The organism is Streptomyces sp. NPDC002619 (genome assembly GCF_042889305.1).
Taxonomy (GTDB): domain Bacteria; phylum Actinomycetota; class Actinomycetes; order Streptomycetales; family Streptomycetaceae; genus Streptomyces.
In genome coordinates this window covers 169062-215115 of the sequence record NZ_JBIAQV010000012.1, presented here as the reverse complement: position 1 = coordinate 215115, position 46054 = coordinate 169062, and the positions used below count along the sequence as shown (strand labels likewise).

36 protein-coding genes, 3 tRNA genes and 1 pseudogene (1 of these 40 running past the window's edge) are annotated in these 46054 nt (G+C 70.4%); 24 read left to right on the top strand and 16 right to left on the bottom strand.

The window, feature by feature from the left end; translation table 11 throughout:
- The 3 genes and pseudogenes from ACFYXB_RS21295 to ACFYXB_RS21285 form a co-directional block, all read left to right on the top strand.
- On the top strand, positions 1 to 353 hold a 353-nt coding region (locus tag ACFYXB_RS21295), incomplete at its 5' end, for a transposase (RefSeq protein ID WP_389584539.1).
- Positions 354 to 413: 60 nt separating this feature from the next.
- Positions 414 to 596, top strand: a pseudogene (locus ACFYXB_RS21290) (ATP-binding protein); the annotation flags it as partial.
- A gap of 101 nt (positions 597 to 697) precedes the next feature.
- Positions 698 to 1624, top strand: a complete 927-nt coding sequence (locus tag ACFYXB_RS21285; protein WP_389584536.1) for an oxidoreductase — start codon at positions 698 to 700, stop codon at positions 1622 to 1624.
- Positions 1625 to 1647: 23 nt separating this feature from the next.
- On the opposite strand, the gene nirD is transcribed toward ACFYXB_RS21285, so the two are convergent.
- From nirD to ACFYXB_RS21270, 3 genes are read right to left on the bottom strand one after another with little or no spacing between them, the layout of a single operon-like run.
- Positions 1648 to 2001: a nitrite reductase small subunit NirD gene (gene nirD / locus ACFYXB_RS21280; RefSeq protein ID WP_389584534.1), complete on the bottom strand. Its 354-nt coding sequence runs from the start codon at positions 1999 to 2001 to the stop codon at positions 1648 to 1650.
- Complete coding sequence (gene nirB / locus ACFYXB_RS21275; protein WP_389584532.1) at positions 1998 to 4607, bottom strand: nitrite reductase large subunit NirB; 2610 nt, start codon at positions 4605 to 4607, stop codon at positions 1998 to 2000. Before nirB ends, nirD begins: the two co-directional genes overlap by 4 nt.
- Positions 4607 to 5821 carry an NAD(P)/FAD-dependent oxidoreductase gene (locus ACFYXB_RS21270; protein WP_389584530.1) on the bottom strand — a complete coding sequence of 405 codons (1215 nt, stop codon included), beginning with the start codon at positions 5819 to 5821 and terminating at the stop codon, positions 4607 to 4609. Before ACFYXB_RS21270 ends, nirB begins: the two co-directional genes overlap by 1 nt.
- Positions 5822 to 6314: 493 nt before the next feature.
- On the opposite strand from ACFYXB_RS21270, the gene ACFYXB_RS21265 reads away from it, so the two are divergent.
- On the top strand, positions 6315 to 7097 hold the full coding sequence (locus ACFYXB_RS21265) for a sulfite exporter TauE/SafE family protein (protein ID WP_389584527.1): 783 nt from the start codon (positions 6315 to 6317) through the stop codon (positions 7095 to 7097).
- A 9-nt stretch (positions 7098 to 7106) separates the two neighbouring features.
- On the opposite strand, the gene ACFYXB_RS21260 is transcribed toward ACFYXB_RS21265, so the two are convergent.
- The 3 genes from ACFYXB_RS21260 to ACFYXB_RS21250 all read right to left on the bottom strand — a co-directional run bounded on the left by ACFYXB_RS21260 (position 7107) and on the right by ACFYXB_RS21250 (position 10380).
- Positions 7107 to 7724, bottom strand: a complete 618-nt coding sequence (locus ACFYXB_RS21260) for a class F sortase (RefSeq protein ID WP_389584524.1) — start codon at positions 7722 to 7724, stop codon at positions 7107 to 7109.
- Between the two features lie 115 nt (positions 7725 to 7839).
- A complete protein-coding gene (locus ACFYXB_RS21255) occupies positions 7840 to 8361 on the bottom strand; it encodes a hypothetical protein (protein WP_389584521.1) in 522 nt (173 codons plus the stop codon).
- A 375-nt stretch (positions 8362 to 8736) separates the two neighbouring features.
- Positions 8737 to 10380 (bottom strand): M4 family metallopeptidase, encoded by a 1644-nt coding sequence (locus tag ACFYXB_RS21250; RefSeq protein WP_389584518.1) that lies wholly within the window; start codon positions 10378 to 10380, stop codon positions 8737 to 8739.
- A gap of 170 nt (positions 10381 to 10550) precedes the next feature.
- Here ACFYXB_RS21250 and ACFYXB_RS21245 point away from each other — a divergent pair, with 170 nt between their 5' ends.
- Positions 10551 to 10982: a gamma-glutamylcyclotransferase family protein gene (locus tag ACFYXB_RS21245; protein WP_389584567.1), complete on the top strand. Its 432-nt coding sequence runs from the start codon at positions 10551 to 10553 to the stop codon at positions 10980 to 10982.
- Here the strand turns inward: ACFYXB_RS21245 and ACFYXB_RS21240 are convergent.
- Together ACFYXB_RS21240 and ACFYXB_RS21235 are read right to left on the bottom strand one after the other, a co-directional pair.
- Positions 10979 to 13093: a molybdopterin oxidoreductase family protein gene (locus ACFYXB_RS21240; protein WP_389584515.1), complete on the bottom strand. Its 2115-nt coding sequence runs from the start codon at positions 13091 to 13093 to the stop codon at positions 10979 to 10981. The genes ACFYXB_RS21245 and ACFYXB_RS21240 overlap by 4 nt on opposite strands.
- Before the next feature lie 107 nt (positions 13094 to 13200).
- Positions 13201 to 13815: an ElyC/SanA/YdcF family protein gene (locus ACFYXB_RS21235; protein WP_351359753.1), complete on the bottom strand. Its 615-nt coding sequence runs from the start codon at positions 13813 to 13815 to the stop codon at positions 13201 to 13203.
- A 338-nt stretch (positions 13816 to 14153) separates the two neighbouring features.
- Here ACFYXB_RS21235 and ACFYXB_RS21230 point away from each other — a divergent pair, with 338 nt between their 5' ends.
- The 5 genes from ACFYXB_RS21230 (at position 14154) to ACFYXB_RS21210 (ending at position 21210) form a co-directional block, all read left to right on the top strand.
- A complete protein-coding gene (locus ACFYXB_RS21230; protein ID WP_389584512.1) occupies positions 14154 to 15008 on the top strand; it encodes a sirohydrochlorin chelatase in 855 nt (284 codons plus the stop codon).
- A 119-nt stretch (positions 15009 to 15127) separates the two neighbouring features.
- Entirely contained in the window at positions 15128 to 16399 is a 1272-nt protein-coding gene (locus tag ACFYXB_RS21225) for a deoxyguanosinetriphosphate triphosphohydrolase (RefSeq protein WP_351362419.1), read from the top strand.
- A 155-nt stretch (positions 16400 to 16554) separates the two neighbouring features.
- Complete coding sequence (locus tag ACFYXB_RS21220; protein WP_389584508.1) at positions 16555 to 17820, top strand: NAD(P)/FAD-dependent oxidoreductase; 1266 nt, start codon at positions 16555 to 16557, stop codon at positions 17818 to 17820.
- 106 nt (positions 17821 to 17926) lie between these two features.
- On the top strand, positions 17927 to 19831 hold the full coding sequence (gene dnaG, locus ACFYXB_RS21215) for a DNA primase (RefSeq protein WP_389584505.1): 1905 nt from the start codon (positions 17927 to 17929) through the stop codon (positions 19829 to 19831).
- A gap of 80 nt (positions 19832 to 19911) precedes the next feature.
- Positions 19912 to 21210 carry an RNA polymerase sigma factor gene (locus ACFYXB_RS21210; RefSeq protein WP_389584502.1) on the top strand — a complete coding sequence of 433 codons (1299 nt, stop codon included), beginning with the start codon at positions 19912 to 19914 and terminating at the stop codon, positions 21208 to 21210.
- Positions 21211 to 21243: 33 nt separating this feature from the next.
- Here ACFYXB_RS21210 and ACFYXB_RS21205 read toward each other — a convergent pair whose 3' ends face one another.
- From ACFYXB_RS21205 to ACFYXB_RS21190, 4 genes are all read right to left on the bottom strand, one after another.
- The gene (locus ACFYXB_RS21205) at positions 21244 to 23172 is read right to left on the bottom strand and encodes an ABC transporter ATP-binding protein (RefSeq protein ID WP_389584499.1); all 1929 of its coding nucleotides are present in this window, start codon (positions 23170 to 23172) and stop codon (positions 21244 to 21246) included.
- Positions 23172 to 24905 carry an ABC transporter ATP-binding protein gene (locus ACFYXB_RS21200; protein WP_389584496.1) on the bottom strand — a complete coding sequence of 578 codons (1734 nt, stop codon included), beginning with the start codon at positions 24903 to 24905 and terminating at the stop codon, positions 23172 to 23174. Before ACFYXB_RS21200 ends, ACFYXB_RS21205 begins: the two co-directional genes overlap by 1 nt.
- A 142-nt stretch (positions 24906 to 25047) precedes the next feature.
- Complete coding sequence (locus tag ACFYXB_RS21195; RefSeq protein ID WP_351362432.1) at positions 25048 to 26499, bottom strand: FGGY family carbohydrate kinase; 1452 nt, start codon at positions 26497 to 26499, stop codon at positions 25048 to 25050.
- A 64-nt stretch (positions 26500 to 26563) separates the two neighbouring features.
- Positions 26564 to 26869 carry a YtxH domain-containing protein gene (locus ACFYXB_RS21190; protein ID WP_351362435.1) on the bottom strand — a complete coding sequence of 102 codons (306 nt, stop codon included), beginning with the start codon at positions 26867 to 26869 and terminating at the stop codon, positions 26564 to 26566.
- A 158-nt stretch (positions 26870 to 27027) separates the two neighbouring features.
- Here ACFYXB_RS21190 and ACFYXB_RS21185 point away from each other — a divergent pair.
- From ACFYXB_RS21185 to ACFYXB_RS21175, 3 genes are all read left to right on the top strand, one after another.
- Positions 27028 to 27100: transfer RNA gene (locus tag ACFYXB_RS21185), tRNA-Asn, on the top strand.
- A gap of 5 nt (positions 27101 to 27105) precedes the next feature.
- Positions 27106 to 27178 (top strand) — tRNA-Asn (locus ACFYXB_RS21180).
- Between the two features lie 255 nt (positions 27179 to 27433).
- Positions 27434 to 27507 (top strand) — tRNA-Ile (locus ACFYXB_RS21175).
- A gap of 171 nt (positions 27508 to 27678) precedes the next feature.
- On the opposite strand, the gene ACFYXB_RS21170 is transcribed toward ACFYXB_RS21175, so the two are convergent.
- The gene (locus ACFYXB_RS21170; RefSeq protein WP_389584491.1) at positions 27679 to 28332 is read right to left on the bottom strand and encodes a class I SAM-dependent methyltransferase; all 654 of its coding nucleotides are present in this window, start codon (positions 28330 to 28332) and stop codon (positions 27679 to 27681) included.
- A 446-nt stretch (positions 28333 to 28778) separates the two neighbouring features.
- Between ACFYXB_RS21170 and ACFYXB_RS21165 the strand changes: the two genes are divergently transcribed.
- Positions 28779 to 29561 carry an XRE family transcriptional regulator gene (locus ACFYXB_RS21165; RefSeq protein WP_389584488.1) on the top strand — a complete coding sequence of 261 codons (783 nt, stop codon included), beginning with the start codon at positions 28779 to 28781 and terminating at the stop codon, positions 29559 to 29561.
- A gap of 334 nt (positions 29562 to 29895) precedes the next feature.
- On the opposite strand, the gene ACFYXB_RS21160 is transcribed toward ACFYXB_RS21165, so the two are convergent.
- From ACFYXB_RS21160 to ACFYXB_RS21150, 3 genes are all read right to left on the bottom strand, one after another.
- Positions 29896 to 30129, bottom strand: a complete 234-nt coding sequence (locus ACFYXB_RS21160) for a hypothetical protein (RefSeq protein ID WP_389584485.1) — start codon at positions 30127 to 30129, stop codon at positions 29896 to 29898.
- A 107-nt stretch (positions 30130 to 30236) separates the two neighbouring features.
- Positions 30237 to 30581, bottom strand: a complete 345-nt coding sequence (locus tag ACFYXB_RS21155) for an HNH endonuclease (protein WP_389584482.1) — start codon at positions 30579 to 30581, stop codon at positions 30237 to 30239.
- A gap of 12 nt (positions 30582 to 30593) precedes the next feature.
- The gene (locus ACFYXB_RS21150; protein WP_389584479.1) at positions 30594 to 30848 is read right to left on the bottom strand and encodes a hypothetical protein; all 255 of its coding nucleotides are present in this window, start codon (positions 30846 to 30848) and stop codon (positions 30594 to 30596) included.
- A gap of 558 nt (positions 30849 to 31406) precedes the next feature.
- On the opposite strand from ACFYXB_RS21150, the gene ACFYXB_RS21145 reads away from it, so the two are divergent.
- From ACFYXB_RS21145 to pstS, 10 genes are all read left to right on the top strand, one after another.
- Positions 31407 to 31733: a hypothetical protein gene (locus ACFYXB_RS21145; RefSeq protein ID WP_389584476.1), complete on the top strand. Its 327-nt coding sequence runs from the start codon at positions 31407 to 31409 to the stop codon at positions 31731 to 31733.
- A 603-nt stretch (positions 31734 to 32336) separates the two neighbouring features.
- Positions 32337 to 35321, top strand: coding sequence for an AAA family ATPase (locus ACFYXB_RS21140; protein WP_389584473.1), 2985 nt, complete (start codon positions 32337 to 32339; stop codon positions 35319 to 35321).
- Between the two features lie 284 nt (positions 35322 to 35605).
- Positions 35606 to 38428 (top strand): AAA family ATPase, encoded by a 2823-nt coding sequence (locus tag ACFYXB_RS21135; RefSeq protein ID WP_389584470.1) that lies wholly within the window; start codon positions 35606 to 35608, stop codon positions 38426 to 38428.
- A gap of 106 nt (positions 38429 to 38534) precedes the next feature.
- Positions 38535 to 39227: an alpha/beta fold hydrolase gene (locus tag ACFYXB_RS21130; protein WP_389584467.1), complete on the top strand. Its 693-nt coding sequence runs from the start codon at positions 38535 to 38537 to the stop codon at positions 39225 to 39227.
- A 189-nt stretch (positions 39228 to 39416) separates the two neighbouring features.
- Complete coding sequence (locus ACFYXB_RS21125) at positions 39417 to 40439, top strand: LLM class flavin-dependent oxidoreductase (protein WP_351358951.1); 1023 nt, start codon at positions 39417 to 39419, stop codon at positions 40437 to 40439.
- A 23-nt stretch (positions 40440 to 40462) separates the two neighbouring features.
- Positions 40463 to 41098 carry an NAD(P)-dependent oxidoreductase gene (locus ACFYXB_RS21120; protein WP_389584464.1) on the top strand — a complete coding sequence of 212 codons (636 nt, stop codon included), beginning with the start codon at positions 40463 to 40465 and terminating at the stop codon, positions 41096 to 41098.
- Positions 41099 to 41378: 280 nt separating this feature from the next.
- A complete protein-coding gene (locus ACFYXB_RS21115; protein WP_389584461.1) occupies positions 41379 to 41993 on the top strand; it encodes a hypothetical protein in 615 nt (204 codons plus the stop codon).
- Entirely contained in the window at positions 41990 to 43030 is a 1041-nt protein-coding gene (pstC, locus tag ACFYXB_RS21110) for a phosphate ABC transporter permease subunit PstC (protein WP_389584458.1), read from the top strand. The genes ACFYXB_RS21115 and pstC overlap by 4 nt, the downstream gene beginning before the upstream one ends.
- 2 nt (positions 43031 to 43032) lie before the next feature.
- A complete protein-coding gene (pstA, locus tag ACFYXB_RS21105; RefSeq protein WP_389584456.1) occupies positions 43033 to 44277 on the top strand; it encodes a phosphate ABC transporter permease PstA in 1245 nt (414 codons plus the stop codon).
- 53 nt (positions 44278 to 44330) lie between these two features.
- Positions 44331 to 46054, top strand: the 5' portion of a protein-coding gene (pstS, locus tag ACFYXB_RS21100) for a phosphate ABC transporter substrate-binding protein PstS (RefSeq protein ID WP_389584453.1). Its footprint extends 4 nt past the window's final position; only the first 1724 of its 1728 coding nucleotides appear in the window; the start codon lies at positions 44331 to 44333; its stop codon lies off the right edge, out of view.

The window sequence follows — 46054 nt, the reverse complement described above, 5'->3', positions numbered from 1 at the left end:
CCGCCCAGTTCAAGCGCGCGTGCACCGGCTGTCCCCTGCGAGAACGCTGCACCACCTCCAAGACCGGACGCACCCTCAACGTCCACCCCCACTACAAGCTGCTGGCCGCCGCCCGGTCCCAGGCCGCCACCGACGCCGGCTGGCAGGACGAATACCGCCGATGGCGGCCACCTGTCGAACGCGCCATCGCCTGGCTCGTCGCCAAGGGCAACCGCCGGGTTCCCTACCGAGGCGTCATCGCCAACAACATCTGGCTCCACCACCGCGCCGCCGCCCTCAACCTCCGCCGACTGATCACCCTCGGACTCACCCGCACCAACACCACCTGGCGCCTCGCCCCGGCCACCGCATAGCGAAAGGGGCCGCCCGGCCTCCCGGCCGGACAGCGCCCCAGCAAGATTTTCAGCAGTCTTCTAGACAACCTCTCCCACCTGGCCCCGGACCTGTCCGACCTGATGTGCTGCATCGTCACCGGCGCCGAGACCATCAAACGCGCCCTGTACACCGGCGACGTCGTCCGCGCCCGCTACCGCCGGCCGCTCCTCCTGACCGGCATCGACGTGGGCGTCATCCGGCCCGACCTCGCCGAACGCCTCCCGGAGACGGGCTATACGGGAGGTATGGCCGAGCTCGAGGGCGGGCAAAGATCACGATCGGATGCTCATCGCTCCAGAGCGAGGGCGGAGGGAGCTTGTTCATGGCCAGCTGGAAGACCACCGACATCCCGGATCAGAGCGGTCGCATCGCCGTCGTCACCGGGGCCAACAGTGGGCTCGGGTACGTCACCGCGCGGGAGCTTGCCCGGAAGGGGGCTCGGGTGGTGCTCGCGTGTCGGAGTGAGGCGCGGGGGAATGAGGCGGTGGATCGGGTCGTGGGCGAAGTGCCGGGCGCCCGGGTCGAGTTCGGGGGGTTGGATCTCGGGGATCTGGGGTCCGTGCGGGACTTCGTCGCGTGGTTTCCGTACGATCGGCTCGATCTGCTCGTCAACAACGCGGGCGTGATGGCGCCGCCGTACGGGATCACCGCCGACGGGTTCGAGACGCAGTTCGGGGTCAATCATCTGGGGCACTTTGCCCTCACCGGGCTGTTGCTGCCCGCCGTGCTGAGCACCCCCGGCGCCCGGATCGTGACCGTCTCCAGTTTTATGCACGTGCTCGCCAACATCGACATCGACGACCTCAACAGCGAACGGCGGTACCGGCGTTGGGTCGCCTACGGGCGTTCCAAGACCGCCAATCTCCTCTTCACGCACGAGCTGGGCCGTCGGCTCGCCGCGTCCGGTGCCGATGTCGTCGCGGCCGCCGCCCATCCCGGGTACGCCGCCACCAACCTCCAGACCGCCGGCCCGCGGGCCGAGGGGCGTCGGGGTGCCGAGCGGTTCATGGAGATCGGTAATCGCGTCTTCGCTCAGACCGCCGAGGCGGGCGCCCTGCCCTCGCTGTACGCGGCCACCGCCCCCGGCGTACGCCCCGACTCCTTCACCGGTCCGTCGTTCGCGGGGTGGCGGGGCGGACCCGCGCCGTCCTGGCGGGCGTCGTGGACGGTCAACGATCAGGCGGGTGTACGGCTCTGGGAGGCGTCCGAGCGGCTGACCGGGGTGACATACGACGCGCTGAAGGCGTGACGTACCGCCCCGACCAAGGGCTCCTATGCCGTGCGCACCTCGTACGTGGCGATGCGCAGCGTCTCGTCGTCCAGGCACTGCCCCGTCCGCAGGTCGAAGCGCTGCTTCAGCAGGGGGGAAGCGACGAACAGGCGGTCCTGGTGGGTGCCCGTCAGGCCGCGGGAGAGGACTGCCGCGCCGGTGAACGGGTCGCGGTTGTCGACGGCGTACAGCCGGCCCGCGCGGTCGCGGAACAGCGCCACCTGGCGGCCGTCCGGGAGGAGCGCCGCCACGCCGCGGCCCGGCGTCAGCGCGCTCGGCTCGCAGACCGTCAACCAGGTGTCCGCCAGCCGCAGTTGGATCTTCAGGCCGGTCGTCGTCTCGGGTGCCAGGGTCATCGCTGGGCGCTTCCTTCCAGGGCGTCTTCCACGGGCCGCGAGCCGATGGCCAGCAGCGGCAGGTCGGGCTTCATCTGGTCGCGCTCGGGGACGAAGCCGACGACCGGGTCGGGGGTGTCCGGCGCGTTCACGAAGGACACGAACCGGGCCAGCTTCTCGGGGTCGTTGATCGTCTCCGCCCACTCGTCGCGGTAGTGCGACACGTGCGCCGCCATCAGCGTCTCCAGCTCCTCGCAGATGCCCAGCGAGTCGTGGACCACCACGTCCCTTACGTGGTCGAGGCCGCCCGGGATCCGCTCCAGCCACACGCTCGTGCGCTCCAGGCGGTCGGCGGTGCGGATGTAGAACATCAGGAAACGGTCGATCAGACGGATCAGTTCGGCGTCCGACAGGTCCTGCGCGAGCACGTCCGCGTGGCGCGGGGTGGCACCGCCGTTGCCGCCGACGTACAGGTTCCAGCCGCTCGCCGTGGCGATGATCCCGAAGTCCTTCGACCGGGCCTCCGCGCACTCGCGGGCACAGCCCGACACCGCCGACTTCAGCTTGTGGGGGGAGCGCAGGCCCCGGTAGCGCAGCTCCAGGTCGATCGCCATGCGGACCGAGTCCTGCACGCCGTAGCGGCACCAGGTCTGGCCCACGCAGGACTTCACCGTGCGCAGCGACTTGCCGTACGCGTGCCCCGACTCGAAGCCCGCGTCCACCAACCGCGTCCAGATCAGAGGGAGCTGCTCCACCCGTGCGCCGAACATGTCGATCCGCTGGCCGCCGGTGATCTTCGTGTAGAGCCCGAAGTCACGGGCGATCTCACCGATCACGATCAGCTTCTCCGGGGCGATCTCACCGCCGGGGATGCGTGGGACGACCGAATACGAGCCGTTCTTCTGGAGGTTGGCGAGGAAGTGGTCGTTGGTGTCCTGGAGCGCGGCCTGCTCGCCGTCCAGGACATAGCCGTTCGCGCCGATCGTGGGGGCGAGCGAGGCGATGATCGAGGCGACCGCAGGCTTGCAGATCTCGCAGCCGTCGCCGGCCCGGGCGCCCTCACGACCGTAACGGTCGAGCAGGTCCTGGTAGGACGTGACGCGCAGCGCGAGGACGATCTCGTACAGCTCCTCGCGGGTCTGGTCGAAGCAGCCGCACAGGCCCTTGTCGACCTCGATGCCGCTCGCCTCCAGCTCCGCGGTGACCAGCTGGCCCAGGACCTTGACGCAACTGCCGCAGCCCGTACCGGCCTTGGTGCACTTCTTCACCTCGGGCACGGTCGTGCAGGAGTGCTCCGTCACGGCGCCGCGGATCGTGCCCTTGGTGACGTTGTGGCAGGAGCAGATCACCGCCTCGTCGGGCAGTGCGGACGGGCCGAGGCCGACCGGGGCGCCCGCGCCCGCCGGGAACACCAGCTGCTCCGGCGAGATCGGCGGGATGGAGCCGGTGAGGGCGCGCAGCGTGCCATACGTCTCGGCGTCGCCCACCAGGATGCCGCCGAGCAGTGTGCCGTCGCGGCCGATGACCAGCTTCTTGTACAGGCCCGAGCGGGAGTCGGAGTAGACGACGTCCAGGCAGTCCTCGGCCGCGCCGTGCGCGTCGCCGAAGGACGCCACGTCCACGCCGAGCAGCTTCAGCTTGGTGGACAGGTCGGCACCGGTGAAGGAGGCCTCGTCGGCGGCGATCGTCGCGGCCGCCGTCACGGCCTGCTCGTACCCGGGCGCCACCAGGCCGTACACCCGGCCGTCGGCCGCGAGCGCGCATTCGCCGATCGCGAACACATGCGGGTCGGTGACGGTACGGCACTGCTCGTCGACCGTGATGCCGCCCCGCTCGCCGACGGTCAGGCCGCAGTCGCGGGCCAGCTGGTCGCGGGGGCGGACGCCGGCACTGAACACCACCAGGTCCGTGGGCAATTCGGAGCCGTCGGACAGCTTCATGCCGGTGACCGCGCCGTCCTCACCGACGACGATCTCCTGGGTGCCCACGCCGGTGTGCACGGTCAGGCCCATGTCCTCGACGGTGCGCAGGAGCGCGGCGCCGCCGCCCTCGTCGACCTGCACGGGCATCAGCCGGGGCGCGAACTCCACGATGTGGCTGGTGAGTCCGAGGCCCTTCAGCGCGCCCGCGGCCTCCAGGCCGAGCAGGCCGCCGCCGACCACCGCGCCCGTCGTCGCCCGTGACTTCGCGTACGCCTCGATGGCGAGCAGGTCCTCGATCGTCCGGTAGACGAAACAGCCCTCGGCGTCCTTGCCGGGGACGGGCGGCACGAAGGGGTGGGAGCCGGTGGCCAGGACGAGCGTGTCGTAGTCGACCGTCAGCCCGGAGCGGGCGGTCACTCGCCGCGCCTCGCGGTCGATCGTCTCCGCCGGGTCGCCGACGTGCAGCTCGATGCCGTGGTCCTTGATGAACTCCATGTCCGTCAGGGAGAGTTCCTCGGGCGTACGGCCCGAGAAGTACGAGGTGAGCTGCACGCGGTCGTACGCCGGACGCGGCTCCTCGCACAGCACGACCACGCGGTGCGTGGCGGTCAGGCCGCGCTCGGCGAGCGCTTCGAGGAAGCGCTGGCCGACCATGCCGTGGCCGACGAGCACGATCGTGGGGGTGGCCCCCGGGGTGGCGGTCATCAGGAGCCTCCGTCGTTGGTGAGCAGGTGGAGCAGGGGGCCGTCGTCGGGGAGCGGCTCTGCTTCCTCCCAGGCCCGGGCGAGCGCGCCGACGGTGCCGAGTTCGCCGACGAGGACCCCGCCGACCAGCCGGTCCTTGCGGACGACGACCTTGCGGTAGGTGCCCCGGGTGGCGTCCGCGAGCTGGACGACGTCGTCGCCGGGCAGCGGCTCGGTCTCGCCGAACGCGGCGAGGTCGAAGGGGGAGCCCGGCCCGGTCAGCGTGAGCCGGGTCAGGGAACGGGTGCCGGTGTAGCGGGCGTTGTCCGCGCCGGCCAGCAACTCGGCCAGTGCCTCGGCCTGTTCGAGCGCCGGTGTCGCCAGCCCGTACACCCTGCCGTCGTGCTGGGCGCAGTCGCCGACGGCGTGGATGTGCGGGTCGGAGGTGCGCAGTTCGTCGTCCACGAGGACGCCCTTGCGAACGGCGAGTCCCGCGTCCTCGGCGAGGCCGACACGCGGATGGACCCCGCAGGCGACGACCACGAGATCGGTGTCCAGGGCGTATCCGTCGGCCATCTCAACGGAGCGGACCGCACCGCCGACACAGCGCAGGTCCCGCACCCGGCACTCGGTGTGCACCTCGACGCCCAGGTCCTTCAGATGCCGCAGCACGAGCCGGGAGGCGCTCGGATCGAGCTGGCGTTCCATGAGCCGCTCGGCCTGTTGGGCGAGGACGACCTGAGCGCCGCGCACGGCGAGCGCCCGCGCCGCCGACACACCCAGCAGCCCACCGCCGACGACCACCGCCCGCACGCCCGGCCGCACCGCCTCGGACAGACCGAGACAGTCGTCCATGGTGCGGAACGCGTGGACGCCCTCGGGGAACCGGTGGTCGGGGGTGAACAGGCCGCGCAGGGGCGGAAGCACGGGGTTGGAGCCGGTGGCCAGGACCAGCGTGCCGTAGGCGATCTCCGTGCCGTCCGCGCACTCCAGGGTGCGCCGGCCGCGGTCGATACGGGTGACCCGGGCGCGGACCAGGTCCGCCGGGGCGGGAAGCGCGATCACATCGGGGCCGTAGCGGCCGGCCAGCACCTCGGCGAGCAGGACCCGGTTGTACGGCCGGTGCTCCTCCTCGCCGACGAGCAGCGCGGGCGTGCCGAGCTCACCGAGCCGGCGGGCGAGGCGTACGCCCGCGAGGCCGGCGCCGATCACCACCACACGCGGATTCGAGGTCATGTCCAGGAGCGTGCGGTGCCGGTGTTACCCGGCGGCATCACGTCTGTTTCCCGTGAGGAACGCTGCCCTCAGCCGGTGCGGGGCGCGGATGTGAGGGTTCGGGGGGTGTGGCGGGGCGGGCTGTGAGGTGGGGAGAACCGAACCGGGGTGGGGACAACCGAACCCCCGGGTTCCGTGCGGGCACCATCGTGTACGACGGGCGGGGGCGGAAACCTGGAGGGGTCGGTCCTTGCAGCCGGCTCGGCGGCTGCTCGGGGTGGAGATCGAAGCGCCGGTGCTGCCCGTGGGGGCGGGGGCGTTCGCGTGGCGGCGGGCGGTGCTGGGGGAGCGGGCGGGTTGGCGGGCCGTGGCCTGTGCGGTACTGACACCACGTCGCCAACAACTTCGCCAAGCTCGACCTACCGCCGTCCGAGACGGGGCACCGGCGGGTGCTGGCGGTGCTGCGGTACCCGGAGTCGACGGGCTGACGAGGACATTCGCTAGGGTCGCGATCATGCCCGACATACCGCTGACCATGATCGCCCTGCTCTGTCTGGCCGCCCTCGCGGCCGGCTGGATCGACGCGGTCGTGGGCGGCGGCGGGCTCCTGCTCCTCCCGGTGCTGCTGCTCGGGTTGCCGGCGAACACCCCGGCCGCGTACGCGCTCGGCACCAACAAGGCGGTCGCGATCGTCGGCACGTCGGGTGCCGCGGTGACGTACGCGCGCAAGGCATCCGTCGACGTACGTACGGCCGTACGCATCGGTCTCGCGGCCCTCGCGGGCTCCTCGGCCGGGGCGTTCTTCGCGGCGGGGATGAGCACGGACGTGCTCAAGCCGGTGATCATGGTCGTGCTGCTCGCCGTAGCGGCGTTCGTCATCCTCCGCCCCGCCTTCGGTACGGCCCCCGCGCCGGGCCCGGCCACCCGCCGCCAGGTCCTTTCCGCGATCGCCCTCGCGGGCCTCGGCATCGGCTTCTACGACGGCTTCATCGGCCCCGGCACCGGCACGTTCCTGGTCCTCGCGCTGACCGCCGTACTCCACCTCGACCTGGTCACGGCCTCCGCCACCGCCAAGATCGTCAACTGCTGCACCAATGCGGGCGCCCTCGCCATGTTCGCCTGGCAGGGCACGGTCCTGTGGCAACTGGCTGCTCTGATGGCTGTGTTCAACCTGGCGGGCGGCACGCTGGGCGCGCGTACGGCGCTGAAGAAGGGGAGCGGGTTCGTCCGGGTGGTGCTGCTGACGGTGGTGTTCGCGCTGGTGGCGAACCTGGCGTATCAGCAGTGGATGGCGTGAGCGGACGGCTCAGCGGCTGCCCGTCAGGTGGGCGAAGACGACGACGTTGCCCTGATAGCCGGTGGTCTTCGAGTAGCCGCCGCCGCAGGTGATGACCCGCAACTCGGGGCGTTTCGCGGCGCCGTAGACCTTCTCGTCGGGGAAGTCGCGTGCCTGGTAGACCTCGACGGCGTCGACGGTGAACACCGCGACGGTGCCGTCGCGTCGGTCGAGTTCGATGGCGGCGCCGCGCTTGAGGGCGCCGAGGTCGTAGAAGACGGCGGGGCCGTCCGTGTTGTCGACGTGACCGGCGACGATCGCGGTCCCGGTCTCGCCGGGCGCGGTGCCGGCCTCGTACCAGCCGGCCAGGTTCTTGTTCCCGGGGGGCGGTACGTCGAGGCTGCCGGACGACGTCAGGCCGAGGCCCATGAGCGGGGCGTTCACCCTGATCGAGGGTATGCGGATGCGGGTGGGCGGGGAGGGCGGCAGCGCGGGTGCCGACAGCTTCTCCTCACCAGGATCCGGGTGGCTCTCGGCGACGGTGGGCTGGGGCGGGACGTGCGTCCCGGCCGTGCCCAGCAGCCACACCCCGGAGCCCAGGGCGACCAAGGTGACGGCGGCTATCGCGGTGTCCCCGATCTTGCGCATGCGATCCTCCCGGGCCTCCCGGAGTGTGTCCGCTCCCCCTCCGGGCCGCGAGGGGCGTTGGACCCGGAGAGGGAGGGACTTGCGGTACCGGCGGACGGACAGCGGAGGGTGTCCGTCAGATCCCGTCGCCTCTCGCCCGGCGATGCAGGAGCCAGGTACCGCCCGCGGCGGCGACGGCCAGAGCCGCCACACCAGCTGCGGTCTGCACGGGGTCGGAGCCGAGTGCGCCGCCGACCCCCGTCTTCACGCTTCCTCGTGGTTGCGCCCCTTCGAGCGCCGTGCTCAGCGTCACCGCCAGATCGCCGCTGACCTGCTTGCCGCCCACCGCGCACCTCGCGACGATCTCGTACGTCCCCGGCTGCGCGCTCGGCGGCACCCTGAACTGGCCGATCGCGTCGCCTTCGTGCGTGCTCGGCGCCAGCGTGAACGTCCCGGCGCCCACTGCACCGGCGTCGCCCGTCGCCGAGCCCTTCTCGCCGCACGCCTTGGTGTTGACCGTGACATGACCGCCGGGCACGGCGGTGGACGGGAACACCTCGAGGCTGCCGCTGCCCCCGCCGTACGCGGGGGCAGCGGAGAGACCGGCTGCCGCGACGGCGAGCGCGGTACCGGTCAGCATGCGGGCAGTGCGTCGCATGATGCTCCCTCACGATCGTCTTTCTCAACGGGGGAGCGGCCCGCAACACCCCCATGTGCCGCCGAGTCGGTCGCGCCCCTGCCCTTTCGAGGTAAAGCCCCCGACGCCGACCGCGCTCCCCGAGAGTGCGGCGACGATGGGACGAACGGGTGTCGAAGACGGGCGCGGGGAGGGCGGCTTGTGAGACGTAAGGGCAGGTCATTGCCTTTGCGGAGGGCGATGGGCAAGAGCACACGAATGGAGCGCCCGGAGTGGGTGAACGGGTGACGGGCGCCCCTCTACCCTTCGCCCGTCCTCCCGTACGTAGCCGGCGCCGAAACGCGGAACGGCCGCCCCGTTCCCCCAGCCAGGGCGGCCGCTTACCCGCTCAGGCGGTCAGTTCACGTTCACCGCGCTCCAGGCCGCCGCCACCGCGTTGTACTCCGTGGAGCCGTTGCCGTACAGGTCCTTCGCCGCGTTCAGGGTCGCCGTCCGTGCGCCCGCGTAGTTCGTCGACGACGTCATGTAGACCGTCAGGGCGCGGTACCAGATCTTGCCCAGCTTGTCGCGGCCGATCCCGGTGACCGTGGAGCCGTTGTACGTGGGCGAGTTGTAGCTGACGCCGTTGATGGTCTTCGCGCCGCTGCCCTCCGCCAGCAGGTACGCGAAGTGGTTGGCCACACCGGAGGAGTAGTGGACGTCCAGATTGCCGACCGACGAGCTCCAGTAGTCCGCCGAGTTGCCGTCCCTCGAAGGCTTGTCCATGAAGCGGAGCGCCGCCGCGCCGAAGCCCGAGCGGACGATCTTCTCGCCGATGAGGTAGTCACCGGGGTCGGAGGGGTTGCTCGCGTACCACTCCACCAGCGTGCCGAGGATGTCGGACGTGGCCTCGTTCAGGCCGCCGGACTCGCCCGAGTAGGTCAGGCCGGCCGTGGACGACGTGACGCCGTGCGACATCTCGTGCCCGGCCACGTCCAGGGCGACCAGCGGGCCGAGCGTCGTACCGTCACCGTCGCCGTACGTCATGCAGAAGCAGCTGTCGTCCCAGAAGGCGTTGTTGTAGTTGTTGCCGTAGTGGACGCGGTTGTACGAGCCCTTGCCGTCGCCCGCGATGCCGGTGCGGCCGTGGACGTTCTTGTAGTAGTCCCACGTCTCGTTCGTGCCGTACTGCGCGTCCACCGCGGCCGACGCCCGGTCGGCGGTCGTGCCCGTGCCCCAGTGGTTGTCGGCGTCCGTGAACACGGTCGACGGGGCGCGGCTGAAGCAGACGCTCAGAACGCACAGGTCGGTCTTGTTCGCGGCGTCACCCGTGTACGTGTTGCCGCGGGTGGGGTCCTTGAGCTGGTACGTCGATCCCGACAGCGTCGTCTCCAGCGGCACCGTCCCGCCGTACAGCGACTTCCCGTCGCCCGTCGCCGTCTCGATGCTGTCCCAGGCGTCGATCTGCGCCCCGGTCCGGGCATCCGTCAGCACCGTGCGGGCGACCGGGTTGCCGAGGGAGTCCTTGGCCACCGCGTTGGTGCGCCAGGCCAGTTTGGGGGCGCCGTGCAGGGCGTCGACGACCAACTGCGGCTTGGCGGTCAGCTTCTTCAGGGTCTCGCCGAGGTTGACGGCGCGCAGCGCGTTCGCCGCGAGGTCGGCCGCCTTCGGCGCGGACACGGTGGGGGTGACGGTGGGGAGGGATATCGCGCTCTTCGTCGCCCTGTTGGCGCTGCGGTACGCGCCGTCCGGGGCCAGGTGGACCACGAAGTCGCCGCCGAGGACGGGGATTTGGTGGTACGTGCGGTCGTAGCGGACGTGCTGCGTGCCGTCCTTGTCGACGACGACATCCTTGACGCTGGTGCCCTGGGCGGACGTCAGGCCCAGGTTCGCGGCCTGGGCCACGAGTGCCGACGCCGCGTTCTCGATCGCGGTGGCCCGGGTCGGTCTGGCGTCGGCCTGCGCGGCGGGGGATAGCGCGGCGGCCAGCAACGTGGCGGTGGTGGCGGCGATGCCGGCGGTGGCGAGACGGGATCCTCGGATGTGCCGTGTCCGACTCATCGGTCTCCTTGGGGAGGCGCCCGGAGGCGTGGGGGTGGGTTGTGGAGGCAGCTGTGGGGGTGGGGTGGCGCGGATGTTGACTGAGATTTAAGAGGCCATGACATGGCATGTCCATAGCGCCTCGATGAAGACGTGTGTGGGGGTGGAGGGGGGAGAGAATCGGACTTGTGATCACTCCGGTTCTGCCGTTCTTCGTCTACGGCACCCTCCGCCCCGGCGAGCCCAACCACGACCGGTATCTGCGCGGCCGTATCCACACGGAGGAACCCGGCCGCCTCACCGGCGCGCTGCTGTACGACGGTCCCGGCTACCCGTACGCCGTCGACGCCCCCGCCGGAGTGGTACACGGTGAACTCGTCACCGCGCTGCCGCACGCCTACGCCCAACTGCTCACCGAACTGGACCGGTTGGAGGAGTACGGGGCGGGGGACCCGAACAGCCTCTACGACCGCGTCAAGCGCGAGGTCGAACGCGCCGACGGCGGCACGGTACGGGCCTGGGTGTACGTCGCCGCCCCGCGCGTCGCCGCCCGCCTACGCGCCGGGGGCACCCTCATCCCCGGCGGAGACTGGCACACCCAGAGCCCCCGCAGCCCCCGTTAAGGCCGCACCGTCTCCACCCGCACCGAGCACGCCTTGAACTCCGGCATCCGGGAAGTGGGGTCGAGAGCCGGGTTGGTGAGGGTGTTCGCGCGGCCCTCGCCGGGCCAGTGGAAGGGCATGAACACCGTGTCCGGGCGGATGGCGGTGGTCACCCGTGCTGGGGCCACCGCGCGCCCGCGCCGTGATATCACGGCCACCGGATCGCCGTCGGCCGCCCCGAGCCGCGCCGCCAGCCGCGGGTGCAGCTCGACGAACGGTCCCGGCGCGGCGGCGTTCAGCTCGGCAACACGCCGGGTCTGCGCACCCGACTGGTACTGGGCCACGACCCGGCCGGTCGTCAGCAGCAGCGGGTACTCGCCGTCCGGCTCCTCTGCGAGCGCCCGGTGCGTCACGGCGACGAACCGGGCCCGGCCGTCCTCGGTGGCGAACCGGTCCAGGAACAGGCGGGGGCTGCCGGGGTGGGCAGCGGCGGGCCATACGGCGTCTTCGCCGCCCTCCGCATGACCCGCTGGACACGGCCAGAACACCCCGTTCTCCTCCGCCAGTCGGCGATACGTGATCCCCGAGTAGTCGGCGGGCCCACCCGCGCTCGCCCGGCGCAGCTCCTCGAAGACCTCCTCGGGGTCGGTCGGGAAGCCCTTCTCCACGCCCAGCCGGTCGGCGAGTCCGTGCAGGACCTCCAGGTCGCTGCGGACCCCGTCCGGCGGGGTGAGCGCCTGCCGGCGCAGCAGCACGCGGCCCTCCAGACTCGTCGTCGTCCCCGTCTCCTCGGCCCACTGCGTGACCGGTAGGACGACATCCGCGAGCGCCGCCGTCTCGGACAGGACCACGTCACACACCGCAAGGAAATCAAGCGACTTGAGACGTTCCTCCACATGCGCGGCACGCGGCGCCGACACCACCGGGTTGGAACCCATCAGCAACAGCGTCCGGATGTCCGAACCCAGCGCGTCCAGCAGCTCATACGCACTGCGTCCCGGACCCGGAAGCGAGTCCGGGTCCACGCCCCACACCTCCGCCACGTGCCGCCGCGCCGCCGGATCGGTCAGCTTGCGGTAGCCGGGCAACTGGTCGGCCTTCTGGCCGTGTTCGCGCCCGCCCTGCCCGTTTCCCTGCCCGGTCAGACAGCCGTATCCGGACAGCGGACGGCCCGCCCGCCCGGTCGCCAGGCAGAGGTTGATCCACGCGCCCACCGTGTCGGTGCCTTTGGACTGCTGCTCGGGCCCGCGCGCGGTCAGCACCATCGCGGCCTCGGGATCGCAGAACAGCCGTACGACCTCCCGGAGTTGGGGCACAGGCACGCCCGTGATCCGCTCAACGTGCTCCGGCCAGTGCGCCATCGCCGCAGCCCGCGCGTCCTCCCACCCGGCGGTGCGCTCGCGGATGTACGCCTCGTCGGTACGGCCCTCCGCCACCACCAGGTGCAACAGACCGAGCGCCAGCGCCAGATCGGTCCCCGGCCGGGGCGCCAGATGCAGGTCGGCCTGCTCGGCGGTCTTCGTGCGGCGCGGGTCGACCACGATCAACGTGCCGCCGTTCTCGCGCAGTTCGGCGAAGTACCGCAGCGCCGGCGGCATCGTCTCGGCGAGGTTGGAGCCGACCAGGATCACACAGCCCGTCTTCGGAATGTCCTCCAGCGGGAACGGCAGCCCCCGGTCCAGACCGAAGGCCTTCGTGCCGGCCGCCGCCGCCGACGACATGCAGAACCGGCCGTTGTAGTCGATCTGCGAAGTGCGGAGGACGAGGCGCGCGAACTTGCCGAGCGTGTACGCCTTCTCGTTCGTCAGCCCGCCCCCGCCGAACACCCCGCAGGCGTCCGGACCGTACGCCGACCGAGCCGACGAAAGACCGGCGGCGACGTGGTCGAGCGCCTCCTCCCAGGTCGCGGGCACGAGCGCGCCCTCGGCGGAGCGCACCAGCGGTGAGGTCAGCCGCACCGAGGACGAGAGCACCGCCGGGGCCGTACGGCCCTTGCCGCACAGCGCTCCCCGGTTCACCGGAAAGTCCGCGCGCTCGCTCACCTCGACGCCCCCTGTCGGCGCGGGCGTCAGATTCATCCCGCACTGCAGGGCGCAGTACGGGCAGTGGGTGGGCGTCGAGGTGGTGTCCATACGGCCCAGCGTGCGTCGGGCGTGTTACGTCCCGTGCCGACTCCCTGTTACACGGCCGGGACGACGACCTCCCCGCGCCGCCCCGACCACCGTGAGGAACCCACAGCTCACCGACCGGTGGCGGCCAGCGCCCGAGCCACCCCCGGTTCCTTCGGCCCCAGGAACCGCGGATCCGGCCGGAACACCGCGTCCAGCGCCGCCTTGCCCGCCGCGAAGACCTCGCGGGTGCCGCCGTAGTACCAGGTCACGTCGTGCTTGGCGTCGACCCCGACGCCGTACGAGTCGACGCCCGCCGCCTCGCACAGCGCCACCGCGCGCCGGATGTGGAAGCCCTGGCTGATCAGGACAGCCCGGTCCACCCCGAAGATATTCTTCGCGCGGACACAAGAGTCCCAGGTGTCGAAGCCCGCGTAGTCGCTGACGATGCGCGCGTCCGGCACGCCGTGCCTGGTGAGGTAGGCGCGCATCGCGTCCGGCTCGTCGTAGTCCTCGCGGCTGTTGTCGCCGGTGACCAGGACGACCTCGATACGGCCCGTGCGGTACAGCTTCGCCGCCGCGTCCAGCCGGTGCGCGAGGTACGGCGACGGCTCGCCGTCCCACAGCCCCGCGCCGAAGACGACGGCGACCTCGGTGCGCGGCACGTCGGCGGTGTCGCGCAGCCGGTCCTCCGTGGACACGAACAGCCAGGTCGCCGGAAGCAGCGCCAGCACGCACGCGACCATCACGCCCTGCACCAGACGCCGCCACCCGGCACGCGTGAGTCGCCGGGGCGCGCCGGTGTCGAGAGGGCGAACGCGCGGAGGCCCGAAGGGGTGAGCACGATCGCCCTCTCGCCGCCGGCTGTAGCGCCCCGGCGACTCACGCCAAAAGAAAGGAGCGCGTGGCAGGCGCGGTCGACCGATCTTCATGTGGTCCCCCCCAGTTCGTCTCGCCCCTTGAAGACGCGGCCCACGATGATCCGGTTCACCTCACGCCGCCCGGACCTCTGGCGTGAAGTGTCGGAAAACACTCGTGACCACCGTGCAACGGGTGTGCAACCTCCTGCCGCCAGGATCCTTCCATGACGGCGTCGAACCCTCCTCGCGACGAGTCCCGTTTCCACCTCGACAGCACGGCGCACCTCATGAACAGCATCAGCAGCCGGCTCGCCGGCCGGCTCAGCCTCGTCTCGCTCGACGGCAGACGCCGCCCGGGCCCGCCCGCCCTCGTCCTCGTGGCCCACGGCAGCCGCGACCCGCGCGCGCTCGACACGGTCCGCGCGCTGATGGAGCGTGTACGGCGCCTGCGCCCGGCGGTGCCGGTGCACCTGGGCCACATCGAGTTGAACGAGCCTCTGCTGCCCGACACCCTCGCCGCGCTCGGAACGACCCCGTCCGTCCTCGTACCGCTCCTCCTCACCCGCGGCTACCACGTGAAACGGGACATCCCGGAGATGGCGGCCGCCGCCGGCCCGCACGCGCGCGTGGCAGCCCCGCTCGGCCCGCACCCCCTCCTCGTGGACACCCTGCACGCCCGCCTGGTCGAGGCGGGCCGGCGCACCCGCATGGACGACGCCACCCGCCGCACGAGCGGCGTCGTCCTCGCCTCCGCGGGCTCCCGCGACCCCGACTCGACCAAGGACACCCGCCGAACGGCCCACCTCCTCGCCGCCCGCCTGGGCGTACCGGTGATCCCGGCGTACGCGTCGGCGGCGACCCCGACGGTGGAAACGGCGGTACGGTCCCTGAGGGCAAGGGGCCGCACCCGAATAGCCCTGGCCTCCTGCTTCACAACCCCGGGCCGCTTCGCAACACAGTGCGCGGAAGCGGCGCCAGGGATGGCAGCGGCCCCCCTGGGAGCCCACGAAGCGATGGCCGACCTGATCGTCCACCGCTACGAGCAGACCCTTGCGACTGCGCTCACTGGAGCGGCCTAAAGGGGCGCGGGGCTGTATTGATTTGCGGCTCCGCCGCGTGGGCGCGATCAACCACAACGAACCCAGCACCCGCCGACACAACAGAACCGGGCAGACGATTAGGCGTCTACTGTCGACCCATGGCAGGCATCGCAGGCATCGCATACGACCCGGCGTCAGCCGACCGCTGGGCCCCGGAACCGGACAAACGCCCCGGCCGCACCGCCTTCCAACGCGACCGCGCCCGCATCCTGCACTCCGCGGCCCTACGACGCCTCGCCGGAAAGACCCAGGTCGTCACCCCCGGCGACCAGAGCCAGGTCTGGGACGCCAGCCCCCGCACCCGCCTCACCCACTCCCTGGAGTGCGCCCAGGTCGGCCGCGAGCTGGGCGCGGCCCTCGGCTGTGACCCCGACCTCGTCGAGGCCGCCTGCCTGTCCCACGACCTCGGCCACCCTCCCTTCGGCCACAACGGCGAACAGGCCCTCAACGAGTTCGCCGACGACTGCGGCGGCTTCGAGGGCAACGCCCAGTCCCTCAGACTCCTCACCCGTATCGAGCCCAAACGGTTCACCCCGGAGGGCTCCGTCGGCCTCAACCTCACCCGCGCCGCCCTCGACGCCGCCACCAAGTACCCCTGGCCGCGCGGCGCCCACCCCACCGACCCCGCGTCCCCGAAGTTCGGGGTGTACGAGGACGACCGGCCGGTCTTCGACTGGGTCCGCAAGGAGGCCCCCGGCACGCGCACGTGCTTCGAGGCCCAGGTCATGGACTGGTCCGACGACGTGGCGTACTCGGTGCACGACGTCGAGGACGGCTTGCACGCCGGTCACATCGACCCCGACGTCCTGCACGCCGAGCCCGAACGGCAAGCGGTCCTCGCGGTCGCCGTCGGCCGGTACGTCCCGGCCGACACCGAACCCGCCGAACTCGCCGAAGCCCTCGACCGGCTCCAGGACCAGGAGTGGTGGCCGCACGGCTACGACGGCACCGCGGTCGCCCAGGCCCGCCTCAAGGACGCCACCAGCCAGCTCATCGGCCGCTTCTGCCTCGCCGCCGAGGGCGCCACGAGGGAGGCGTACGGCAGCGGCCGGCTCATCCGCTATGGCGCCGAACTCGTCGTACCGAGAAGCACCCGTATGGAGTGCGCGGTCCTCAAGGCGGTCGCCGACCGGTACGTCATGCAGCGCGCCGAACAGGAGCGGCTGCGCGCCGACCAGCGGATCGTCGTCGCCGAACTGGCCGAGGCACTCACGGCCCGGGCCCCCGAAGGACTGGACCCGCAGTTCCGCGCCCTGTTCGAGGCGGCACCCAACGACCACGCCCGCAAACGCGTGATCGTCGACCAGATCGCCTCCCTCACCGACGCTTCCGCCCGTTCGCTGCACGCGCGCCTGACGGGACGCGTGTGACCTACACGTGAGACTGGCGGGATGCGGGTCCCTGAGGTGGCCCGGAGCCGACCCGGACGTGGCCCTCCGTGGCCTGATCGAGTCACTCCCCCTTCCCGCAGCACACGCGGTGCGGGACGCTCACATGTGGCGGCACCCTTACGAGGAGGCATCAAGTGGTCGACGCGGATCAGACATTCGTCATCGTCGGAGGAGGTCTGGCCGGCGCCAAGGCGGCCGAGACGCTTCGGTCGGAGGGTTTCACCGGCCGCGTGATACTGATCGGCGACGAACGCGACCACCCCTACGAACGCCCTCCCCTCTCCAAGGGCTATCTGCTCGGCAAGGAGGAGCGCGACAGCGTCTTCGTGCACGAGCCCGCCTGGTACGCGCAGAACGACATCGAGCTGCACCTCGGCCAGACGGTCGACTCGATCGACCGGGCGGCGAAGACCGTCCACTTCGGCGACGACGGCACCCAGGTCCACTACGACAAGCTGCTGCTCGCCACCGGCGCGGAACCCCGCCGCCTCGACATCCCCGGCACCGAGCTCGCGGGCGTCCACCATCTGCGCCGCCTCGCGCACGCCGAGCGGCTCAAGGGCGTGCTCACCTCGCTCGGCCGGGACAACGGCCACATCGTCATCGCGGGCGCGGGCTGGATCGGCCTGGAGGTCGCGGCGGCGGCCCGTACGTACGGCGCCGAGGTCACCGTGGTCGAACCCGAGCCGACCCCGCTGTACGGCGTCCTCGGCCCCGAGCTGGGCAACGTCTTCGGCGAGCTGCACCGCGAGCACGGCGTCCGCTTCCACTTCGGCGCGCGGCTGACGGAGATCGTCGGCCAGGACGGCATGGTCCTCGCCGCCCGCACCGACGACGGCGAGGAACATCTCGCGCACGACGTGCTCGCGGCGATCGGCGCGGCCCCGCGCATCGGGCTCGCCGAGGCGGCCGGGCTCCAGCTCGCCGAGCGGGCCCACGGCGGGGGCGTCACGGTGGACGAGCGGCTGCGCACCTCCGACCCCGACATCTTCGCGGCCGGTGACGTGGCGTGCTTCCCGCTCGACCTGTTCGGCACCCGGCTGCGGGTGGAGCACTGGGCGAACGCCCTCAACGGCGGCCCGGCGGCGGCCCGCGCGATGCTCGACCGGGACGTCGTCTACGACCGGGTGCCCTACTTCTTCACCGACCAGTACGACCTGGGGATGGAATACAGCGGCTGGGCGCCTCCGGGGTCGTACGACGAGGTGGTGATCCGGGGCGACGCGGGCAAACGGGAGTTCATCGCGTTCTGGCTGAAGGAGGGACGCGTCCTCGCCGGGATGAACGTGAATGTGTGGGACGTCACAGATCCCATCCAGCGGCTGATCCGCTCCCAGGCCCAGGTGAACACGGAGGACTTGGCGGACCCGCACATTTCACTCGAAACCTTGGCATCTTGAGTGCGGCTCCGCCCCCGTGCTGCAATTCCCGGGGGGCAACCCCCGGACCTCCGGCCGAAAGACCTCAAGCCTCAGGGATGACGGTTTGGCCCCGTAGAATTCATGCGTGGCAGGACGGATCAACGACGAGGACGTGAAGGCGGTCAGGGACGCGGTCCCGATCGACGCCGTCGTGTCCGAGTACCTCCAGCTGCGCAACGCGGGCGGCGGCAACCTCAAGGGGCTGTGCCCGTTCCACGACGAGAAGTCGCCGTCCTTCCAGGTCAGCCCGAGCAAGGGGCTCTTCCACTGCTTCGGCTGCCAGGAGGGCGGCGACACCATCACGTTCGTGATGAAGGTCGACCACCTCTCCTTCTCGGAGGCCGTCGAGCGCCTCGCCGCCCAGGCCGGCATCACCCTGCGCTACGAGGAGGGCGGGTACAACCCCGCCCACCAACGCGGCGAGCGCATCCGTCTGGTCGAGGCACACAAGGTCGCCGCGCAGTGGTACGCCGAGCAGCTCGCCACCAGTCCCGAGGCCGAGGCCGGTCGGGTCTTCCTCGCCGAGCGTGGCTTCGACCAGGCGGCGGCGGTCCACTTCGGCGTCGGCTACAGCCCCCAGGGCTGGGACCACCTCACCAAGTACCTCCGCGGCAAGGGCTTCACCGACAAGGAAATCCTCCTGTCCGGCCTCGCCCAGGAGGGCCGCCGCGGCCCCATCGATCGCTTCCGCGGCCGGCTGATGTGGCCGATCCGCGACATCGGCGGCGAGGTCGTCGGGTTCGGCGCCCGCAAGCTGTACGAGGCGGACAACGGCCCGAAGTACCTCAACACGCCCGACACAGCGATCTACAGGAAGTCGCAGGTCCTCTACGGCATCGACCTCGCGAAGAAGGACATCGCCAAGGCCAGCCGCGCGGTCGTCGTCGAGGGCTACACGGACGTCATGGCCTGCCACCTCGCGGGCGTGACGACGGCCATCGCGACCTGCGGCACGGCCTTCGGCGGCGACCACATCAAGATCCTGCGCCGCCTGCTGATGGACAACGGCAGCGCCCGCGTCATCTTCACCTTCGACGGCGACGCGGCCGGCCAGAAGGCGGCCCTGCGCGCCTTCGAGGACGACCAGAAGTTCGCCGCCGAGACCTACATCGCCATCGCCCCCGACGGCATGGACCCCTGTGATCTGCGACTCGCGAAGGGTGACGAGGCGGTCGCCGACCTGGTCGAACCCCGCACCCCGCTCTTCGAGTTCGCGCTGCGGCAGGTCGTGAGCCGCTACGACCTCGACACCCCGGCGGGCCGTGCGGCCGCCCTGGACGAGGCCGCCCCGATCGTCGCCCGCATCAAGAACAGCGGCGCCCAGCACGAGGTCGCGGTCGAACTCGCAGGCATGCTCGGCATCTTGGACACCCAGTTCGTGGTCAAGCGCGTCGCCCAGCTGGCGCGCTGGGCCCGCGACCGCGGCGGCAAGGGCCCCGCACCGGCGCGCGGCCCGCAGCACCAGTACGCAGCACAGGCCGCCCGCCCCACCGCCTCCGGCCCCGCCCTCAACCTCCGCAACCCGGTGTACGCCACGGAACGCGAGCTGCTCAAACTCGCCCTCCAGCGCCCGGAGTTGGTGGCCCCCGCCTTCGACGCGTACGGCGTCGACGAGTTCACCGCCCCGCCCTACGCGGCCGTACGTGAGGTCGTCATCGAGGCGGGCGGCGTCGAGTACGGCGTCCAGGACCCGCAGGAGTACCTGGTCCGCGTCCGTGAGGCGGCTCCCGACGACGCGGTCCGCGCGATGGTGACCGAGCTGGCCGTCGAGGCGATCATGCGTCGTACGGTCGACGAGGCCTACGCGGGCGAACAACTCGTGACTGTCCGCCGCCGCGCTGTCGACCGCCGCATCCACGAGATCCAGATCACCCTCACCCGCCTCGGTACGAACGGTGACCCCGCCCATCTGGCCTCCGTACAGAACGAGTTGTGGGTACTCCAGCAGTACGGACAGGCGTTGCGCGAGCGCGGAGCGAACGCGCTGTAGGCGCGCCGTCACCGGCCGGACGCAAAAAGTCACCGCACGCCCCTCGTGGCGGCGATGTGTCTTACCCCACACTGGGGGCGGTGCCTGAGTCCTCGGAGCGCGGCCGATCCGTCCCCCACGGGTCCAAAACCCCCGCGGTTCCGCTCATCACGTACGGGACGGACAGCGGCGAGGCCGTCGACTCCGCCCCCGAAGTACCGCTGCCGTACTCCTTGGCAGCGATCATCCTGGAGGTCGCCCCCGTGCAGACCCAGACCCTCACCCAGACCGACAGCAGCGAGACGGACGAGCCCGAGGCCGGGACGGAGGTCTTCGCGGGCGTGCCACCGCAGAACCGTGTCGCGCTCCACCCCGACGCGGAGCCGGAGGCCGCGCCCGAGCCGGCCGAGCCGCCCGCCGAAGCGTTCACCACGGAGGCCATCGAGCCCCCCGAACTCGCACCGCCCGCGGCCCGCGCCGACACCAGTGGCCCCTCCTCGGACCTGTTCCGCCAGTACCTGCGCGAGATCGGCCGTATCCCGCTGCTCACCGCCGCCGAGGAGGTCGAACTCGCCCGCCGTGTCGAAGCCGGCCTGTTCGCCGAAGAGAGGCTGGGCAACACGCCCGGCCTCGACGACGGACTCGCCCTCGACCTCGACCGGCTGGTCGTCATGGGGCGGATGGCGAAACGCCGGCTCATCGAGTCGAACCTGCGGCTCGTGGTCTCCGTCGCCAAGCGGTACGTCGGCCGCGGCCTGACCATGCTCGACCTCGTGCAGGAGGGCAACCTCGGGCTCATCAGGGCCGTCGAGAAGTTCGACTACGCCCGCGGCTACAAGTTCTCGACGTACGCCACCTGGTGGATCCGCCAGGCCATGTCCCGCGCCCTCGCGGACCAGGCCCGCACCATCCGCGTCCCCGTGCACGTCGTCGAGCTGATCAACCGCGTCGTGCGCGTGCAGCGGCGGATGCTTCAGGAGCGCGGGTACGAACCCACCCCGGACGAGGTCGCCGCCCACCTCGAACTGCCGCCCGAGCGGGTCAGCGAGGTACTGCGCCTGGCCCAGGAACCGGTCTCGCTGCACGCACCGGTGGGCGAGGAGGACGACGTAGCCCTCGGCGACCTCATCGAGGACGGCGACGCCGCGAGCCCCGTCGAATCGGCCGCGTTCCTGCTGCTCAGGGAGCATCTGGAGGCCGTACTGTCGACACTGGGGGAGCGCGAACGAAAGGTCGTACAACTCCGTTACGGCCTCGTCGACGGCCGCCCCCGCACGCTGGAGGAGATCGGCCGCATCTTCGGCGTGACACGGGAACGCATCCGTCAGATCGAGTCGAAGACCCTGAACAAGCTCAGGGACCACGCGTTCGCGGACCAGCTGAGGGGTTACCTGGACTGAGAAGGGGCCGCCCTCGCGGGCGGCCCCCCGCACTCAGTCGACTTCCGCCACCGCCTGCGCGAACTGCGCCTTGTACAGCCGCGCATATGCCCCGTCGGCCGCCAACAGCTCCGCATGCACGCCCTGTTCGACGATCGAGCCGTTCTCCATCACCAGGATCGTGTCCGCGTCCCGGATGGTGGAGAGCCGGTGCGCGATCACGAACGATGTGCGCCCGTGGGCGAGTTTGGCCATCGCCTTCTGGATCAGCACCTCGGTCCGCGTGTCCACCGAACTCGTCGCCTCGTCGAGCACCAGGATCACCGGGTCGGACAGGAACGCCCGCGCGATGGTGATGAGCTGCTTCTCACCGGCGCTGACCCCCGTGCCCTCGTCGTCGATCACGGTGTCGTAGCCGTCGGGCAGCGTCCGGATGAACCGGTCGGCGTGGGCCGCCCGCGCCGCATCCTCGATCTCGCCGCGCGTGACCCCGCGCGAGGCGCCGTACGCGATGTTCTCCGCGATCGTGCCGCCGAACAGCCACGTGTCCTGCAACACCATGCCTATGCCGGCGCGCAGTTCGTCCCGGGACATCTTCGCGATGTCGACGCCGTCGAGCGTGATGCGCCCGCCGGAGACGTCGTAGAACCGCATCAGCAGGTTGACCAGCGTGGTCTTGCCCGCGCCGGTCGGGCCGACGATCGCGACCGTGTGACCGGGCTCGACCTTCAGCGAGAGGTCCTCGATCAGCGGCTGCTCCGGGTCGTACCGGAAGGACACGTGCTCGAGCGCCACCCGCCCGCGCAGTTCCTCGGGCCGCTCGCCCGGCATCGGGTCCGCCTCCTGCTCCTCCGCGTCCAGGAGTTCGAAGATCCGCTCCGCCGAAGCCACGCCCGACTGCACCAGGTTGGCCATCGAGGCGACCTGCGTCAGCGGCATCGAGAACTGCCGCGAGTACTGGATGAAGGCCTGTACGTCACCGATCGACAGCGCGCCCGAGGCGACCCGCAGACCGCCGACGACCGCCACCAGCACGTAGTTGAGGTTCGACACGAACATCATCAGCGGCTGCATCACCCCGCTGTTGAACTGGGCCTTGAACCCGGCCTCGTACAGCGCGTCGTTCTGCTCGGCGAACTGCTGCGCCGACTCGTCCTGGCGCCCGAACACCTTCACCAGGGTGTGCCCGGTGTACATCTCCTCGACGTGCGCGTTCAGCTTGCCGGTGGAGCGCCACTGCTGCACGAAGTGCGGCTGCGACCGCTTGCCGATGCGCGTCGCGACGACGAACGACAGCGGGACGGTGACGAGGGCGACCAGCGCCAGCAGCCACGACACCCAGAACATCACCACCAGCACACCGATGATGGTGAGCACCGAGTTGATGAGCTGGCCCATCGACTGCTGGAGCGTCTGGCCGATGTTGTCGATGTCGTTGGTCGCCCGCGAGAGCACCTCGCCGCGCTGGCGCTTGTCGAAGTACGACAGCGGCAGCCGCGACAGCTTCGCCTGCACGTCCTGCCGCATCCGGTACATCGTGCGGTTGACGGCTCGGTTCACCAGCCGCGTCGCCACCGCCATCAGCAGACCGGCCACGAGGAACGTGACCAGCGCGAAGAGGAGTACGTTCCCGACGGCGTCGAAGTCGATGCCCTTGCCGGGGGTGAAGTCGGTGCTCTTCAGCATGTCCGCCATGGCACCGTCACCGCGCTCGCGCATACCGGCGAGCACCTGCTCCTTGGTGGCGCCTGCGGGCATCTGCCGGCCGATGATGCCGGAGAACACCAGGTCGGTGGCCCGGCCGAGGATCTTCGGTCCGATGACGCTGAGGGTCACGCTGACGACCACGCACATGAGCAGTACGTAGATGGTGACGCGTTCGGGTCGGAACAGGCCGATGAGCCGTTTGCCCGACCCCTTGAAGTCCATCGAGCGCTGGTCGGGGCCGCCCCCGGCCATCATGCGTCCCATGGGCCCGGCCATCAGGCAGCCTCCGCTTCCGTGAGCTGGGAGAGCACGATCTCCCGGTAGGTTTCGTTGTCCGCCATGAGTTCGTGGTGCCGGCCGGTGCCGACGACGCGGCCCTCGTCCAGGACCACGATCCGGTCGGCCTCCCGGATGGTCGCCACGCGCTGGGCGACGATCACCACGGTGGCGTCGGCGGTCTCCCGGCCGAGCGCCGCGCGCAGGGCCGCGTCGGTGGCGTAGTCGAGGGCGGAGAAGGAGTCGTCGAAGAGGTAGATCTCCGGGCGCTGCACGAGCGTGCGGGCGATGGCCAGCCGCTGTCGCTGACCGCCGGAGACATTCGTACCGCCCTGCGCGATGGGCGCGTTCAGCCCGCCCTCCAGCTTGGTCACGAAATCCTTGGCCTGCGCCACCTCCAACGCGTGCCACAGCTCCTCGTCGGTGGCGTCGGGATTGCCGTACCGCAGATTGGTCGCCACCGTGCCCGCGAACAGGTACGGCTTCTGCGGCACGAGGCCGACCGTCCGCGCGAGCAGTCGAGGCTCGACGTCCGCCACGGGGACACCGTCCACCAGCACGTCGCCGTCGGTCACGTCGAACAGCCGCGGGACCAGCCCGAGCAGCGTCGACTTGCCGCTGCCGGTGGAGCCGATCACGGCGGTCGTCTCACCGGGCCGGGCCTCCAGGTCGATGGCGCGCAGCACCGGCTCCTCGGCGCCCGGATAGCGGAACCCGGCGCCGCGGATCTCCAGATGGCCGTGCCGGCGCAGCTCGGTGACCGGCGCGAGCGGCGGCACCACGCTGGACTCGGTCTGAAGGACCTCCTCGATGCGCTCGGCGCACACCTCGGCGCGCGGCACCATCATGAACATGAAGGTGGCCATCATCACGGACATGACGATCTGCATGAGATAGGCGAGGAACGCCGTCAGATCGCCGATCGCCATCCCGCCGCTGGCGATGCGGTGGGCGCCGAACCAGACGACCGCGATGGACGACAGGTTCACCACCGTCATGACGATCGGGAACATCAGCGCGAGCATGCGGCCGGTCGCCAACTGCATCTCGGTGAGCTCGGTGTTCGACTTACGGAAACGGTCCTGCTCGTACTCGTCCCGCACGAAGGCGCGGATGACGCGGTTGCCGGTGATCTGCTCGCGCAGCACCCGGTTCACCGTGTCGAGCCGCACCTGCATGGAGCGGAACAGCGGCCGCAGCCGGCGCACGATCAGCGTCACGGAGATGCCGAGCACCGGCACGACGGCGACCAGCACGCCGGACAGCGGCACGTCCAGGCCGAGCGCGAGAACGATGCCGCCGACGCACATGATGGGCGCCGACACCATCAGCGTGAACGTCAGCAGGGCCAGCATCTGGACCTGCTGCACGTCGTTCGTCGTACGCGTGATGAGCGAGGGCGCGCCGAAGTGACCCACCTCACGCGAGGAGAAGGACTGCACGCGGTCGAAGATGGCGGCGCGTACATCACGGCCGAGCGCCGACGCGGTCCGGGCGCCGTAGTAGACGGCGCCGACGTTGCACACGACCTGCGCCAGTGAGACGCCGATCATCAGGGCGCCGAAGGACAGGATGTAACCCGTGTCACCCTTCACGACACCGTTGTCGATGATGTCCGCGTTCAGCGTGGGCAGGTAGAGGGTGGCGCAGGTCTGCAGGAACTGCAGCAGCACCAGTACGGCGATGGGTTTCTTGTAGGGCCTGAGATAGGTCCGCAGAAGTCGTATGAGCACGCTACGTCTCTCGGAGTCGGCGAGTGAGGGGCGGTCGTTCTGCCCTGGGCCCCTATCGTCGGACACTCCACCCGCGTTACCTCAACCGATTAACCCAACAGCGGACCAAGGATGCATCCGCATAGGTCTCCAGCCCTACGGCTTACGCCCGAAACGCCCCAGGATGGGTCTGCTCCCGTACCGACACGAACTGCTGGCGCACCGCCTGACCCACGGCCAGTTCCTCACCCGGGTCCAGGACCTGGGCCACCGCGCCCTGCCACACCGGCGGGTTGCGCGGGTCGAGCGTCCCCCGCGACACGCCGAGCGCCCAGGCCGCCTGCCGGGCGGCACCGATCGCGGCGTAGTCCGCGGGCTGCGGTACGACGACCTGCGCGCCGAACAGCGAGGGCGCCGCGGCCTGTACGGCGGGCAGCTCGGCGGCCTGCCCGAGCAGGAAGATCCGCCGTACGTCCACACCCCGGCCGCGCAGCACGTCCAGCGCGTCCGCGAGCCCGCACAGCATGCCCTCGAACGCGGCCCGCGCCAGATGCTCGGGCTTCATCGACTCGCGCCGCAGCCCGGCGAGGGTCCCGGCGGTGTGCGGCAGATTCGGTGTCCGCTCACCCTCCAGATAGGGGAGGAGTACGAGTCCGTGGGAGCCCGGCGTCGACTTCATGGCGAGGTCGGACAGGCTCTCCAGGTCGGCCAGCCCGAGGAGTTCGGCGGTGCCACGCAGGGTCCGCACGGCGTTCAGGGTGGTCACGACCGGCAGATGCAGGCCAGTGGCGTCGGCGAGCGAGGTGATCATCCCGGACTGGTCGGCGAGTGCCTCGGGATGGACGGCCATTACGGACCCGGAGGCCCCCAGCGACACGACGGCGTCACCGAGCCCGATCCCCAGTCCGAAGGCGGCGGCCATGGTCTCCCCGGTGCCCGCGGAGATCAGCAGCCCCTCCGGCGTCGTACCGGCCGCCTCCGACGGGCCGATCACATCGGGCAGCGCGGCCTGGTGACCGAGCGCCAGCTCGACGAGATCGGGCCGGTAGCCACCGGTGCCGGCGGACCAGTACCCGGTCCCGGAGGCACCACCACGATCGGTGGTCCGTCTCATGGGCCGCCCGAGCAGTTGCCACACGAGCCAGTCGTGCGCCTGCAGCAGCGCGGCCGTGCGCCGGGCGCTCTCGGGTTCGGCCTTGGCGAGCCAGCGCAGCTTGGTGACGGGCTGCGCGGCCTGCGGCACGCTCCCCACCGCCTGCGCCCACGCCTCGCGCCCACCGAGCGCGTCGATCAGGTCGGCCGCGGCGACCTGCGCGCGCTTGTCCCCGCCGATCATCGCCGGGCGCACGGTGTTGCCCTGCGCGTCCAGCGGGATCAGCGCGTTCTGTTGCGCGGAGACACCGATGGCCTGCACGCCCTCGAGCAGTCCGCCCCCGGCGGCCTCGCCCAGGGACAGCAGCCAGGCCTGCGGATCCATGTCGGAGGGACGGCCGGCCTCGGCGTTCTCCACCGGATGCGGCGCGTAGCCCTGCCGGAGCACGGCTCCGGTGTCCGCGTCGCAGACGACGATGCGAGTGAAATCGGGCGAGCTGTCCAACCCGGCGACTATCCCCATGGCATGAAATTCTGCCGCATCGCGCGGCTGAAGACCGCCGTGGGCGGGACGCTTTCCAGGTGGCCTAGGTGTTGCTGGTGCCCCAGTCGTCCTCGACGGCGCCGTTCGAGGCGCGCTCGCGCAGGGACCGTACCCGCTGGACCACTGAGTCGGGGACGTGGTCGCCGACCTTGTAGGTCACCGTGTGGAAGGCCTTGCCCGCGAACTGGCGCCCCTGCTGGGCCGCCGTCTCGGCGGTGTTGCGGACGGCGGGGTTCTGCGCGAACTGCTGAGCAGATTTCTTCAGCTGCTCGTAGCGCTCGCGCCCGGCCCGCGTGCCCAGCACGTAACCGAGGGCGAGTCCGGCGACGAACGTGAGCCGGTAGCGCATGGCGGCCACCCTTCCCTTGCGTAGGTCTTTGGTGCGGCGTAGCGACAGGGGGGAACCGATTGGCGGAGCACCCCCCTGCTTGCGCTAATGTATGTGTCGCAGCGAGCGCGCGCCCCCTGGCGAATACCCAGGTAGGTACGTTCGATGCAACGAGGCATTCCTCCGTAGCTCAATTGGCAGAGCAGCCGGCTGTTAACCGGCAGGTTACTGGTTCGAGTCCAGTCGGGGGAGCTCGGTCCTCCGTAGCTCAATTGGCAGAGCAGCCGGCTGTTAACCGGCAGGTTACTGGTTCGAGTCCAGTCGGGGGAGCATGCTGAACGAGGACCCCGACGGGGTCCTTTTTCATGTGGTGCGACTGTTGCCCGGCTGCGGCTCGGGCTGTGGTCCAGCTGTGGATCGGCTGCGCTTGGGCTGGGGCGCGGGCGGGATCCGGCTCCGAGGGAACCGCGCAGGCCACAGGGGAGTCCTCAGGGTCATGCGAAGCCGACCATCCGAGGCAGGAGATCGTATGAGCGGCTATGCTGCGGCAGACGGCGCGTACACATGTACGCGACACGCCGTTATGGGGCGGTAGCTCAGCCGGTTAGAGCAGCGGACTCATAATCCGTCGGCCGTGGGTTCGAGTCCCACCCGCCCCACCGCACCGCTTCGACGCGAGGACGTTTTCACCTGGACTGACTCTGCGCCTGACTGACCGCCGAGCCGTGCAGCGACACGCAGGAGATCGTTAGCCGGCCCCTGCTGGCCCGAAGGGTTAGCGATCACGACATGAGTCGGGCCTCGGCCGGGCGATCCAGCCGGGCAGTAACTCAGGCGCGAGCAGAGACGATCAGTGTTCCGATGTGGCCCGGCTTCGGGGCCTCGAGGACTTCCGCCTTGGCCGTGGCGAATCCGGCTCGGGTCAACAGGCGCTCCCATACTGCTGGCCGGTAGCTGTACCGATAGGTGAACATGGCCTTCCCCGCGAAGCCGCCCTTGTACATGCCCTGCGCCCCATACGCGCCAGGGATCGCCGGCGGCTGGGAGAACACGAACACGCCGTCCGGCACCAGGTGCTCGCGGACGAGGGGGAAGAGGCGGGACGGGTCGGTGAACCAGGCCGCCCCGAAGATCGAGTACACGGCGTCGTACCGGCCTTCGCCGGTGGCGAGCCAGTCGAGGATCTCCCCCTGCTCGATCCGCACCCCGAGCGGCGCCCACTTCTCGGCCGCCAGCTGCACCATGCGCGGCGACAGGTCCACGCCGGTCGCCTTCACGCCCTGCCGTGCGAGGTGGGCCAGCGCGCGGCCGGTTCCGCACCCGACCTCCAGCACGGACTCCGGGGCGCCCAGGAGTTCCGGGCCGGGGCCGTGGCCGGTGTACTGGGTCCAGCAGAACGACGGCTCGGCATCGTCCTTGAACGCGGACTCGGCGTAGGCGTCCCACAGTTCGGTCTCGGCGGCGATGTCGTGCGGTACGGGCACAGCAGTTCCTCTGGTCGTCGGGATGCGGGAGCCCCCGCCCTCGGGGAGCCGTGAGGGCGGGGGCGACTGTAGTCGGGTCAGTGGCTGTCGGGGACCTTGTCGTCACACGGCGAGCAGTCCGCGCCGTCGATGGCCCACAGCTCCTCGTCGAGCGCCCAGCCCTGCGAGCGCAGGAAGTCGCCGGTGCGCAGGCACAGGCCGTCGCTGCCTTGTCAGCCGCGGGGAGCACGTATGAGCGGACGGGTGTGCGCTTCAGCGTCTGGGGGTTGACCCGGTAGACCGTGATGGTCAGACCGGGGTGCGCGATCTCGCTGCCTGTGTCGGTCACGGATTCAAGGTGCTCCGGTCACGGGGAGTTGCGCGGGGTCGGTGCGGGCGTCAATCCGGCGACACTCGGGGCGCCATTCCGGTGTCATTCCGGGCTGGAGGGGTCTACCGCGATCCCTATGGCCACACCGAACAGCGCACTGCGAGCAGCCCGCATGGGCCTGCTCATGTCACAGGACGACTTTGCCCGAGCCATCCGCGACGCCGGCACCCGCGCCGGACAGCCCAACGACGCCAACAAGCGGCTCGTACAGCGCTGGGAATCCGGCATCACGACTTCGCCCCGCCCCGTCTACGCCCGCGCCCTGGAATCCGTCACCGGCCTGCCTATCGAGTCCCTCGGCTTCACCATCCCCGTGCCCATGGCCCGCGTCTCCGAGGACGGCCGTGGCGGCCACGACATGGAAGCCGCCCCGGAAGGCGTCGCCCCCGCGGTGAGTACGACACCGCAGCCCGAACCCCAGGGCGCCCACCGCAACTACTCCGGGGTGTGGCTGTCGCGGTACGAGTTCTTCAGCTCCGGACGCGACTCCGCGTTCACGGGTATGCACTACGTCGTGCTCCTGCAGCACGGCAGCCGGCTCACCGCGCGCTCCCTGCCGAACGCCTCGTCGAACCCCAACTCGCCGCTGACGATGGACCTGGAGATCGACGGGCACGTCGCGACCGGCACGTGGACCGAGCAGACGGCGACCGAGGGCTACTACCGGGGCGCCCGTTACCACGGGGCGATCCAGCTGCTCGTCGAGCCGACCGGCCGCCGGATGACGGGCAAGTGGGTGGGCTTCGGCAAGGAGTTCGACGTCAACACCGGGCCGTGGGAGCTGGTCTTCCAGGACGCGTCGACGACGAAGGCGACGCTCGCCGCCTACGACCGGCCGCCGGAGCAGCCCCGGGCATGACGAAACGCCCCGAGCCACGGCCTGGTGACCGTGGCTGGGGGCGTTGGTGGTTCAGCGCATGAGGAACTGGGCGACGACCCCGACACCAGCGCCGAGGACCGCGGCACCGCCGGCCGCACGCCACATGGTGTGCTCGAGGGCGCGGATCCGAGATTCATGGTCGGCGACGTCCTTGCCGACATTCGGACAGGCCCTGGCCGATGGTATCGATTGGAATCGCCCTGTATGCATGGCTATCAGCGGGGTTCGCGGGCGCCGAGGAGTTTGCGCTGATCCCGCCGCAGCATCGGGCAAGGATGTCGGGACCGAATGTCCCCGGCGCCCGGCACGGTTGCTACTTCTTGTGACAGCCCCACTTGCCGTTGACCTTCGTGTAGTGCTCGCCCTTCGGGCACTTCTTGTGCTTCGGCGTCTTCGTGGGGTGCGGTGTGGGCGCGTGATGACTGACGGCCATATTGGCGTTCGCCGGTACCGCGAAGGCGGTGCCCGTAGAGGCCACGGCTGCTCCGCTGGCAAGCATGCCTGCGGCGACGCTGGCGGTCAGAGCGCGCATGATCCTGCTTCGCATGATCGGCTGCCTTTCTGTGGTCGGCGTCACTGCCTCTCAGTTCGATTGTTGGCACCGCTCCCCGCAGCTCGCATCTCGTGGTAGGTCCGGGCACGTGGTGGTGACCATCAACGTGGCGGTGAGGCTGTACTCGTACCAGCGCGGCGGCCGCGGGGCCTGGCGTGTGAGGCGCTGCATGGCCACCACCTCCGTGATGCTCGGGGCTGTGGGGTGGTGAGGCGGTTGCCGCGGGCGCTGTTGCAGCGTCGGTGTGCAGCGCGGGCGTTGGCGGGGTCGAGGAGGCTGCCGCCTTTGGACAGCGGGACTTCGTGGTCGAGGGTGAACGACAGGGGGTGACGGGCGTCGAGTTCGTATCCGATGTTGTGCCCGCACCACCAGTATGGGAGACGTTGGGCTCGGAGCCAGTCGACGAGGCGGCGGTAGGGGCGCCCGTTGCGCGGGTTGCCGGCCACGGGCGCCACCTCCTACAGGTCGTCGCCGAGGACCTCGCGGCGGGCGGCGAGCGCCTTGCGGTCGAGGGCGTTGGTCATCCGGATGGCGACGAAGGTGAGCAGGAAGAAGGAGGCCGTGAAGAGGATCTGGGTGATCGTGCTGACGACGTTGATGTTCCGCGTGCCGCCCGCAATGAGCAGCATGATGATGTTGCCGGACAGCCAGGCGAACCAGATGCGGAACTTCTCCACGCGCACGGCGCTCTGCACGTCTCTGTAGCTACTCACGGTCCCTCCATGGCTTGTTGATGCTTGGGGGGCATCGCGCGCCGCGTAGAGGCGCTGCGTGAGCGTTCTGTGGAGCGGCGTGACGGGGTTGTGATGTGCTCAAGTGGCGTGCTCCACATGGATGTTGATCTCGCATCCATTCGCCGTCACCCGTGACACTCCAATCGCACGGTGCGCTGGAGAGGGCGAGGCGTCTGCTCTCCTGGGGGAGTCATGCGGGCGCCGGCATGCAGGGGCAGGCTCGTCTCCCCCCGTGACGGGTCTGTCCCTGCTCGAAGGCTGGCCTGGGTGCCCAACACGTGGCAGGGCGCCCAGGCCTTCATCGTTGGCGGCGAACGCTGGACACGGCGAAGCCCCGGCCGGGGGACCGAGCCGGGGCTCATCCTCCCGTTCAGCGGGCGCCGGCGTCATGGGTTCGGCGCCAGGCGTTGTGGGCGCCCTGGGCGAGGCCCCAGTGGGCCATCGGTGCTGTTCACCGTAGGGCTCCCTGGCGATTGTTGCGGCCGGTGGGCGGGAACGGGGGAACTGGTGGAGGTCACAGGGGGACGGTGAGGTGACGTGATTCTCGACAAGAAGGACGCGAGGCGCTTGGTGCTCTGGGCGGTCGTGCACTGGCTGCTCGGCGGTGCGGCCGTTACCGCCGTCGCGGTGCTGTACGCGCCGGTGCCGGACGTGCTCGCCGCTCTCGCCGGACTCGTCCTCGGCACGGCGGCGACGGTGTACCTCTCCGCCCATCCCGATCTGGACCGGTGGGCCACCCTGCGAAAGCGTGCCGGCCTGAGGGTTCCGCGCGTCGGCGACTGGGGGTACGTCCAGATCAAATTCGCCGTCGCCGTGGTGTGGCTGGCGTCGGCCGCGACGGCGGTGGCGGTGGGGGTGCTGTAGGGCACGGTTCACCCCCGGGTACGCCGCGGCCCGGCCTATATCGTGCAGGCCCGGCTGGTGGGAGGGGCTCGGTGTGGCGCTGTGCGGACTCGCTGTGGAGAGGTATGACGCGCTTGTGGCGTACTCAAGTGGCGCTTTCCACTTGGGCGTTGATCTCGCACCTGTCCGCCGTCACCCGTGACACTCCAGCCTCAGGGGGCGCTGACGAGTGTGAGGCGCCTGCCACTCCGTCGAGGGGGTATGTGGGCGCCAGCGTGCAGGGGCAGGCTCGGTAGCCCCCGTGACGGGTCTGCTCCTGCTCGCAAGACGAAGGCCGGCCCGGGAGCCTAAACGTGGCATGGCGCCCAAGCCTTCATCGTGGCGGAGCGTGCAGATCCGCCGCCTGGCCGCTGCGAGCATCGCGGCCCGTGAAGACCGCGCCGGAACCGACCGCACAGGAGACCTTGTCGCGAGCTCAGACTCCCCGCGTGGACGTCATCCAGGGCGACGTCACCGGCCCGGTCTCCGACAAGGACACCTTCACCACACCCCACACCAAGGTCGTCAAGTCCTTCGAGGTGAACAAGTCCACCGGCTCCGTGCGCCTGGCCTACTCGCCCGGGCATGGCTGGAGTCCTGATGGAGGGCATCGGCCGGCAGGTCGGGCGGCTGCTGCATCGGTCCCCGACTGGTCGAGTCGCGTTAGGGTTGGCCTCGTCGGCCGCGGGGGGAGAACGACGCGTAGGGGGTCCGATGTCGCCGGTCCAGACAAGGCTGCTCGGCCGGGATCAGACCTTGAACGCCATCGACACCCTTCTTGATCGCCTGCGCGGAGAGTTGTCGACCGATGCGTCAGGACCCGAAGCCGGGGCGGCCGAGCGCACTCTGCTGCTGCTGGGCGAGCCAGGCATCGGCAAGACCTCGCTTCTGGAGGTTGCGGCCAGGCGCGTCAACGACCAAGGCGGGCAGACCCGTTGGGTCGTCGGCCGCCCCGAGGAGGCCGGTCTCGCCTTCAGCGGATTCGACACGCTCCTGCAACCGCGGCACAGCGCCCTGGCCGACATCGATGCCGAGGACCGGCCGGTCCTCGAAGCCGCCCTGCGCGGGGGAGAGGCGGCCGCTGGAGGAACTCTCGCTCTGGCCGGAGCCCTGCTACGCGTTCTGTCCCGGTGGGCTGAGCCAGGGCCGCTCCTTGTGATCATCGATGACCTCCAGTGGCTTGACCAGTCCACCCAGGACCTCCTGAGCCTGTGCGCCCGACGCCTCCAAGGCGAGCCCGTCGGCTTCCTCCTCGCGTCCCGCCCAGCAGGACTGCCGCCAAGCTGGATGCGCCAGAGCACACGTCATCGGCTGGAAGACCTCGACGACGTCCAGGCCGCACGCCTGCTCGAATCCCTTGCTGTGCCGCCGCAGGGCCGAACCCGCCGACAGGTGATGCGGCAGGCCGGTGGCAACCCGCTCGCCCTGGTCGAGCTCGCACGCGCGGCAGCCACTCGCTCGCTCAGCGAGGAGCAGGTAGGCCTGGAACTCCCGCTCACCGAGCGCCTGGAACAGCTCTTCGCCGCGGACCTCGCTGCCCTGCCGGAGCCCACGCGCCGTCTGCTCCTGCTTGCCGCGGTCGCCGACCTGCCCGACATGGCCGCCATGGCAGAGATCCTCGGCGATGTCCGCCTGCCCGACTCTCAAGATGCGTACGACAACGACGCGACCGCGCCCGCCCCGGGAGCAGCTCTCGTCCTCGCCGGCCAGACGCAGGTCGCACGGGCCGCGGACGATGCCTGGTCCGCGGCGGAGAAAGCCGGGCTGCTCACCCTGCACCAGGGAGTGATCAGGTTCCGACACCCCTTGGTCCGATCCGCCGTCCTGGCCGCCGCCCCCTTCGACCAGCGGTGCCAGGCACACCGACTGATCGCGGCGGTACCCGACCTCGACGAGGACCGCCGGGCCTGGCACCGTGCCGCCGCCACGGTCACCGCGGACGAAGCCGTTGCCGACGCCCTCGAGGCCACTGCGGAACGTGCCCGCCGCCGAGGCGGCTACGCGGCAGCCGCGATGACCTTGGAGCGGGCCGCTCAGCTCAGCCCTCGCACGGATGACCGTGTACGCCGCCTCAACGCTGCTGCCGAGTTCGCGATGTCCGCCGGCCATCCGCGCTGGGTGGCAGAGCTGACTTCCGCTGTGGCCGCCGACGCCGACACCGCCGATGCTCGTGCGGAGGCCGATTTGTATGCCGGCTGGGCCTTGGCTCTGACCAGCCGGCACGACGAAGCGATGGACCGGCTGATGGCGGCGGCCGATGCCTGGGCGACCACCCGACCTGAATCGGTCTTCGACGCGCTCGGAACCGCGGCGATGGTTGCCTACACCAGCGGTGACGCCCGCTTCCGCGAAGCCATCCTGGACCGCTACCGGCGTCTTTCGCCCCACGCTCCGAACGCCTGCACGACGTGGATCCTCGGCGGCTGTGACCCGCTTGGTTCGCGCGACGAAGCTCTTGCTCACCTTCGCCACGCAGCCTCCCAGGACGACAAGCCGCTCGGGGCGTGGTCGATGCTGGGTGCCGCAGCGTGGGCGTTGGACGAGACCGAGATGGCCGTGCAACTGCTCGGCACCATGCTCGAGATCTACCGCCAGGCATCCACTGCGGGAGGGAACGCCACCGTCGCCTCCGCTTACGCGATGGCCCTGTTCGAGGCCGGTCGCTGGCCGGCCGCCCTCGCGGGGGTGGGCGAGGCCGAGCGCGCAGCCGCCGCCGGCGGGCTGGAGCTCGCCACAGTCAGCAATCAGATTCTCGCCGGCGCCCTCGCCGCCGTTCGCGGGGACAGCCGACGCGCCAGGCAGACGCTCGCCGACGCCACCCACGATTTCGACCTGCGAGGAACACGCACCTTCGAGGTGCGCGCCCGCCAGGCGAGCGCGCTGGCCGCACTCGCCGAAGGCGATCACCACGCCGCCTACTTCCACCTCAGCCGACTCTTCCACCGCGACGGCAGCCCCTTGCACTTCCACAGCTCCTTCCATGGACTCGCCGACCTCGCGGCGAGTGCCGTACGCATCGGCCGGTCCAAGGAGGCGCAGGCCACGCTCGACGCAGCGATGGGGCAACTGCCCGCCAAGACATCGTTGAGGCTGCATCTCATCCTGTGCCGAGCCCGAGGCATTCTGGCCGACGAAGCCGCACACGCCGAAGATCTTCTCCGTGAGGCGGCGTTCAACCCGGGCGGCGACCAGTGGCCCTTCGAACGCGCCCTCGCTCTGGCCGACTTGGGTGAGTGGCTGCGCCGCCGTCAGCGGCCGGCCGACGCCCGTGTTCCGCTGAACGAAGCACTGGAGCTCTTCCAAGGCCTCGGGGCGACCCCCTGGGGTACCCGCACGGCCGCGGAGTTGCGGGCCACCGGTGTCGACACTGCCGAGGCGCGCCATCAGGACGCGACCATGGAACTCACCCCTCAGCAACTGGCCATCGTTCAGCTCGCCGCTCAAGGGTTGTCCAACAAGGAGATCGCGGCCCGCCTGTTCCTGTCCCCCCGCACCGTCGGCTTCCACCTCAATCGGGCGTTCCCCAAGCTCGGTGTCACCTCACGCTTCCAGCTACGGGACTTCGTCTAGCCCGGTAGGAGCACGCTTCCTGCGCCAGGCGTGAGCGCACTCCGGTTCTGATGAGGCGGCTGGCGGCAACCAGCAGGGCAGGGCGGCGCGCGAAGCCGGGCCCTTGCGGGCCGCCCCAAGTCAGGTCTTCTGACAGAAGCGGCGGACGCCCCCGTCGCCACAAGCTGATCACATCCCTTCCACCAGAGGCAGGAGGCCCGAACGGCGCGCCTACCCAGCTCTGGCGCGCCCGCGCGGCCGGCCCGAGGCGGTGGAGCACGACAGCTTCGGAGAAGAGGGGCGGCGTGGCCACGCACCTGACGACGGAGACTGGAGAACAGGAACCTCCGGGGGACGAGCAGTATCCGATCGCTCGCGACGATCCGGGTGAGGCGTTGGTCGGCCGTGAGGCTGACCTGCGGCGCATCGACTCCTTCCTCAAAGGCATCTCGGCTGTCGGCGGCACGCTGCTGATCTCCGGGGAGCCGGGGGTGGGGAAGACCGCGCTGCTCGCCGCGGCCGCGCGCCGAGCGGCGGCCGCCGCCATCCCTGCCTTGCACGCAACAGGGGTGCAGTTCGAAGCCCACATCAGTTTCAGCGGTCTCCAACAACTCCTCCAGCCGGTGATGAGCGAGGCCGACGCACTCAGCCAGGTGCACAAAGAGGCGCTGACGGTCGCCCTGGGGCAGGGCAGCGGTCCGGCGCCCGCCCACCAGGCAGTGGCTCGGGCGCTCCTCGCGCTCCTGAGGCAACTGACATGCGAGCACCCGTTGTTGCTGATCATCGACGATCTGCAGTGGATGGATCCCACCAGCACAGTGGTCCTGGGATGGGTGGCCCGTCGACTGCTGGGTACGAAGGTCGGCCTGCTCTGTGCGGAGCGACCGGGGGCGGACAGCTTCTTCGACCACGCGGGCCTTCCCGTTCACGTCCTCGAGCCGCTGGGCGACCAGGCCGCCGACACGCTGCTGGTCAGCAGTTACCCGGCGCTGGCTCCCCGGGTCCGGCAACGCCTGATGGCGGAGGCGCAGGGCAACCCCCTGGCCTTGCTCGAGCTGCCCGTGTCCCTGAGCGATTCACAGCGCAGGGCGTCGGAAGCACTGCCCGGGCACCTGCCCCTGAGCAACCGTCTGCAGGCGGCGTTCGCCTCGCGCATCAACGCCCTTCCGGCGGTCACGCGGTACCTGCTGTTGCTCGCCGCCCTTGAGGGCACCGGAGACCTGCACGTTCTGCAGGCCGCCGTGGCGGGCCGGTGCAGTCTCAAGCAACTCGGGCCTGCCGAGCGCGCTCAGCTGATACGGATCGACGACCGCGCCGGACACCTGACGTTCCGTCATCCACTGACCCGCGCGGCCGTGGTCGACCTGTCCACGAGCGATCAGCGCCGCAGTGCGCACCTTGCTCTTGCCCGCCCCCTGTCCGCTCAGCCCGAGCGGCAGGCCTGGCATCTCGGTCAGGCCACCGTGGTTCCCGACGAGGAAGTGGCCGCGCTGCTGGAGCGGGCCGCGCACAGTATGAGCCGCCGTGGCGACGGCGCCGTCGCGATCGCGTCGCTGCTGCGTGCCGCGGACCTGAGCCCTGACGGTGCACAGCGTGCCCGCAGGCTGGCAGAGGCGGCGTACCTCGGCGCCAACATCACGGGAGACCTCCACGAAGTCCCGCGGCTGCTCCACCACGCACACCGGGCGGCACCCGGCCCCGGGCCCCTGGCCGCAGCCGTTGCGAGCTCCGTCTATCTGCTCAACGAATCAGGCGACATCGACATCGCGCACCGACTGCTCAGCTCCGCCGTTGCCATGCAGCCCGCACCGTACGAGCCCCAGGATTCAACCCTCGGCGAGGCACTCCACACGCTGCTGCTGGTCTGCTTCTTCGGCGGCCGACCGGAGTTGTGGCAGCCGCTGGATACCGCGCTGAAGAAGTTCGCCGCCGACCCGGGCATCCTGGCCATCACGAGGGCGACCTTCGCAGATCCGGTCCGCTGCGTGCCTCGCCACCTGGAGCAGCTCGATGGGGCCATCGCCGAACTCGCCTACGACTCCGACCCCATCAAGATCGTTCGGGTCGGCATCGCGTCCGCCTATGTCGACCGGCTCGGCGGCTGCACCGAGGCGCTCACACGGGTAGTCGAGGCCGGGCGTAAAGGGGAGGCGGTCGCGCCGGCGATCGAGGCGCTCTTCCTGCTCGGCAACCACGCGCTGCATGCCGGGCAATGGGAGCAGCTGAACCGCCTGGCCAACGAAGGGCTGGCCTTTTGTCAGGACTACGGCTACCCGATGCTGGCCTGGCCCGGGAGCTTCCTTCGTGCTGCTCGGGCCGCGCTCCGCGGCGACTACGCCGCCACCGACACCCTGACCGACGAAATGGACCAGTGGGCCGGACCGCGGCGTGCCGGTGTCGTGCGCTTCTACGCCGCGCACGCGCGGACCCTGGCGGCGCTCGGCCGCGGAGCATTCGAGGAGGCCTACCAACAGGCAACGACTGTCGCTCCCTGCGGTGTCTTTCCGGCGTTCGTACCGCACGCTCTGTGGCTGCTGATGGACCTCACGGAAGCCGCCGTGCGCACCGGCCGCCGCAGCGAAGCCCAGGCGCACGTTGCCGCCGCCCGCAAGGCCGGCCTCGACGCCATCTCACCGAGACTGAAGACGCTGCTGCTCGCCTCCACCGGCCTCTGCGCCGACAGCGGTGAGAGCACCTGGTTCGAGCAGGCGCTGGCCGTGCCCGAGGCCGAGCGTTGGCCGTTCGATATGGCGCGGGTCCAGCTTTACTACGGGGAGCACCTGCGCCGCGTCAAAGCCACCACCGAGGCCCGGCTCCACCTGGCCGCCGCGGTGGACACGTTCCAGCGACTCGGCGCGGCCCCCTGGGCCGGTCGTGCGGCCCAGGAACTGCGCGCCACCGGTGTCCACAGAGAGGGCAGTGCGCCGTCCTCGGGAATCCCCCTGACGCCCCAGCAGTGGGAGATCGCGAAACTCGCTGCCGCCGGTCTTACCAACAAGGAGATCGGAGAGCGTCTGTTCCTCTCACCGCGAACCGTCTCCACCCATCTCTACCAGCTCTTCCCCAAGCTCGGAGTGACCTCCCGAGCCGCCCTGCGCGACGCGCTCGACCAGCTGCAGGAAAGTTAGTCCCCTCCTCTTCCTGAACTACGTCACATGACGGAATCGGCGAGGTCGCCGTCACTTCTAGCGTCATTCACGTGACCTCATCAGTCCGATCAATCCAGGAGAGATGATGAGTGAGAACGCGCAGTCCAAGAACGTCGTCCTGGTCCATGGCGGTTTCGTGGACGGTTCCGGGTGGCAGGGGGTGTACGACCTGCTGAGCAGCGAGGGCTACCGCGTCAGCATCGTGCAGAACCCGACGCTGTCCCTCGACGGTGACGTCGCCGCGACACACCAGGTCCTCGACGCCCTGGACGGGCCGGCCGTCCTGGTCGGGCACTCCTACGGCGGCGTCGTGATCACGGAGGCCGGCAACCACGAGAAGGTGTCCGGCCTCGTCTACATCGCGGCGTTCGCCCCGGACAAGGGCGAGTCGGTGAGCAGCCTCATCGCCGACCCGCCGCCCGGTGCCCCGGTGCCGCCGATCCTGCCGCCGCGGGACGGCTTCCTGTTCCTGGACCGGGACAAGTTCGCCGCCTCGTTCGCCGCGGACGTTCCGGCCGACCTGGCGGCCTTCATGGCCGATTCCCAGGTCCCCTGGGGCGTCGATGCTCTCAACGGGGCCGCGTCCCGGCCTGCCTGGCGGACCAAGCCGAGCTGGTACCTCGTGGCCACCGACGACCGCATGATCCCTCCGCCGGCGCAGCGGGCGATGTCCGAGCGCATCGGGGCGACGACCGTGGAGGTCCCCGGAAGCCACTCCGTGTATCTGTCCAAGCCCGACGCGGTCGCCGACCTCATCAGGCGGGCGTCCGGCGCGTAGCCGTAGGTCTGCGCCCGGTGGCCGACGTCATGGGGCACGTCCAGAGCGCATGGCCCGCGATCACCCAGTAGCGCCGGGGCTGCAGGTCCTACGCGGATCTGCAGCCGTACGCGCCGCCTACCAGCAATAACCCATCGACTTCGTCGGTAGTTGAGGAATCAATTAGTTACGTCCGTCGTTCACAGGTGCATGAAACGCATCGGATTCCTCTCCTTCGGCCACTGGTCCGACACCAGGCACTCCCAGACCAGGACGGCCTCGGACACCCTGTTGCAGTCCATCGACCTGGCCGTGGCGGCCGAGGAGCTCGGTGCCGACGGCGCCTACTTCCGTGTGCACCACTTCGCCCAGCAGCTCGGGTCGCCGTTTCCGCTTCTCGCCGCCGTCGGTGCCAAGACCTCGCGCATCGAGATCGGCACCGGCGTGATCGACATGCGCTACGAGAACCCCATGTACATGGCCGAGGACGCCGGCGCCGCCGACCTCATCTCCGGCGGCAGGCTTCAGCTCGGCATCAGCCGTGGGTCACCGGAGCAGGTCATCGACGGGTGGCGGTACTTCGGGTACGGGCCGAGTGAGGGTGAGAGCGATGCCGACATGGCTCGTACGCACACCGAGGTGCTGCTGACCGTGCTCCAGGGCAAGGGGTTCGCCGAGCCGAACCCGCAGCCGATGTTCGCCAACCCGCCGGGGCTGCTGCGTATCGAGCCGTACTCCGAAGGGCTGCGCGAGCGCATCTGGTGGGGCGCCGGCTCCAACGCCACCGCCGCCTGGGCCGCCAAGCTCGGTATGAACCTGATGAGCTCGACCCTCAAGGACGACGAGGGCGGCGCGCCCTTCCATGTCCAGCAGGCGGCGCAGATCCGGGCGTTCCGTGAGGCCTGGGCCGAGGCCGGCTGGAAGCGCGAGCCGCGTGTCTCCGTGTCGCGCAGCATCTTCGCGCTCACCGACGACCGGGACCGCGCGTACTTCGGCCGCGACAGCGACAGCAGCGACCACGTCGGCTACATCGACGCCGACACGCGGGCGATCTTCGGCCGTACGTACGCCGCCGAGCCCGACGTCCTCGTCAAGCAGCTGGCCGAGGACGAGGCGATCCAGGAGGCCGACACGCTGCTGCTGACCGTGCCCAACCAGCTCGGCGTCGACTACAACACTCATGTACTGGACAGCATCCTCACCCACGTCGCGCCGGCCCTCGGCTGGCGCTGACCGCCACCCAGCGGGGAGTCGTCGTGAGCAAGATCCTGATCATCGGCGGAACCGGTTACACCGGCGCCAACATCGCTGCAGAGGCCGTCGCACGCGGCCACTCGGTGACGTCGTACTCCCGGTCCGCGCCCGCCGCGCCGGTCGCCAAGGTGACGTACCGGCACGGCGCCGCCGAGGACGCCGCGAAGCTGATCACCGGCCAGGATGTCGTGGTCGCGGCGCTGTCGCCACGCGGTGATCTGGTGGGCCGGTTGCCCGGCCTCTACCAGGACCTCGCGGGTGCCGCCGTCGGTGCCGGGGTCCGGATGATCGTCATCGGCGGGTTCTCCTCGCTGCGGCCCGCGCCCGGCCGGCCCCGGTTCGCCGAAGGGGACGTACCGGAGCGGTTCCAGGCGGAATCGCGTGACATGGACGCGATCCGCGCATGGCTCATGGACTCCGCGCCCGACGCGCTCGACTGGACCCTCGTCTCGCCCGCCGGCGGTTACGGCTCCTGGGCCGCCGGCGAGCGGACCGGGACGTACCGCCTCGGCGGGGAGGTCGCCCTCTTCGACGAGCAGGGCGGTTCGGAGATCTCCGGCGCCGACTTCGCGCTCGCGGTCGTCGACGAGATCGAGCGCCACGCGTATCCCCGCGCGCACATCTCGATCGCGTACTAGTTCGCACCTACGCGCGTCCGACGCGTGTCCGAGAAGTAACCGCCGAACGTCCGCCGTACGAAAGCCCCTCCCACGTGGAGGGGCTTTTTGGTGTCTTTGAGGGGTGGCCTGTCGCCCAAAACGCCAAACCCTGCCGTTCATTTGGCATCCGTTCGGCCTTCACTCAATTGTGGATACAGCTCGCACACAGGTCCGCGACTCTCAGTGCGCTTTGGGCGATTCTCCGCCGCAGGTGACGTAAATCAGCCGCGGCACGAGTGGGGAGAGGGGGGTGGTTTCTATGGTTCCTTCACGTTTCCTGTACATGGTGCGGGGGGCTGGGCAGAGACCTGGGCGGGACGAAGGAGCGGTCGGCTGGCGGCTCGTCGGATCGAACCACCGTGAACTGGGCCGCAGTGCCGAGTCGTACGACGGCTTCGCGGAGTGCCGGGCCGCGGTGCTGCGGCTGCGTGAGCGCATCGCGGACGCCAAGGTGCTGCTGAGCACGACGGATTCGGCGGGGGGCTGGAGCTGGCGTGTGGAGATAGACGGCCGCGCGGCCGCGGTCGCCGGACGGGCGTACCAGCGCCAGCGCGACTGCCAGTACAACCTCGGGCAGTTCCTGAACGCGGTCCCGGTGGCCGAGCTGACCGAGCCCGCGCCGCACAGGACGCGCGCGGCGGGCGGGTCGGGCGCGGCGGACGAGATCGGCGGGACGCGACCGTACGGCGCCGGGCGGACCACCGCTCGCGCCACGCCCGCATCCGGCGCCGTCGCGCGCCCCACGCCGGCCCCCGGCGCGCCGAAGGTGAAGCCGGAGGTCGCTCGGCGTCCCGCAGCCGCTGACGGTGACGGCAAGGGCGACGATGGCAACGGTGTCCGTGACCGTGCCGGCACCGGGACCGGTGTGCGATGAGCGTGGCAACGCCCGGACTCGGGCAACCCTCCGCACCCGAGCCGCAGGACCTCCGCGACGACGAGGCGAGGCGTACGCCGCGCGGCCGTGTCGAGCCCGTGGACCGTGTCTTCCACACGACGCTCGGCGCCAGCGGCGCCATCGTGCTGGCGATCATGCTGCTGGTCGGTGTCTTCCTTACCTACCGCGCGTCGCAGGCGCTGGGCGTGGCGAAGTTCTCCTTCCTCACCACCTCCGCCTGGGAGCCGGACTCCCACCACTTCGGTATCGCCGCCGTCATCACCGGCACGGTGCTGATCGGTGTGACGGCGATCGTCCTCGCCCTGCCGCTGGCGCTGGGCACCGCGCTGTACATCTCGGAGTACGCGCCGCGGAAGCTGAAGCGGACCCTGATCAGCCTGGTAGACCTGATGGCCGCCGTGCCGAGTGTGGTGTTCGGACTGTGGGGCGCCTTCTTCCTGCAGGCGCACGTCGTCGGGCTCTCGCGCTGGATCTCCACGTACTTCTCCTGGATCCCGATCTTCAAGGTCGACGGCGCCGACCCGCACGACCCGCTGCAGTCCAATACGGTCTACACGTCCTCCACGTTCATCGCCGGCATCGTCGTCGCGCTGATGGTCACGCCCATCGCCTGCTCGGTGATGCGGGAGACCTTCTCGCAGGCGCCGGCCGGTGAGCGCGAGGGCGCCCTGGCGCTCGGTGCGACCCGGTGGGGCATGATCCGGTCGGTCGTCCTGCCGTACGGCCGGGGCGGTGTGATCGGCGGCACCATGCTGGGCCTCGGCCGCGCGCTGGGCGAGACGATCGCCATCTACATGATCATCTCGCCGGTCTTCGCCGTGCAGCCGCACATCCTGCAGAACGGCACCAATTCGGTGTCCTCGCTGATCGCGCTGCGCTACGGCTCCGCGAGCGACTTCGGCATGTCGGCCCTGATGGCCGCGGGTCTCGCGCTCTTCCTGATGACCCTCGTCGTGAACTTCATCGCGTCCTCGATCGCCGCCCGCGGCCGGTCGGGCGCCGGAACGGAGGCCTGAGCATGACCACCGACCTCCTGAAGGAGCGGCCGGCCGGGCAGACCGTACGGCCCGCTCTCGAGGACCGGGACGACACGCCCGAGGTCCGCCGCAACACGTCGACCGTGCACGCCTCCGACGTGCTCGCCCTGGTGGGCGCGGCCGTCGGCTCGCTCTCGCTGACCACGCTGCTGTTCGTCTGGATCGCTCCGTTCGACGCGATCCTGGGCTTCGTCGTCGTGGCGTACCTGCTCTTCGTCGGTCTGTACGCCGTACTCGTCTCCTTCGACGAGAACAGCGTGGCCGTGCGGGACAAGGTCGCCGCCGTCCTGTGGCAGAGCCTCGGCCTGCTGCTGCTGGCCGCGCTGGTGATGGTGGTGGTGTACACCCTGTGGCGCGGCAAGTCCTCGCTGGTGCACCTCAACTTCTTCACCGAGGACATGTCCAGCACCGGCCCGCTGCAGCCGCTGAGCAAGGGCGGTATGGCGCACGCGATCATCGGCACCCTGGAGCAGATCACCATCTCCCTGGTGATCACCGTTCCGTTGGGACTCGCGTGCGCCGTGTTCCTCAATGAAGTGCCCGGACGCTACGCGCGTTTCGTACGGACGATCGTCGAGGCGATGACGGCGCTCCCGTCGATCGTGGCCGGTCTGTTCATCTACGCCACCGTGATCCTCATCCTCGGCATCGACAAGTCCGGGTTCGCCGCCTCGCTGGCGCTCGGCGTGATGATGCTGCCCATCATCATCCGCGCCGCCGACGTGGTCGTCCGGCTGGTGCCGGGCTCGCTGCGCGAGGCGTCGTACGCCCTCGGTGCGAGCAAGTGGCGCACGGTGTGGACGGTGATCCTGCCCACCGCGCGCTCCGGGCTGACCACCGCCGTGATCCTGGGCACCGCCCGCGGCATCGGCGAGACCTCGCCGGTGCTGCTCACCTCCGGGGTCAACTCCGGATTCAACGCCGACCCGCTCCACGATTCGCAGATCTCGCTGCCGCTGGCCACGTTCGATCTGGTGCGTTCCCCCCAACCCGCCTACATCGCCCGGGGATTCGGCTCCGCCGCCCTGCTGATGGCGCTCGTCCTGCTGCTGTTCGTGCTCGCGCGTGTGATCGGCGGCCGCGGCCCCGGCGAGCTGACCCGCAACCAGCGTCACCGGCGTGTGCAGGCCTCGCGGCGCGATGCCGAACGCATGGGCCGGCGCGACCGGTTCAGGCCCGGCGTCACCCCGGCAGTCACACCCACCGTCGCCCCAGGCTCCGAATAGCCGCTCCGACCACCCCGGCCCGCACGCACCCAACCGACCAGGAGTCACCTGTCATGCCCGGATCGCCTCCGGCACCGCTCGCTCGCCCGAGAGTCCTCACGGCTCTTGTCCTCTTGGCCGCCCTCCTGTTCGGCGCCGCCCCGGCCTCGGCCGCGACGTACGTGCCGATCTCGGGTGCCGGGTCCACCTGGAGCCAGAACGCGCTCGACCAGTGGCGTGCCAACGTCAAGCAGTACGGCATGACCGTGAACTACAACGGCACGGGCTCGTCGGACGGCCGTAACCAGTTCCGTAACGGCACCGTGGACTACGCCGTCTCCGAAATCCCGTACGGCGTCAAGGACTCGGGCGTCGTCGACTCGGCACCGTCCCGCAAGTACGCGTACATGCCGATCGTGGCCGGCGGTACGTCGTTCATGTACAACCTCACCATCGGCAACAAGCGGGTGACCAACCTGCGGCTGTCGGGCGACGTCATCGCCAAGATCTTCACCGGGCAGATCAAGACCTGGAACGACCCGGCCATCAAGGCCGACAACCCCGCGCTCGCCGCCGCGCTGCCGGCCCGCAGGGTCGTCCCCGTGGTGCGCTCCGACGGCTCCGGTACGACCGCCCAGCTCACCACCTGGATGAGCAAGCAGTACCCGGGGATGTGGGACGCCTACTGCCGTCGCGCGGGCCGCAGCACCCCCTGCGGGACGACGTCCAACTTCCCGGTCGTGTCCGGCAGCGGCTTCGTCTCCCAGGCCGGCTCGAACGGCGTCTCCGGCTATGTCGCCCAGGCGGGCAATGTCGGAACCATCACCTACGTCGAGTACTCGTACGCGGTGTACACGACCGGTTTCCCGGTCGCCAAGGTGCTCAACAAGGCCGGGTACTACGTCGAACCGACCGCGAAGAACGTGGCGGTGTCGCTGCTGAAGGCGCGGATCAACAATGACTCCTCCTCACCGAGTTATCTGACGCAGATCCTCGACGACGTCTACAACGACCGGGACGCGCGCGCCTATCCGCTCTCCAGCTACAGCTACATGATCATCCCGACCAAGCTGGAGTCGAACTTCAACGCCCAGAAGGGCAAGACACTCGGCGCGTTCGCGTACTACTTCCTGTGCCAGGGCCAGCAGCACGTGGACAACCTCGGCTACTCGCCGCTGCCCATCAACCTCGTGCAGGCCGCACTGGACCAGGTCCGCAGGATCCCCGGCGTCGACGTCGAGAAGATCAACATCAAGGACTGCCACAACCCGACCTTCTCCAGCGACGGCACCAACACCCTTGCCAAGACAGCCCCTTACCCGCCGGCCTGTGACAAGCAGGGCACGTCCCAGTGCGCGACCGGCACGGGCGGGGCGAAGCAGTCGACCAACGTCGGGGGCAGCTCCGGCGGAGCCGGATCGTCCGGCGGCGGCTCGGGCGGTGGCTCGGGCGGTGGCTCGGCCTCCGGCGGGGGCGGATCGTCCGGCGGGTCCGGCGGCGCCGGGTCCGGCGGCGCGGGATCGGGCGGAGCCGCCGGCGCCGGCGGAGCCTCCGGCGGCGCCGGCACGACCGGCGGTACCACGATCGACCCGGACACCGGACAGGTCATCGGGGCGAACGGCGCCTCGGGCGGCTCCGGCGACGGCACTGGCTCGGACGCCTTCGCCGTACCCGTCAACACCTCCCGGAGCATCAGCAGTGGCTCGCGGACGGCGCTGATGACCGTGGCCGGCGTTCTGCTGCTGGCGCTCACGGTCGGGCCCCCGCTGCTCACCCGCCGGCTGAAGCGGGGCAAGTC

Bases quoted from the DNA above. Each gene is read 5' to 3' on its own strand.
- ACFYXB_RS21285 (WP_389584536.1), top strand. From the start codon at position 698: ATGGCCAGCTGGAAGACCACCGACATCCCGGATCAGAGCGGTCGCATC.
- nirD (WP_389584534.1), bottom strand. From the start codon at position 2,001: ATGACCCTGGCACCCGAGACGACGACCGGCCTGAAGATCCAACTGCGG.
- nirB (WP_389584532.1), bottom strand. From the start codon at position 4,607: ATGACCGCCACCCCGGGGGCCACCCCCACGATCGTGCTCGTCGGCCAC.
- ACFYXB_RS21270 (WP_389584530.1), bottom strand. From the start codon at position 5,821: ATGACCTCGAATCCGCGTGTGGTGGTGATCGGCGCCGGCCTCGCGGGC.
- ACFYXB_RS21265 (WP_389584527.1), top strand. From the start codon at position 6,315: ATGCCCGACATACCGCTGACCATGATCGCCCTGCTCTGTCTGGCCGCC.
- ACFYXB_RS21260 (WP_389584524.1), bottom strand. From the start codon at position 7,724: ATGCGCAAGATCGGGGACACCGCGATAGCCGCCGTCACCTTGGTCGCC.
- ACFYXB_RS21255 (WP_389584521.1), bottom strand. From the start codon at position 8,361: ATGCGACGCACTGCCCGCATGCTGACCGGTACCGCGCTCGCCGTCGCG.
- ACFYXB_RS21250 (WP_389584518.1), bottom strand. From the start codon at position 10,380: ATGAGTCGGACACGGCACATCCGAGGATCCCGTCTCGCCACCGCCGGC.
- ACFYXB_RS21240 (WP_389584515.1), bottom strand. From the start codon at position 13,093: ATGGACACCACCTCGACGCCCACCCACTGCCCGTACTGCGCCCTGCAG.
- ACFYXB_RS21235 (WP_351359753.1), bottom strand. From the start codon at position 13,815: ATGGTCGCGTGCGTGCTGGCGCTGCTTCCGGCGACCTGGCTGTTCGTG.
- ACFYXB_RS21230 (WP_389584512.1), top strand. From the start codon at position 14,154: ATGACGGCGTCGAACCCTCCTCGCGACGAGTCCCGTTTCCACCTCGAC.
- ACFYXB_RS21225 (WP_351362419.1), top strand. From the start codon at position 15,128: ATGGCAGGCATCGCAGGCATCGCATACGACCCGGCGTCAGCCGACCGC.
- ACFYXB_RS21205 (WP_389584499.1), bottom strand. From the start codon at position 23,172: ATGGCCGGGCCCATGGGACGCATGATGGCCGGGGGCGGCCCCGACCAG.
- ACFYXB_RS21195 (WP_351362432.1), bottom strand. From the start codon at position 26,499: ATGGGGATAGTCGCCGGGTTGGACAGCTCGCCCGATTTCACTCGCATC.
- ACFYXB_RS21190 (WP_351362435.1), bottom strand. From the start codon at position 26,869: ATGCGCTACCGGCTCACGTTCGTCGCCGGACTCGCCCTCGGTTACGTG.
- ACFYXB_RS21165 (WP_389584488.1), top strand. From the start codon at position 28,779: ATGGCCACACCGAACAGCGCACTGCGAGCAGCCCGCATGGGCCTGCTC.
- ACFYXB_RS21160 (WP_389584485.1), bottom strand. From the start codon at position 30,129: ATGCGAAGCAGGATCATGCGCGCTCTGACCGCCAGCGTCGCCGCAGGC.
- ACFYXB_RS21140 (WP_389584473.1), top strand. From the start codon at position 32,337: ATGGCTGGAGTCCTGATGGAGGGCATCGGCCGGCAGGTCGGGCGGCTG.
- ACFYXB_RS21130 (WP_389584467.1), top strand. From the start codon at position 38,535: ATGAGTGAGAACGCGCAGTCCAAGAACGTCGTCCTGGTCCATGGCGGT.
- ACFYXB_RS21125 (WP_351358951.1), top strand. From the start codon at position 39,417: ATGAAACGCATCGGATTCCTCTCCTTCGGCCACTGGTCCGACACCAGG.
- ACFYXB_RS21115 (WP_389584461.1), top strand. From the start codon at position 41,379: ATGGTTCCTTCACGTTTCCTGTACATGGTGCGGGGGGCTGGGCAGAGA.
- pstC (WP_389584458.1), top strand. From the start codon at position 41,990: ATGAGCGTGGCAACGCCCGGACTCGGGCAACCCTCCGCACCCGAGCCG.
- pstA (WP_389584456.1), top strand. From the start codon at position 43,033: ATGACCACCGACCTCCTGAAGGAGCGGCCGGCCGGGCAGACCGTACGG.